Annotated in this window: 48 protein-coding genes, 1 tRNA gene, 1 other RNA gene and 1 pseudogene (2 of these 51 only partly in view); 24 read left to right on the top strand and 27 right to left on the bottom strand. The window is 64.6% G+C overall.

All coding sequences use genetic code 11. The annotated features are described in order from the left end of the window. A protein-coding gene (gene gyrA / locus H0A72_RS12475; RefSeq protein WP_180155760.1) for a DNA gyrase subunit A crosses the window boundary here: on the bottom strand, positions 1–2562 show its 5' portion. The gene continues 144 nt to the left of window position 1, outside the view; 2562 of the gene's 2706 nt are visible here — the first part of the coding sequence; it begins with the start codon at positions 2560–2562; its stop codon lies off the left edge, out of view. Positions 2563–2981: 419 nt separating this feature from the next. Here gyrA and ompA point away from each other — a divergent pair, with 419 nt between their 5' ends. The 4 genes from ompA to ssrA all read left to right on the top strand — a co-directional run bounded on the left by ompA (position 2982) and on the right by ssrA (position 5533). Beyond that, a complete protein-coding gene (ompA, locus tag H0A72_RS12470) occupies positions 2982–3566 on the top strand; it encodes an outer membrane protein OmpA (RefSeq protein ID WP_180155758.1) in 585 nt (194 codons plus the stop codon). 82 nt (positions 3567–3648) lie between these two features. Next, positions 3649–4383, top strand: coding sequence for a bifunctional 2-polyprenyl-6-hydroxyphenol methylase/3-demethylubiquinol 3-O-methyltransferase UbiG (ubiG, locus tag H0A72_RS12465; RefSeq protein WP_180155757.1), 735 nt, complete (start codon positions 3649–3651; stop codon positions 4381–4383). 3 nt (positions 4384–4386) lie between these two features. After that, complete coding sequence (gene gph / locus H0A72_RS12460; protein WP_180155755.1) at positions 4387–5055, top strand: phosphoglycolate phosphatase; 669 nt, start codon at positions 4387–4389, stop codon at positions 5053–5055. A 112-nt stretch (positions 5056–5167) separates the two neighbouring features. Continuing rightward, positions 5168–5533, top strand: a transfer-messenger RNA (tmRNA) gene (gene ssrA / locus H0A72_RS12455). Between the two features lie 67 nt (positions 5534–5600). On the opposite strand, the gene H0A72_RS12450 is transcribed toward ssrA, so the two are convergent. Next, entirely contained in the window at positions 5601–6212 is a 612-nt protein-coding gene (locus H0A72_RS12450) for a LysE family translocator (protein ID WP_180156152.1), read from the bottom strand. Positions 6213–6588: 376 nt separating this feature from the next. Here H0A72_RS12450 and H0A72_RS12445 point away from each other — a divergent pair, with 376 nt between their 5' ends. Together H0A72_RS12445 and H0A72_RS12440 are read left to right on the top strand one after the other, a co-directional pair. Continuing rightward, a complete protein-coding gene (locus tag H0A72_RS12445; protein ID WP_246437058.1) occupies positions 6589–8649 on the top strand; it encodes a TonB-dependent siderophore receptor in 2061 nt (686 codons plus the stop codon). Positions 8650–8655: 6 nt separating this feature from the next. After that, positions 8656–9921: an MFS transporter gene (locus H0A72_RS12440; RefSeq protein WP_343060247.1), complete on the top strand. Its 1266-nt coding sequence runs from the start codon at positions 8656–8658 to the stop codon at positions 9919–9921. Here the strand turns inward: H0A72_RS12440 and H0A72_RS12435 are convergent. Beyond that, positions 9888–11963, bottom strand: coding sequence for a S9 family peptidase (locus H0A72_RS12435; protein WP_180155753.1), 2076 nt, complete (start codon positions 11961–11963; stop codon positions 9888–9890). The two genes, H0A72_RS12440 and H0A72_RS12435, sit on opposite strands and share 34 nt — an antisense overlap. Before the next feature lie 177 nt (positions 11964–12140). On the opposite strand from H0A72_RS12435, the gene H0A72_RS12430 reads away from it, so the two are divergent. Further along, a complete protein-coding gene (locus H0A72_RS12430) occupies positions 12141–13148 on the top strand; it encodes a Bug family tripartite tricarboxylate transporter substrate binding protein (RefSeq protein WP_180155751.1) in 1008 nt (335 codons plus the stop codon). Positions 13149–13185: 37 nt separating this feature from the next. Here the strand turns inward: H0A72_RS12430 and H0A72_RS12425 are convergent, their stop codons facing one another. After that, positions 13186–16191: a bifunctional diguanylate cyclase/phosphodiesterase gene (locus H0A72_RS12425; protein WP_180155749.1), complete on the bottom strand. Its 3006-nt coding sequence runs from the start codon at positions 16189–16191 to the stop codon at positions 13186–13188. 151 nt (positions 16192–16342) lie between these two features. Here H0A72_RS12425 and H0A72_RS22440 point away from each other — a divergent pair, with 151 nt between their 5' ends. From H0A72_RS22440 to H0A72_RS12410, 3 genes and pseudogenes are all read left to right on the top strand, one after another. Further along, the gene (locus H0A72_RS22440) at positions 16343–18385 is read left to right on the top strand and encodes a diguanylate cyclase domain-containing protein (protein WP_180155747.1); all 2043 of its coding nucleotides are present in this window, start codon (positions 16343–16345) and stop codon (positions 18383–18385) included. A 111-nt stretch (positions 18386–18496) separates the two neighbouring features. Further along, positions 18497–19435, top strand: coding sequence for an ABC transporter substrate-binding protein (locus H0A72_RS12415; protein WP_343060248.1), 939 nt, complete (start codon positions 18497–18499; stop codon positions 19433–19435). Between the two features lie 76 nt (positions 19436–19511). Beyond that, positions 19512–20333, top strand: a pseudogene (locus tag H0A72_RS12410) (NYN domain-containing protein); the annotation flags it as partial. Positions 20334–20463: 130 nt separating this feature from the next. Here the strand turns inward: H0A72_RS12410 and H0A72_RS12405 are convergent. Further along, on the bottom strand, positions 20464–21342 hold the full coding sequence (locus H0A72_RS12405; RefSeq protein WP_180155743.1) for a LysR family transcriptional regulator: 879 nt from the start codon (positions 21340–21342) through the stop codon (positions 20464–20466). Between the two features lie 108 nt (positions 21343–21450). On the opposite strand from H0A72_RS12405, the gene metE reads away from it, so the two are divergent. Beyond that, positions 21451–23733, top strand: a complete 2283-nt coding sequence (metE, locus tag H0A72_RS12400; RefSeq protein ID WP_180155741.1) for a 5-methyltetrahydropteroyltriglutamate--homocysteine S-methyltransferase — start codon at positions 21451–21453, stop codon at positions 23731–23733. Positions 23734–23797: 64 nt separating this feature from the next. Here metE and H0A72_RS12395 read toward each other — a convergent pair whose 3' ends face one another. Together H0A72_RS12395 and nirK are read right to left on the bottom strand one after the other, a co-directional pair. Further along, positions 23798–24328 (bottom strand): hypothetical protein, encoded by a 531-nt coding sequence (locus H0A72_RS12395; RefSeq protein WP_180155739.1) that lies wholly within the window; start codon positions 24326–24328, stop codon positions 23798–23800. A 95-nt stretch (positions 24329–24423) separates the two neighbouring features. After that, complete coding sequence (gene nirK / locus H0A72_RS12390) at positions 24424–25836, bottom strand: copper-containing nitrite reductase (protein ID WP_180155738.1); 1413 nt, start codon at positions 25834–25836, stop codon at positions 24424–24426. 130 nt (positions 25837–25966) lie between these two features. On the opposite strand from nirK, the gene H0A72_RS12385 reads away from it, so the two are divergent. Together H0A72_RS12385 and H0A72_RS12380 are read left to right on the top strand one after the other, a co-directional pair. Next, positions 25967–27988 carry an OPT family oligopeptide transporter gene (locus H0A72_RS12385; RefSeq protein ID WP_180155736.1) on the top strand — a complete coding sequence of 674 codons (2022 nt, stop codon included), beginning with the start codon at positions 25967–25969 and terminating at the stop codon, positions 27986–27988. 21 nt (positions 27989–28009) lie between these two features. After that, positions 28010–29581: a glycosyltransferase family 39 protein gene (locus H0A72_RS12380; RefSeq protein WP_180155734.1), complete on the top strand. Its 1572-nt coding sequence runs from the start codon at positions 28010–28012 to the stop codon at positions 29579–29581. Positions 29582–29593: 12 nt separating this feature from the next. On the opposite strand, the gene dbpA is transcribed toward H0A72_RS12380, so the two are convergent. After that, a complete protein-coding gene (dbpA, locus tag H0A72_RS12375; RefSeq protein ID WP_180155732.1) occupies positions 29594–31015 on the bottom strand; it encodes an ATP-dependent RNA helicase DbpA in 1422 nt (473 codons plus the stop codon). Positions 31016–31067: 52 nt separating this feature from the next. Then, on the bottom strand, positions 31068–31712 hold the full coding sequence (locus tag H0A72_RS12370) for an FMN-dependent NADH-azoreductase (RefSeq protein ID WP_180155730.1): 645 nt from the start codon (positions 31710–31712) through the stop codon (positions 31068–31070). A 119-nt stretch (positions 31713–31831) separates the two neighbouring features. Between H0A72_RS12370 and H0A72_RS12365 the strand changes: the two genes are divergently transcribed. Further along, positions 31832–32764: a LysR substrate-binding domain-containing protein gene (locus tag H0A72_RS12365; RefSeq protein ID WP_180155728.1), complete on the top strand. Its 933-nt coding sequence runs from the start codon at positions 31832–31834 to the stop codon at positions 32762–32764. A 28-nt stretch (positions 32765–32792) separates the two neighbouring features. Here the strand turns inward: H0A72_RS12365 and ribA are convergent, their stop codons facing one another. From ribA to H0A72_RS12340, 5 genes are all read right to left on the bottom strand, one after another. Next, positions 32793–33464 carry a GTP cyclohydrolase II gene (gene ribA / locus H0A72_RS12360; protein ID WP_180155726.1) on the bottom strand — a complete coding sequence of 224 codons (672 nt, stop codon included), beginning with the start codon at positions 33462–33464 and terminating at the stop codon, positions 32793–32795. 89 nt (positions 33465–33553) lie between these two features. Further along, a complete protein-coding gene (locus H0A72_RS12355) occupies positions 33554–34258 on the bottom strand; it encodes an ABC transporter ATP-binding protein (RefSeq protein ID WP_180155724.1) in 705 nt (234 codons plus the stop codon). Beyond that, positions 34245–36077, bottom strand: coding sequence for a branched-chain amino acid ABC transporter ATP-binding protein/permease (locus H0A72_RS12350; protein ID WP_180155722.1), 1833 nt, complete (start codon positions 36075–36077; stop codon positions 34245–34247). The genes H0A72_RS12355 and H0A72_RS12350 overlap by 14 nt, the downstream gene beginning before the upstream one ends. After that, positions 36077–36943, bottom strand: coding sequence for a branched-chain amino acid ABC transporter permease (locus H0A72_RS12345; protein ID WP_246437060.1), 867 nt, complete (start codon positions 36941–36943; stop codon positions 36077–36079). The genes H0A72_RS12350 and H0A72_RS12345 overlap by 1 nt, the downstream gene beginning before the upstream one ends. A 57-nt stretch (positions 36944–37000) precedes the next feature. Beyond that, complete coding sequence (locus H0A72_RS12340; protein ID WP_180155719.1) at positions 37001–38359, bottom strand: substrate-binding protein; 1359 nt, start codon at positions 38357–38359, stop codon at positions 37001–37003. 213 nt (positions 38360–38572) lie between these two features. Between H0A72_RS12340 and H0A72_RS12335 the strand changes: the two genes are divergently transcribed. The 4 genes from H0A72_RS12335 (at position 38573) to H0A72_RS12320 (ending at position 40152) form a co-directional block, all read left to right on the top strand. Further along, positions 38573–38770, top strand: a complete 198-nt coding sequence (locus tag H0A72_RS12335) for a hypothetical protein (protein WP_180155717.1) — start codon at positions 38573–38575, stop codon at positions 38768–38770. 143 nt (positions 38771–38913) lie between these two features. After that, positions 38914–39408 carry a hypothetical protein gene (locus H0A72_RS12330; protein WP_180155715.1) on the top strand — a complete coding sequence of 165 codons (495 nt, stop codon included), beginning with the start codon at positions 38914–38916 and terminating at the stop codon, positions 39406–39408. 14 nt (positions 39409–39422) lie between these two features. Continuing rightward, a complete protein-coding gene (locus H0A72_RS12325; protein ID WP_180155713.1) occupies positions 39423–39785 on the top strand; it encodes a hypothetical protein in 363 nt (120 codons plus the stop codon). Positions 39786–39810: 25 nt separating this feature from the next. After that, positions 39811–40152, top strand: a complete 342-nt coding sequence (locus H0A72_RS12320; protein ID WP_180155711.1) for a hypothetical protein — start codon at positions 39811–39813, stop codon at positions 40150–40152. Positions 40153–40168: 16 nt separating this feature from the next. On the opposite strand, the gene H0A72_RS12315 is transcribed toward H0A72_RS12320, so the two are convergent. Beyond that, positions 40169–43021 (bottom strand): adenosylcobalamin-dependent ribonucleoside-diphosphate reductase, encoded by a 2853-nt coding sequence (locus H0A72_RS12315; RefSeq protein ID WP_180155709.1) that lies wholly within the window; start codon positions 43019–43021, stop codon positions 40169–40171. 210 nt (positions 43022–43231) lie between these two features. Here H0A72_RS12315 and H0A72_RS12310 point away from each other — a divergent pair, with 210 nt between their 5' ends. The 3 genes from H0A72_RS12310 to H0A72_RS12300 all read left to right on the top strand — a co-directional run bounded on the left by H0A72_RS12310 (position 43232) and on the right by H0A72_RS12300 (position 44142). Next, positions 43232–43498 carry a glycine zipper 2TM domain-containing protein gene (locus H0A72_RS12310; protein WP_246437061.1) on the top strand — a complete coding sequence of 89 codons (267 nt, stop codon included), beginning with the start codon at positions 43232–43234 and terminating at the stop codon, positions 43496–43498. A gap of 14 nt (positions 43499–43512) precedes the next feature. Continuing rightward, on the top strand, positions 43513–43872 hold the full coding sequence (locus tag H0A72_RS12305) for an EF-hand domain-containing protein (protein ID WP_180155707.1): 360 nt from the start codon (positions 43513–43515) through the stop codon (positions 43870–43872). Positions 43873–43950: 78 nt separating this feature from the next. Further along, complete coding sequence (locus H0A72_RS12300) at positions 43951–44142, top strand: hypothetical protein (RefSeq protein WP_180155705.1); 192 nt, start codon at positions 43951–43953, stop codon at positions 44140–44142. A gap of 19 nt (positions 44143–44161) precedes the next feature. Here H0A72_RS12300 and H0A72_RS12295 read toward each other — a convergent pair whose 3' ends face one another. From H0A72_RS12295 to H0A72_RS12265, 7 genes are all read right to left on the bottom strand, one after another. Next, positions 44162–45448, bottom strand: coding sequence for a DUF445 domain-containing protein (locus H0A72_RS12295; protein ID WP_218953299.1), 1287 nt, complete (start codon positions 45446–45448; stop codon positions 44162–44164). A gap of 36 nt (positions 45449–45484) precedes the next feature. Further along, positions 45485–45646 (bottom strand): DUF2474 family protein, encoded by a 162-nt coding sequence (locus tag H0A72_RS12290; protein WP_180155703.1) that lies wholly within the window; start codon positions 45644–45646, stop codon positions 45485–45487. Then, entirely contained in the window at positions 45646–46653 is a 1008-nt protein-coding gene (gene cydB, locus H0A72_RS12285) for a cytochrome d ubiquinol oxidase subunit II (RefSeq protein ID WP_180155700.1), read from the bottom strand. The genes H0A72_RS12290 and cydB overlap by 1 nt, the downstream gene beginning before the upstream one ends. A gap of 4 nt (positions 46654–46657) precedes the next feature. Then, a complete protein-coding gene (locus tag H0A72_RS12280) occupies positions 46658–48070 on the bottom strand; it encodes a cytochrome ubiquinol oxidase subunit I (RefSeq protein WP_180155697.1) in 1413 nt (470 codons plus the stop codon). A 123-nt stretch (positions 48071–48193) separates the two neighbouring features. After that, complete coding sequence (locus H0A72_RS12275; RefSeq protein WP_180155695.1) at positions 48194–48397, bottom strand: hypothetical protein; 204 nt, start codon at positions 48395–48397, stop codon at positions 48194–48196. Between the two features lie 315 nt (positions 48398–48712). Continuing rightward, a complete protein-coding gene (locus H0A72_RS12270) occupies positions 48713–49120 on the bottom strand; it encodes a GNAT family N-acetyltransferase (protein WP_180155694.1) in 408 nt (135 codons plus the stop codon). A 77-nt stretch (positions 49121–49197) separates the two neighbouring features. Further along, on the bottom strand, positions 49198–49797 hold the full coding sequence (locus H0A72_RS12265; RefSeq protein WP_180155692.1) for a DUF4351 domain-containing protein: 600 nt from the start codon (positions 49795–49797) through the stop codon (positions 49198–49200). Positions 49798–50144: 347 nt separating this feature from the next. Here H0A72_RS12265 and H0A72_RS12260 point away from each other — a divergent pair, with 347 nt between their 5' ends. Both H0A72_RS12260 and H0A72_RS12255 read left to right on the top strand, forming a co-directional pair. Continuing rightward, complete coding sequence (locus tag H0A72_RS12260; protein ID WP_180155690.1) at positions 50145–50462, top strand: YdcA family protein; 318 nt, start codon at positions 50145–50147, stop codon at positions 50460–50462. 106 nt (positions 50463–50568) lie between these two features. Beyond that, a tRNA-Lys gene (locus H0A72_RS12255) sits at positions 50569–50644 on the top strand. Between the two features lie 74 nt (positions 50645–50718). On the opposite strand, the gene purB is transcribed toward H0A72_RS12255, so the two are convergent. After that, positions 50719–52095, bottom strand: coding sequence for an adenylosuccinate lyase (gene purB, locus H0A72_RS12250; protein ID WP_180155688.1), 1377 nt, complete (start codon positions 52093–52095; stop codon positions 50719–50721). Between the two features lie 231 nt (positions 52096–52326). On the opposite strand from purB, the gene H0A72_RS12245 reads away from it, so the two are divergent. After that, a complete protein-coding gene (locus tag H0A72_RS12245) occupies positions 52327–52941 on the top strand; it encodes a glutathione S-transferase N-terminal domain-containing protein (protein WP_180155686.1) in 615 nt (204 codons plus the stop codon). A gap of 56 nt (positions 52942–52997) precedes the next feature. Here the strand turns inward: H0A72_RS12245 and H0A72_RS12240 are convergent, their stop codons facing one another. From H0A72_RS12240 to glcF, 4 genes are all read right to left on the bottom strand, one after another. Then, entirely contained in the window at positions 52998–53477 is a 480-nt protein-coding gene (locus H0A72_RS12240) for a redoxin domain-containing protein (RefSeq protein ID WP_180155685.1), read from the bottom strand. A 28-nt stretch (positions 53478–53505) separates the two neighbouring features. After that, entirely contained in the window at positions 53506–54327 is an 822-nt protein-coding gene (locus H0A72_RS12235; protein ID WP_180155683.1) for a sulfite exporter TauE/SafE family protein, read from the bottom strand. A 78-nt stretch (positions 54328–54405) separates the two neighbouring features. After that, a complete protein-coding gene (gene mnmA, locus H0A72_RS12230; protein WP_180155681.1) occupies positions 54406–55521 on the bottom strand; it encodes a tRNA 2-thiouridine(34) synthase MnmA in 1116 nt (371 codons plus the stop codon). Between the two features lie 9 nt (positions 55522–55530). Continuing rightward, positions 55531–56462, bottom strand: the 3' portion of a protein-coding gene (gene glcF, locus H0A72_RS12225) for a glycolate oxidase subunit GlcF (RefSeq protein ID WP_180155679.1). The gene runs 304 nt beyond the window's last position; only the last 932 of its 1236 coding nucleotides appear in the window; the start codon falls outside the window, past its right edge — the gene reads right to left on this strand; it ends in the stop codon at positions 55531–55533.

Raw genomic sequence — 56462 nt, 5'->3', positions numbered from 1 at the left:
TTCGACGACGCGGCGCACGCCGGACAGCATGCTGTCCTCGTCCACGCTGATCAAGGTCACGCCCTGCGTGGCGCGGCCCATCTCGCGGATTTCGGAGACACGCGTGCGGACCAGCACGCCGCCGGTCGTGATCAGCATGATTTCATCCGAGGGGCGCACCAGCACCGCCCCGACGACCTTGCCGTTGCGCGCCGAGGTCTGGATGGCGATCATGCCCTTGGTGCCGCGCCCGTGCCGCGTGTATTCGGCGATGGACGTGCGCTTGCCGAAACCGTTCTCGGTGGCGGTCAGCACGCTTTGGGATTCGTCGCCCGCCACCAGCAGCGCAATCACGCTCTGCCCTTCTTCCAGCATCATGCCGCGCACGCCGCGGGCGGTGCGGCCCATGGGGCGCACGTCGTTCTCGTCGAAGCGCACCGCCTTGCCCGCATCGGAGAACAGCATGACGTCGTGCTTGCCGTCGGTGAGATCGGCGCCGATGAGGTAATCGCCTTCATCGAGCGCAACGGCGATGATGCCGGCCTTGCGCGGGTTGGAGAAATCGGAGAGCGGGGTCTTCTTGACCGTGCCGCGGGAGGTGGCCATGAAGACGAACTGTTCTTCGCTGAATTCCTTCACGTTGAGCACGACCGTGATCTTCTCGCCTTCGACCAGCGGAAACATGTTCACGATGGGCCGCCCGCGCGAATTGCGCGAGCCCTGCGGGACTTCCCATACCTTGAGCCAGTACACGCGCCCCTTGTCGGAGAAGCACAGCAGGTAGTCGTGCGTGTTGGCGATGAACAGCTGGTCGACCCAGTCGTTTTCCTTCATGGCCGTCGCCTGCTTGCCGCGCCCGCCGCGCTTCTGCGACCGGTATTCGGACAGCGGCTGGCTCTTGATGTAGCCGGACTGCGACAGCGTCACCACCATGTCCATCGGCGTGATCAGGTCCTCGGTGTCGAGCTCGGTGGCGTTGTGCTCGATTTCGGAGCGGCGGACGTCTTTCGCGCCCGTGCCGAATTCGGCCTTGATGGCCAGCAGCTCGTCGCCGATGATCGCCGTGATGCGCTGGGGCCGCGCCAGGATGTCGAGCAGGTCGGCGATGGTCGCCATGATGTCCTTGTATTCGCCCACTACCTTGTCCTGCTCGAGGCCGGTCAGGCGCTGCAGGCGCATGTTCAGGATTTCCTGGGCCTGGACCTCGCTCAGGCGGTACAGGCCGTCGTCCTGCAGGCCGAAGCCGGGCGGCAGGGACTCGGGCCGGTAGGCGGCCTTGCCGCCCGGGATGTCGCCGCCGTCGGCCCGCATGAGCATTTCGCGCACCAGCGAGGAGTCCCACGCGCGCGCCATGAGTTCCTGGCGGGCCATGGGCGGCGTGGGCGCGGCCTTGATGATGGCGATGAATTCGTCGATGTTCGCCAGCGCCACCGCCAGGCCTTCCAGCACGTGGCCGCGTTCGCGGGCCTTGCGCAGCTGGAACACCGTGCGGCGCGTCACGACCTCGCGGCGATGCAGCAGGAAGTACTCCACCATCTGCTTCAGGTTCAGCAGCCTGGGCTGGCCGTCGACCAGCGCCACCAGGTTCATGCCGAAGGTGTCCTGCAGCTGGGTGTTCTTGTACAGATTGTTCAGGATGACTTCCGGGACCTCGCCGCGCTTCAGTTCGATGACCAGGCGCATGCCGTCCTTGTCGGACTCGTCGCGGATGTCGGAAATGCCTTCGATCCTCTTGTCGTTGACCAGCTCGGCGATCTTTTCCTGCAGGGTCTTCTTGTTGACCTGGTAGGGAATGGCGTCGACCACGATGGCCTGCCGGTTGCCCTTGTCCATGTCCTCGAAGTGGGTCTTGGCCCGCATGATGACGCGGCCGCGCCCCGTGCGGTAGCCTTCGCGCACCCCGGACATGCCATAGATGATGCCGCCGGTGGGGAAGTCGGGCGCGGGAATGAGCTCCATCAGCTCGTCGATGGTGCATTCCGGATTGCGCAGGCAGTACAGGCAGCCGTCGATGACTTCCGAAAGATTGTGCGGCGGTATGTTGGTGGCCATGCCCACCGCGATCCCCGAGCTGCCGTTGACCAGCAGGTTGGGCAGGCGGGCCGGCAACAGCAGCGGTTCTTGTTCGCTGCCGTCGTAGTTGGGGCCGAAGTCCACGGTTTCCTGGTCGATGTCGGCCAGCATCTCGTGGGCGATCTTGGACAGCCGGATTTCGGTGTAGCGCATCGCCGCGGCGCCGTCGCCGTCGATGGAGCCGAAGTTGCCCTGCCCGTCGACCAGCATGTAGCGCAGCGAGAAGTCCTGCGCCATGCGCACGATGGTGTCATAGACGGCGGAATCGCCGTGCGGGTGATACTTACCGATGACGTCGCCCACGATGCGCGCGGATTTCTTGTAGGCGCGGTTCCAGTCGTTGTTCAGTTCGTGCATGGCGAACAGCACGCGCCGATGCACGGGCTTCAGGCCGTCGCGCACATCCGGCAGGGCTCGCCCCACGATCACGCTCATGGCGTAATCAAGATAGCTGCGTCGCATTTCCTCTTCCAATGAAATCGGAAGAGTCTCCTTGGCAAAGGAATCCATAGGGTGCTTTAAACGTAAAAATCGTGAAGTCGGCCGGTGAAGGGCGAATTGTAAATTCTAGCACTTCCTCCTATGGAGCCCGCCACGGGCACAAAATCTGCTGGCGCACGGAAGCAGACACTTCAAGCAACAAGGTCTTTTCGCTCGGCCACTTAACAAAGCACTTTAAGGATTCAGAGCTGTTGCCTAAAACCAACAATAATGTAGGAGATAAGGTAGAAATCCGAATATCTGGGCCGTATGCACCATTGAGGCTTAACGAATTGCCCAGAAATGCCGTAAGATTCGCCCTAACACGCATGAAACCCAGCGCAATTCTTTGATTCAATCATGGCGTTGCTATACTGGCTCCGTTTTCTTGATATGCGGCGGGGGTTCGCTGCGGTCACTTACCAGCATTAAGCTCAATGAGGAGAAACATGAATAAACCCTCCAAAATCGCACTAGCACTCGCCATTGCAGCCGCTTCGGCCTCTGGCGCAGTATCTGCGCAAACCGTCGACAACTGGCGCAATTCGTTTGGCGAGGTGTGGATGAACGGCACCAACGAACTGTGCTGGCGCGACAGCTTCTGGACACCCGCCACCGGCATCCCCGGCTGCGACGGCGTTCCGGTTGCCAAGGCCGAAGCTCCCGTCGTTGCGCCCACCGCGACCAAAGTTGTGTTGAATGCTGACACCTTCTTCGACTTCGACAAATCCACGCTGAAGCCCGAAGGCCGCCAAGTGCTTGATCAAGTTGCCGCTCAGGTCAACACGATCAACCTCGAGACCCTGATCGCAACCGGCCACACCGACTCCATCGGTACCGAAAAATACAACCTGGGTCTGTCGCAGCGCCGCGCCAACACCGTCAAGAACTACCTCGTCAGCAAGGGCATCCCCGCTGACCGCATCTACGTCGAAGGCAAGGGCGAATCCGCTCCGATCGCATCCAACGCGACTCGCGAAGGCCGCGCCCAGAACCGCCGCGTGGAAATCGAAATCGTCGGCGTGCGCAAGTAATACCAGCGTGTAGTACACCTGGCGTTAAACGCTACAATAAGGGCTCCGCTTAGCGGGGCCCTTATCTATTTCTGGATTGCACATGAACACGACCGCAAGCCCGACGCAACACGCAGACACCAACGTGGACCAGGCCGAACTGGAAAAATTCAGCGCCCTGGCGTCCAAGTGGTGGGACCCTGAAAGCGAGTTCAAGCCCTTGCATGCCATCAACCCCCTGCGCCTGGGCTGGATACTCGACCAGGCCGGCAGCCTGCAGGGCAAGACCGTGCTCGACGTCGGCTGCGGCGGGGGCATACTTGCCGAAAGCATGGCCAAGGCCGGCGCCAAGGTAACCGGCATAGACCTCGCGCAAAAATCGCTGACCGTGGCGCGCCTGCATGGGCTGGAATCCGGCGTGCCGGTGGAATATCAGGCGATCAGCGCCGAAGCGCTGGCCGGCCGGCAGCCCGGCCACTACGACGTGGTCACCTGCATGGAGATGCTGGAACACGTGCCCGACCCGGCATCCATAGTCCGGGCCTGCGCCACCCTCGTCAAGCCGGGGGGCTGGGTGTTCTTCTCCACCCTGAACCGCAACCCCAAGTCCTTTCTTTTCGCCATCGTGGGCGCCGAATACCTGCTGCGCATGCTGCCCAAAGGCACCCACAACTACGAAATGTTCATCAAGCCCAGCGAACTCGCCGCCGCGGTTCGCGGCGCCGGGCTGGTCGTTGCACGGCTGGCCGGCATGGAATACAACCCCATCACCGATCTGTACAAGCTCTCCAGCGATACCTTCGTGAATTATCTGCTGGCGGCCCGACGCGAGAATTGACCCATGCGCAAACTGGTTTTGTTCGACTTCGACGGCACCCTGGCGGACACCGCCCCCGACCTGGCCGCGGCCGCCAACAAGCAGCGCGCCCGCAAAGGCCTGCCGCCCCTGCCCTATGAAACCTTCCGGCCCTATGCCTCGCAAGGCGCGCGCGGCCTGCTCAAGGCCGCCCTGGGCATGGACCCGGACCACCCCGAATATCCCACCTTCCGCGAACTCTTCCTGGAAGACTACGAGCAGGACATGACCACGCGCACCTCGCTCTTTCCCGGGGTCAGCGAACTGCTGCGCGAGCTCAAGCACCATGACTACACCTGGGGCATCGTCACCAACAAGATGGAATACCTGGCGATGCCGCTGGTCGTGCATCTGGGCCTGTACACCGACTGCGCCGTGACCGTGGGCGGGGACACCACCGCCCACACCAAGCCGCATCCGGCCCCCCTGCTCTACGCCGCGCAAAAAACCGGCTTCGATCCGGCCGACTGCATCTACATCGGCGACGACCAGCGCGACATCATCGCCGGCCGGGCGGCGGGCATGTCGACCATGATCGCCGCCTACGGCTATTGCGGCCGCGAAACCTCCGCCCTGCAATCCTGGCAGGCCGACGCCATCGCGGACACGGCTTCCGACATCTGGTCGCTCATCCAGCAATGGGCCGGGCGCTAAGGCCGGTTAACGCTAAAAGGCAGGCGGCGCAGGCCCTGGTTTGCGGCATTCCCGCCACGCCTTTCCATTTCGCACTATGAAAAATCGCTGCACCGCGTTATAATTGCGCCATGGGGTCGATCCGGCTTCGACGTGGGTCGCGAACCAGAGTAGGGCATGCCGAGCACCAGTAAGCTCGTAAATCCACTGGAAAACCATAAACGCCAACGACGAGCGTTTCGCTTTAGCCGCTTAATGCGGTAAGCCGCTGCACTAATTTGTCTTTGGGTTAGGTAGGGTAACACCTACAGCAGCGTCATCTACAAAGAATCGGGCCTGGTTGGGTCACTCAATCCGGTCTTAAATTAATGTGAATCGCCAAGGAAGGGCCTGTCGGTAGGCACGCTCCGAGGTTAAAACTTAAAGTTTGCCGACTAAGCATGTAGAACTGCCTGCAGAGGGCTTGCGGACGCGGGTTCAATTCCCGCCGACTCCACCAAATCGCAGAATCCCAACCGTCACCGGTTGGGATTTTTTTTGGGCGCTCGGGCAAGGCCTCAAAAAATTCAGGAACGTATCGGAAGAATCGCGCCGATCGCGATGAACATCCCTCCGCAGGCCCGATTGAACTGCCGCCCCGCCCTCTGCAGCCACGGCCGGATCCGGCTGGCGGCGCTGGCGAACAGGCACTCGGTCGCGAACTCGATCACGGCATACGTCGCCGCCACGACGGCGAATTGCAGCATCAGGCTGCGCTGCGGGTCCAGGAACTGGGGCAGCAGCGCGCTGAAGAACAGCAAGCCCTTGGGATTCGTCACCGCCGACAAGAAGCCCTGGCGGAACAGCGCCCATACATTGACGGCCGCCTCGGACCGCGCTTGCGCAGCGGCCATGGGCGGAGACCGCCACAGCTTGATGCCCAGCCAGACCAGATACGCGCCCCCCACCCACTTCAGCAGCGTCAGCCACAACACCGACGACTTCACCAAGGCGCCGATGCCGAACATGCACAGGGCGATGATCACCACGAAGCCGAGCACCCCGCCGGTGATGGTGAACAGCGTTCTTCTGCCGCCGTGCATGGCCCCATGGGTAAGGGCGAGAAGCCCGTTCGGGCCGGGGGTGAAGGACAGCCCGACGGCAGTGAGAAAAAACAGGAGCCAGGTTTCGAACTGCATGGGTGTGTTGCCCGCCTTGAAGAAATGAACGCCGACGGTGGACGCCGGCGCCTGCGTCATGACCGGCCATTGTGGACGCCCGGCAGTCCCTTGGCAAGCGTTCGGCCAAGCGTCGGCCCGGCACATTGCGAGCGGCCGCCCGGCGCTCGATGGCTTGCGGGTGGCCGCGCCGCAACACTGCCCGCCGCCAGGCGGCCGCGGATGCGATCCATCAATGAAAATCTTGCGCCCAAGAGTAGAATTGCAATACATTCGAGAACAATTCTCAATTGAGTTCAAGACTTCCCACCGCGGCCCGGGCCGCGGCCGCGGGGCGTGCGTCCTCGGGCACATGCCGGCGTTTACATTCTTTCAATCAACTTCGGAGAAGCACGACATGCAGGAAACGACCTACCCGGCCATGGCCTGGGCGGCGCTGGCGATAACGGGCGGACTGGCGCTGGCGACGCCCGGCCATGCCCAGGAAGCGGATGCGTCCTCGGTTCAAACCCTGAACACGGTGACGGTCGTCGGAACCGTCGGCGACCTGCAGAGCCTGGATTTCTACGCCCCGAACTCCAGCGCGGTGCTGAAGCGGAAAGACCTCGACGAACAAGGAGCCCGCAAGCTGGACCAGGCTCTGCATTACCAGGCCGGGATCCTCAGCGAACCTTTCGGCGCGGACAACAAGGTGGAATGGTTCAAGATACGCGGCTTCGACGCGTCCATTTCGCTGGACGGCACGCCCACCACCCCGAACGGGTATTTCGTCTGGAAACCCGAGCTCTTCGGCGTCGAATCCGTGGAAGTGCTCAAGGGGCCCAATTCCCTGATCTTCGGCGCTTCGGAAGCGGGCGGCGTGGTCAACCTGGTCACCAAGCGGCCCCACAAGGAAGAAGCCCTGCTGATGAACGCCGAGCTGGGCCACCGCAAGCGCAGGGGGCTGGGCCTGGACTACAACGGCATCGCCAATGAAGACGGCACCGTCTACTACCGCATCGTCGCGCAGGCGCGCGGCGAAGACGGCATGCAGCGGCACACCGACATGAAGAGCTATTATCTGGCGCCCAGCGTCACCTTCGATATCGGCGAACGCACGTCGCTGACGCTGCTGACCAGCATCCAGCATGAAGACGGGCGCCCCACCAACGGCTTCCTGCCGGCCTACGGCACCATCATCGACACGCCTTACGGCATGATCGACCGGCGCCTGAACGCGGGCGAACCCGGCTTCGACCGGCTCAAGCGCACCCAGGCCAGCGCCGGCTGGCTGCTGAGCCACAAGTTCTCGCAGGACTGGACCTTCACCCAGAACTACAAGTTCTCGCGCCTGAGCATAGACCAGAAGAACGTGTTCGCCTACGGCTCGGACGGCAACCGTGAGCTCCTGCGCGGCTATACCTTCACCGACGGCAGCACCCGGAACCACTACATCGACAACCGCGTGAGCGGCAAGCTGCGCCTGGGCGACAACGTCGAGCTCCTGCCCACCGTCGGCTTCGACTACCTGAAATCCGACACCTCCGGCCAGAACAACGGCTTTGGCCTGGCCCCGAACCTGGACATGTTCGCGCCCGTCTACGGCGCGCCCTTCGCGGTGAGCGCCACCCCCTACGACTTGCACTCCAAGCAACTGGGCATGTATGCGTCCGCCCAGCTGCGCGTGGGCAAAAGCTGGAATTTCAACGCCGGCATCCGCCACGACCGCGCCAAGAGCCACGGCAACATCAGCGGCGCCGACACCGGCTACGACGTCAGCCACAACAGCGTCAACGTCGGCGCCATGTACATCAGCGACTATGGGGTCTCGCCCTACATCAGCTATTCGGAATCGTTCAAGCCGGTGGCCGGCGTCGACGGCTATGGCAACAGCTACCGGCCCTATGAAGCGAAGCAGACCGAAGTCGGCGTCAAGCTGGAGCCCTCGTGGCTGGACGGCGCGCTGACCCTGGCCTACTTCGACGTCGAGGAGAAGAACGCGCTGATTTCGGACGCATCCAACATCCAGTCGCAAAGCGGCAAGCGCAACAACAAAGGCGTGGAACTGCAAGGCGATTTCAACCTGACGTCCAACACCGCTGTGAAGGTGTCCTACACCCACAATCATTCGCGCCAGGACATCACCGCCAGCCAGACCGTCCGCACGCCGCTGGTGCCCCGCCACCAGGCGAGCCTGTGGGTCAGCCACCGCTTCAACTTCCAGAACAGCAACCGGCTGACGGTGGCGGCCGGCGCGCGCTACAACGGTTCGACCGAGGACGAGCGCTACTATCCCGGCGAGCGCATCCCCAGCCATACCCTGCTGGACTTGATGGCCCTCTATGAGTTCAACCGCGATTGGGCGCTGCAGCTCAATGCGCGCAACCTCACCGACAAGGCCTACGTGGCCGGTTGCGACTTCTATTGCTACTACGGCGGGGGCAGAACGATAGACCTGCAGCTTCGGTATCAGTGGTAACAAGCCGTGAAATGGACCCTGCAGGGCCTTTTCACGGTCGCCTTCCTGGGCATCACCGCCGGCGTGCAGATGAGCGATATGGGCCTGCAGGCCATATCGCTTTCCGCCATACAGAAAACTTTCGGGGTGAGCGACGCCACCCTGGGCGCGCTGCAGGGGCTTGCCGGCGTCCTGGTCGGAAGCGCGCTCGCGGTGCCGCTCGCCCGTTTCGCGGACCGCTTTTCGCGCAAGCGGGTGCTGCTGTGCCTGATCCTGGCATCGACGGCGATGATGGTGCTGAGCGCGCTCGCGCCCAACTTTCCGCTGTTCTTCATCGGCCGTTCGGCCGCGGGCATCACCGAATTCGCGATGGTGCCGCTGGTGTATTCCATGATTCCCGACCTTGCGCCGGAGCGGCACCGCGTGCCCGCCAACCTGGCCTTCGCCGCCTTGATGGCCGCCGGCGCCAGCGGCGGGTTCTACTTCGGCGGCGCCCTGCTTTCCGCCGGCGCCGCCCTGAACCCTTTGGGCATCGAGCCTTGGCGCAACGCATTCCTGCTGCTTTCCCTGGCCGGCGCGCCCCTGCTGCTGCTCGGCGCCCTGGCCGCCGATCCGCCGCGACGCATGGCCGCGTCGGACTTCCCGCCCGATACGTCGCTGAGAAGCTTTCTGCGGCAACGCCGGCGCGCCGTCGCTTTTTTCGTCGGCGCGGCGGGCTGCCTGGTGGTCGCCGTCCAGGCTTTCAACCAGTTGATCTCGCTTGCGCTGGAGCGCAAGTTCGAGGCCGCTCCGGGGCAGATCGGCCATGCCATGGGCATCATCGTCTTGACGACCACCGTGGGCTGCCTGCCCGTCGCCGGCCTGCTGGACCGGGTACTGGCGCGGCGCGTGGGCCGGGCGGCGAGGCCGCTGATCATGGGCGTCTGCGCCCTGGCCGCGGCGCCCGCGGCGCTGCTGCCGGCCACCGTGGGGACGCTTAACCATGCCTTCCTCGCCGTGGGCGCCACCCTGTTCGCGACCAGCACGGCCAATGCCCTGGTTCCCACCATGCTGCAGGATCTCGCGCCGGCCACCCTGAGGGCGCGCAGCTTCGCGATATGGAGCTTCGTCGTCTCGGTGTTCGGCGCCTCCGGCCCCTTGCTGGCCGGCACGCTGTCGGACCGGGTGTTCGACGGACGCCTGACGGATGCGATCATCTGCACCGCCATCCCCGCCCTCATGATCTCGGCATACTGCGCCTTGCGCTCGTACTCGCAGGGTCAGTCCACCGCGCCCACGCAATGCCGGGCGTAAGCCCAGAACAGCGCCGCCTGCGCGAACTCGCCGTTGCGGTCGTCGCTTTCCTGGTGGCCGCTGTCGGGATTCAGGAGCAGCACCGCCGGATTGCCGCTGGTGGAATGGCGCCGGATCGCCGCCACCAGCTTGGCCGGCTCCCAGTACGGGACGCGGTCGTCCTTCAGGCCGGCCGTGCACAGCACGGGCGGATAGGCGGCCGGGGCCACGTTCTCGTAGGGCGAGATGGCCGCCATGTAGTCATAGGCCTCGGGATCGGATAGCGGGTCGCCCCAATCCGGGCGCAGCAGAGGCACCAGGGGATGATCGGCATCGCTCATGGTGTTGAGCATGTCGACGAAAGGCACTTGCGCGATGACGCCGGCCCACAGGCCCGGGTCGATATTCATGGCGCCGCAGACCAGCAGCCCGCCGGCCGAGACGCCATGGGCCACGATCCCGCCGGGCGCCGCATAGCCGATGTCCCGCAGATGCCGCGCGCAGGCGATGAAATCCGTCATCGAGTTGCGTTTCTTGTCGCGGCAACCGTCCTGGTACCAGCGGCGGCCTTGTTCCGAGCCGCCACGGACGTGCGCGATGGCATAGCGGAAGCCCGCATCCACCAGCACGGTCGCGGCCAGGGAAAAGCGGGGCTCGAAAGAGATGCCGTAAGCGCCGTAGCCGGTGAGCAGCAGGGGCTGCGTCGCATCCGCCCGCGCGTCGGCCCGCGACAGGACCGTGATGGGGATGGTTGCGCCGTCGGGCGCGGCGGCCTGCAGGCGCTCGACCCGGTAGGCCCCGGGGTCGAAATCGCTCAGGCGTTCCTGGCTCACCACGCGGCATTGCCCATCGGACAAGTCGACGTCGATCCAGCGCGGCGGGCTGGCCGGCGTCTGATGCCGGATGCGCACTTGCCGGGCACGATAGGGCTGCGAGGGCGCGAGCTCGATGACATAGGCCGGATCATCGAAGGCCACCGGAATTTCCCGCCCGTCGGGGTGCCTCAGCACCAGCCGGTGCAGGCCGTCCACGCGCTCCAGCCGCGCCAGCGCAGCGGCGAAAGGCCGGATGGCAAGTATGGACGCGCCAGCACGCTGCGGCACCAGCACGCGCCGGACGGCGAAGCTTTCGGGGTCGATTTCCAGCAGCTTGCCGTCCACGGCGCCGTCGGCGTCGGTCAGCATCAGCAGCGCGCCATTCCATTCGTCGACTTCGTAGCGCACGCCCCGCCGGCGCGGGCGCAAGAGCCGCGGCGGCGCGGTCTCGGCGCCGGCGGCGATCAGGCGGACCTCGCTGACGTCGGGGCCGGCGAGCGTCAGGGCGACGAAGCCGTCGGCGGCCGTGCGGGCCACCTGCATGAAGATGGCGGGGTCATGCTCTTCGTAGACCAGCACGGCTTCGCCGCCCTCGACGGGCGAACGGTACAGGCGGGTGGGCCGGCTGTGCGCATCGCGCCAGATCCAGAACAGATGGCGGGACGAGGGCGAGAATGCGAAGCCGCCATAGCCGAAGGCGTCGGCCGGCGCCACGACGCGGATCGCGCCGCTGGCCGTGTCGAGGACGCAAATGCGGTGGCGGTCGTCGCCGATCACGTCTTCGGCCCATGCGAAATAGCGGTCATCCGGGCTGGGCTGATGATCCGTGGCGCGGTAATAGGCATGCCCTTCTGCGCGCTCGGCCTCGTCGAACAGCGCTTGCGTGCCGCCGTCCGGCCCGATGCGGGAAAACACCCGATGCGCGCCGCCGGCGGGCAGCCTGGCATCGTAGCGCCATTGCCCGGACGAGGCCGGCAACGGTTCGTCGGCCTCGGCGGCCCGGCGCGCCATGCACCGATAGAGACGTTCGGCGTCGGCCGCGAGCGGGTGCAGGATGCCTTGGGCGTACCGCATCTCGGCCTCCAGGTGCTCGCGCAGGCGCGGCGGCAGGGAATCCATGCTGCGCGATCCGGACGTCGGAATGAATTTCATCCAGGCATAGGGATCGACACGCGCGCGCCCCAGTTGCAGGATCTCGTGGTCTTCGCGGGGGGCGGGGGGCGGCGGGATGTCGGGCCAGGAGGGCATGGGACCGGACGGCGAAACTGAAGGCATGGGGTGCATTGAACGGCGTTGGCGGGGAATTCCTTAATGTAGCGCAATTCGCCGCCGCGTCCGAATAAACGCCGACTTGTCTTTATGGCCGCCTTGGGCAACACTGTCGACTTTACCCAAGAGCCCGAACAAGGCTAGGAGACTCTCACGATGAATTTTCCGTCGGCAACCCGAACTTTTCTGCGCGTATTCACGGCAGGCGCCGCCTTGGCCACCCTGCTCGCCGCTCCCGCGACCACCGCTTTCGCGGCCGATGCCGCATGGCCCGAACGGCCGGTGCGCATGATCATCCCCTATGCGGCCGGCGGCGTCAGCGACGTCATCGGGCGGGCCATCTCGGAAAAGCTCGGCGAACGCCTGAAAGCCACCTTCGTCGTCGAGAACAAAGGGGGCGCCGGCGGCACCATCGGCATGGCCGACATGGCCAAGGCCAAGCCCGACGGCTACACCCTGGCATTCTCCGCCATCAGCCCGCTGTCGCTGTCGCCCATCTTCAATCCGGTCCAATACGATCCGCAAAAAGACGTGCTTCCCGTGGCCCGCGCCATGGTGTCCCCCGTCGTCCTGCTGGGAACCAGGGCCTTCAAGGGCTCCAGCATGGAAGACCTCATGAAGGCCGCCAAGGCCGAACCCGGCAGCCTGCGCTGGTCGACGTCCGGCTCGGGCTCGCTGGGCCACCTGATGATGGAACAGGTCCAGAAGCTGGGCGGCGTCCAGCTCACCCACATTCCGTACAAGGGCAGCGGCCAGCAGATGAACGACGCACTGGGCGCCCAGTTCGAAGTGGCCTCCATGAACGTCAGCCCGTCCGTCATCGCGCACATCCGGGAAGGCGCCTTGCGGCCGCTGGCCATCGCCGCGCCGTCGCGCGTCGCCTTCCTGCCCGACGTCCCCACGTTCAGCGAACTCGGCTACGGCAAGGCGAGCATGATGTCCGTCTTCGGCTTCTTCGCGCCGGCCGGCCTGCCGCAAGGCATTCTGCAGCGGCTCAACACCGAGATCAACGCCGTGGTCAACAGCCCCGAAATCCAGAAGCTGATGTCCGAAAGCAGCAACATCGCCGCGCCCGGCACCCCCGAGGAATTCGCCAAGCAGATCGCCGACGAACTGCAAGCGAATCACGCCCTGGTCGAATCCGCCGGCCTGAAGAAGCAATAGCGCCCGACCGCCGCCACGGGGCCGCCGGCGCGGCGGCTCAGTGGCTGAACGCGGTCGAGAACAGGTGCTCGAATTCCTCGAGCGGCATGGGGGCCCCGAACAGGTAGCCTTGATACCCATGGCAGCCGTGTTCCGCAAGGAATTGGCGCTGGGCCTCCGTTTCCACCCCTTCGGCCACCACCGATATCCCCAGGCTCCCCGCCAGAAGTATGGTCATCTTGGCGATCGCGGCGTCGTTCGGGTCGATCAGGATGTCGCGCACGAAGCCCTGGTCGATCTTCAATTGATCCAGGGGCAGGCGCTTCAGGTAGGCCAGCGACGAATAGCCCGTGCCGAAGTCGTCCAGCGAAAAGCCCACTCCTCTCGCCTTCAGGGCGGCCATCTTGGCGATGACGCTCTCCACCTCCGTCACCAGCGAGCTTTCGGTCAGCTCCAGATTCAGGCGGCGGGGATCCGCGCCCGTGTCGTCCAGGATGCGAAAGACGTCCGAGACGAAGCTGTCCTGGCGGATCTGGGTGGCGCTCACGTTCACCGACAAGGAAAGCTGCGACAGATGCGGATCGGCCGCCCATGCCGCCAGCTGGGTACAGGCCGCTTCCAGCACCCATCGGCCCAGGGGAACGATCAGGCCGGTTTCCTCGGCCAGGGGAATGAAACGCGCCGGCGAGATCATGCCCTTGACGGGATGCCGCCAGCGCAAGAGCACTTCGGCGCCGGTGATGTGGCCGGTGTCGTCGACTTGCGGCTGGTAGTAAAGCGAAAACTGCGAGCGCTCCACCGCCACGCGCAAGGCGCCTTCGAGCTCCATGTGCGCCCGCACCTGGGCCTGCATCTGCGGATCGAAGAACTGCACGCGGTTCCGGCCCGAGGCCTTGGCCTGGTGCATGGCCATGTCCGCCCGCTTGAGCGGTTCTTCGATGCTCTCGGGCTGGCCCCCGAACAGCGTGATCCCCACGCTGGCCGAGCCCCGGTATTCCATGCTGCCCAGGGCGTAGGGCTTGCTGAGGCTGGTGGATATCCGCATGGCCGCGGCCCGGGCCTCGGTGGCCGCCTCGATGCCCTGCTCGCTCAGCCCGTCCAGGATCACCACGAACTCGTCGCCGCCCAGCCGCGCCACGGTGTCGCGCTGGCCCACACAGGTCAGCAGGCGCTCGGCGGCTTGCGCCAGCAGCCGGTCGCCTTGCTGGTGGCCGGCGGTGTCGTTCACGGATTTGAAGTTGTCCAGGTCGACGAAGAGCAGCGCCCCCTTGCAACGGTGGCGTTCGGACGCGCGCAGCGCGTGCTCCAGCCTTTCCATCAGCAGGCGCCGGTTCGGCAGCTTGGTGAGCGGGTCGTAGTACTCCAGCGTCCTGACCTGTTCTTCCGAGAGCTTGCGCGCGGTGATGTCGGTCAACGTCGCCACGTAATGGGTGATTCTGCCTTTGTCGTCCTTCACGGCGCCGATGGACAGCTGCTGCGGGTAGACCTCGCCGTTCTTGCGCTTGTTCCAGATTTCGCCGTGCCAGGCGCCGCGCTGGGCGATGCCGGACCACATCCGGGAGTAGAAATCCGCCCCGTGCCGGCCCGAGCTGAGCAGCTTGGGAGTGTGGCCCACGACCTCTTCGGACGAATAGCCGGTTATCTCTGAAAATGCCTTGTTGACCTGGAGAATCACTTTGTCGGCGTTGGTGATGAGCATGCCGACCTGCGATTCGAAGGCGGTGGCGGTGATGCGCAGGCTGTCCTCGGCTTTCTTGCGCTCGGTGATGTCGCGGGCGGAGCTGAAGATCACCTGCTGTCCGTCCAGGTCGACGATGCTGGACGTGATCTCGACCGGATAGCTGGTGCCGTCCTTGCGCAGGAAAACGGTTTCTATGGAGGCGACGTCGTGGGTGCCCAGCAGCCGGTCGGCGATGCTGCCTGCTTCGTAGACCGACCCCGCGGGGCTCCAGCGCGACGCGTGCATGCCTATGATCTCGTCGGCGTCGTAGCCCAGCATCTTGCGGAAGGCCTCGTTGGCCTCCAGCAGCCTGCCTTCGGCGTCCATGATGTGGATGCCGTCGCCGGCGTTCTGCAGCAGGGTCTGGCTGCGCCGCGTGGCGTCTTCCCGGGAGCTGATCAGGCGCCACTGCACCCACAAGAAGACGACCGAGGCGAACAGGAACAGGCCGGCGATCACGAAAGCCTTCTTGACGTCGTCATGCCATTGCAGCAGGTAATCGCTTTCGCCCAGGCCCACCACCACGAAGGCGGGCATGGCCGCAAGCCGCCGATAGGCGTCGAGGCGGGCGACGCCGTCGGCCGTCGCCTGGCTGTGGAAAGTGCTGGCGGACACGCCCGAGCGCATCAGCCGGGCGAGCTGGACGGACCCGCCCACCGCGCCGGCCTGGCCCGCCGGCGCGGACACCGGCGGATGCCTGGCGATCAAGGCCATGTCCAGATCGCGCATCAGCGCAAGGCCTTGCGGCCCCAGGTCCAGCCCGGAAAGCAGACCCTGGAAGTAGCTGGCGGGCACCGCCGCGGCGACCACGCCCGCGAAACTGCCGTCGGGGTGGTTGTAGCGACGGGAGAAGATATGCATCCACGCATTGCTGATCCGCCCTTGCAGCAGGCGGCTGGCCTGGGTGCCGGCATTGGGGTCGCTTTCATGCCGCTTGAAGAACTCGCGGTCGTAGACGGGGGTGGCGTCTTGCGCGGCCGCCGTCCGCCCGTATCGCAGGATGCCGGAGGAATCCATGATCCGCAGTTCCGCCAGCCCCGTCACCAGGTTGCCGCTGGCATCCAGCAGCCGGCTCAGGGAGGACTCGTCCAGGGCGCCCGATGTTTTCAGTTCTCTTTCGAGATAGATCTGTATTTCCCTCAAGTAGAAATCGATCTGGCTCACCGCGCCGGTCACGTTCTGGTCGAGCAGCAGCGCAAGATTCTCCACTGTCGTGCGGACCTCGGCTTCTTTGCGTTCGCGCGCCGTGTCCAATGCGAGCATGAGCAGGCCGATCATGAACAGGTTCACGATCACGACCGCGGCGATTATCGTTGCGAAAACGGATTTGCTTGCTGTTTTCATATTTGCCAATTCTAAGGCGTAATGTCATCCCGCTTTCGGATGGATTGCGCCTCGTGAGCGCGTGCTGACCGCATCATACAGAATCGCGCGATCCTTGGCAGAAGCGCGGCCCCGGCCCGGTACAGTAGAATGTCGGGGCAAGATGGAAACCGTGGCGATCAACGACGACATGCATTCGACGCAAAAGCCTGCCGCGCGGCGGCGCGCCTCATTCTTCGACCGCGAGACAATCAGGCTTTTCGTGGTCGGGTATGCTGTCTCGGCCCTTGCCTTCACGGCCATCGTGCTGGCCTTGACTTCTTTCTGGGCCGAGCGCGAGCTCCAGGAATTGAAAGTCCAGGAGCAGGCCAAGGTGGCGAAGACGGCCAGCATCCTGGGCTACCGCTTCGACATGATCGCGTCCGACCTGCTCACCCTGGCCAACGTTCCCACCATGCGCGCGCTGGCCGCCGATTCCGGCGAGATCGCGCTCGAGCGCGCCGCCAATCTGTTCAGCACGATCTCCCGTGAAAAAGGCATCTATCACAAGATAAGCTACCTGGACGCCAACGGCGTGGAGGTCATCCGCGTGGACCAGCGCGGCGGGCTGCCCGTCGAAGTGCCGGTCGAGCATCTGCAGAACAAGGGCGGCCAGTATTTCGTGCAGGCGGCCTTGCGGCTGGAACGCGGGGAAATCTACGTGTCGCCGCTCGACCTGAACGTGGAGAACGGGCAGATCGAGCGGCCGTACAACCCCACCATCCGGTTCGGCACCCCTATTTTCGGCCCCAGCGGCGAACGCCGCGGCATCATGATGCTCAATCTGCATGGGCAGTCCATGATAGACCGGTTCCGCGAGCTGATGGCGGACGACTATTCACAGGCCATGCTGCTCAGTTCGGGCGGAGACTGGCTGGCATCGCCCGATCCGGCCCATTCCTGGGAGTTCATGCTGCGCCGCCCGGGCGCGTTCGCCCAGCGCCATCCGCAAGCCTGGCAAGCGATCAACGGCCGGGAAAGCGGCCAATGGATGAACGCCGAAGCCGGCCTGTTCACTTACAGCACCCTGCACCCGGGCCGCGCGACGGAGCCGGGCGGCAAGCGGCGCGGCGAAGCGCAAGACGGGGCCGGAAACGAGCATTTCTGGAAGGTGGTGTCGCTGGTTCCGGCCGCCGCCCTGCCGTCCGCCGCCATCGGCGCCGACGAGCTCACGCGCACGGTCTACCTTGCCGGCCTCGCGCTGCTGCTGGTGCTGGCCGCCTATGTCGCGCATGCCGTGGTGACCCAGCGGCGCCTGCGCCACGCCATCGAGCGCAGCAACCGCCGCCACCGCGAAATCACGCAGCATCTGGGGGAAGGCCTGATCGTGCTGGACCGCGATGCGCGCGTGGTGGAAGCCAACCCCGAAGCCGAAAGGCTGCTGGGCCGGTCCCGGCGGGAAATGCTGGGCCTCGGCGCCGCCGAGCTCTTTCGCCCGCCCGGCGCGGAGCCGGAGCCCGCGGCTCCGCACCCCATCCAGGCCGTGGCCGCCACCGGGCGGCGTTACCGCAGCGAAGACGAGACCTTCCGCCGCAAGGACGGAACGGCGTTCCCGGTCGGCGTGACCGCCGCCCCGCTTGCCAGCGACGGCGCGCCCATTGGGGCCGTCGTTTCGTTTCGCGACATGACCGACATCAAGGCCTACCAGGAGGAAATCCGGCGCCTAGCCTACCACGATCCGCTGACGGACCTGCCCAACCGCCGCCTGCTGCTGGAGCTCATCCGACAGGCGCTAAAGGAAGCCGAGCGCAAACAAGCCAAGGTGGGCCTGATGTTCCTGGACCTGGACCACTTCAAGCACGTCAATGACGTCTACGGGCACGACGGGGGCGACGAGCTCCTGAAAGGCGTGGCGCAGCGCCTGCGCCAGGCGGTGCGCGCCGTGGATACGGTGTCCCGGCAAGGCGGCGACGAGTTCGTGATCCTGCTTCCCGGCATCGACGATGCCGACTCCGCCGTCACCGTCGCAAGAAAAATCCTGGAAAGCCTGCAAGCGCCCTTGCCCGTGCTGGATCAGCTTCTGCCGGTGAAAGTGAGCATAGGCATCGCCTTGTTCCCCGATCACGGCGGCGATGTCGACACACTGATGACGCTTGCCGACACGGCGATGTACGAGGCCAAACAGGGAGGGCGCAATCGTTATTGCCTGGCGGGAACGGCGCCCGGCACGCTATAGCGGCCGGTGCCGCCCGCCTTTTAGCGCCGGCAGGCCCCAGCCTCGCCCAAATTGCGTGGAATCACAATATAATGAGAACGATTTTCATTCTATAACCAGTTGGAAGACCACGTGAAACTCCCTACCCGTCTGATCGCCCTGGGCAGCGCCCTTGCCTTTTCCCTGCCCGTCGCCGCTTTCGAACTCGCCCACAGCGCAGGCACGCTCAAGCTGGCCGACACCCCCAAGCAAATCGTCACCTTCGACCTGGCCGTGCTCGACAGCCTCAACACCCTGGGCGTTCCGGTCGCGGGCGTTCCCAAGTCGGTCTACCAGGGCGAGCTGGAAAAATACGCGCAGGCCCCGGTGGTCGGCACCTTGTTCGAGCCGGACTACCCCGCGCTGGAAAAGCTGCGGCCTGACCTGATCATCGCCGGCGGCCGTTCGCAGAAAGCCATGCCGGAACTCGGCAAGCTGGCTCCCACGGTCAGTTTCACCAGCGACCCCGCCAATTTCCTCGCCACCTTCAAGACCGCCAACCTGGCGCTGGCCTCGGCATTCGGCAAGAAGCCCCAGGCCGAGGCGGCCATCGCCTCGATCGAAAAAGACGTGGAAGGGTTGCGCCGCGCCAACCAGGGCAAGAAGGCGGCCTTTCTCTTTGTCATGAAGGGCAACGTCATCGCCCACGCGCCGGGCGACCGCTTCGGATACGCCTATGAGCTGACCGGCACGGAATCCGTCCTGCCCGCGAAAGACCCCAACGCGCCGGCGCAGCCGCGCCCCGAAGCCGGCTCTCCCGAGGCCAAGGCGGCCGCCGAAAAACGGGCGCAAGTCATTTCGGACATCGCCAAGGCGGACCCCGATTGGCTGATCGTGCTGGATCGCGGCGCCATCAACAACGGCGAAAAGACCGCCGCCGACACGCTCGCCAAGCATCCGGAACTGAGCCGTACGCGCGCCTACAAGGAAGGCAAGGTCTATTATGCGGATCCGAACGGCTGGTATGTCATGGGCGGTGGCCTGAGCAACCTGAAGGCCATCACAGGCAGCCTGCTGACGGCCATGAAATAGCAAGCCACGCGCCGCCCGGGCGGCGGGCGCCGCCGATTCTGTATCATAGGCGGACCCGTCATCCCGGAGCGACATCATGGCATCCACCCCGGACAACGTCAGCATGGCCCTGTTCTGCGACTTCGAGAACGTCGCACTGGGCGTGCGAGACGCACAATACGAAAAATTCGACATCAAGCCCGTGCTCGAACGGCTCTTGCTCAAAGGCAACATCGTCGTCAAGAAGGCGTATTGCGACTGGGAGCGCTACAAGGGCTTCAAGTCGTCCATGCACGAGGCCAATTTCGAGCTCATCGAAATCCCGCACCTGCGGCAGTCCGGCAAGAACTCCGCCGACATCCGCCTCGTGGTCGATGCGCTCGACCTGTGCTATACCAAATCCCACGTCAATACTTTCGTCATCATCAGCGGCGATTCGGACTTTTCGCCGCTGGTGTCCAAGCTGCGCGAAAACGCCAAGCAAGTCATCGGCGTCGGGGTGAAGCAATCCACCTCGGATCTGCTGGTGGCCAATTGCGACGAATTCATCTTCTATGACGACCTGGTGCGGGCCGCGCCGGCGAGCAAGGGCTCGCGGCCCAAGCGGCCGGAGGCGCCGGCCGAGGCCGAGGCGGCGCCCGCCGCCGACAGCCAGGCGCCCGCGCCCGAAGACGCGCCCGCCCTGAAGGACGTCGCGGTCGCAATGGCCGTCGATACCTTCGATGCCTTGCTGTCGGAGCGCGGCGAAAGCGGAAAGATATGGGCGTCGACCCTGAAGCAGGCGATCAAGCGCCGCAAGCCCGATTTCAGCGAAACCTACTACGGGTTCAAGGCCTTCGGCAACCTGCTCGAAGAAGCGCAGGCGCGCGGCCAGCTGGCTTTGGGGCGGGACGAAAAATCCGGCACCTATGTATTCCGCCCCGAACCGGTGGAGCCGGCGCCCAAGCCGGTGCGGCGCCGGCGCAATGTGCGCACGTCCAGACGAAGCACCGGGGGATGAGGGCCCCGCCCCCGGGCCCGGCCGCAGGGCCCGTCAACGCCGAAAGTCCCTAAGCCCGCGCCATGTCGATGAACGATTCCAGGTAATCGATGTTGCCGTCCGCCGCGCGCGCGCCCAGGAAGATCTGCTTGGCGATGCCGCGAGCCCCCAGCCGCACGGCCTTCAAGTCCATTTTCCCCTGGTATTCCTCCACCAGCCAGCGCGGCAGCGCGGCCACGCCGCGGCCGCTCTCGACCATCTGCAGCATGATGTCCGTGGTTTCGATCACCTTGTGCCGGCGCGGCGCGACGCCGGCCGGCATCAGGAACTGCGCGTAGATGTCGAGCCGGTCGATGGCCACCGGGTAGCTGATCAAGACCTGGTCGGCCAGCTGCTCGGGCTCGACGCAGCCGGCGCCGGCCAGCGGATGGCCGCCCGCCACCACCAGCACCTGCTCGTAATCGAAGACGGGTTCATAGCGCAGCCCTTTCCGGTACAGCGGATCGGGCGTCACCAGCAGGTCGATCTCGTAGCCGAACAAGGCGCCGATGCCGCCGAACTGGAACTTCTGCTTGACGTCCACGTCGACGTCCGGCCATTTTGCCAAATAGGGCGCAACGACCTTCAGCAGCCACTGGTAGCAGGGATGGCATTCCATGCCTATCCGTAGCGTGCCGCGCTCGCCCTGCGCATATTGCCTGATCCTGGCCTCCGCGTGCTCGAGCTGCGGCAGCACCCGCTCGGCCACGCCCAGCAGATAGGCGCCGGCCTGGGTCGGCCTCAGTTTGCGGCCTTCGCGGATCCAGATCGGCGTTCCCATCTGGTCTTCCAGCTTTTTGACGGTATGGCTCAGCGCCGATTGGGTCAGGCAAAGGACGTCCGCCGCCGCGGTGAGCGTGCCTTGGCGGCTGACTTCCCGAAGAACGGCGAGGTGTATGCGTTCGAGCATGGCTAGCAGTATGAAAAAATTTAATCGATAGATGAAACAATACCATTTTATTTCATGGATTGATCGTCCTACCATGGCGTTTCCCTCCTATCGACAAAATGGCAAGACATGGTTACGACACACAATCTGGGCTTTCCCCGCATCGGCGCGCAGCGCGAACTCAAGTTCGCGCTCGAAGCATACTGGAACGGCAAGTCCGGCCTGGACGCGCTGCGCGACACGGGCCGCCGGCTGCGCAAGACCCACTGGGCCGGCCAACAAGGGCTGGACCTGCTGCCCGTGGGCGATTTTTCTTTCTACGACCAGGTCCTGGACATGAGCTTCACCCTGGGCAACCTGCCCGAGCGCGTGCGGGATTTCCGGGGAGACCCGCTGGACAATTACTTCCGCGTGGCGCGCGGCCGCTCCGCCTCCCATGGCGATTGCGGCTGCGGCCATGGCGTGCAGGCGGGGGAGATGACCAAATGGTTCGACACCAACTACCACTACATCGTGCCGGAGTTCAGCGCATCCACCTCCTTCTCGCTGGATGCCTCCCGGCTGCTGGAGCAGCTCGATGAAGCCCGGGCGCTGGGCATCCCGGCCAAGCCGGTGATACTGGGCCCCGTCAGCTATCTGTTCGTCGGCAAGTCCAAGGACGGCTCCAGCCGGCTGGACCTCCTGCCCCGCCTGCTGCCCGTGTACGCGGAACTGCTGGACGCCCTCGCCTCCCGCGGGGTGGAATGGGTGCAGATCGACGAACCCGCCCTCGTCACCGAACTCGATCCGGGCTGGGCGCAGGCCTACGCCGCCGCCTACCAGGCGCTGAACACCGGCAAGGTCAAGATCCTGCTGGCGACCTATTTCGGGCAACTGCTGGAAAACCTGCCGCTGGCCTGCGCCCTGCCGGTGCAAGGCCTGCACATCGACGCCGTCAACGGCGCGGCCGACATCGAACCCGCCATCGCCGCCCTGCCCCGCGATACCGTGCTGTCGCTGGGCGTGGTCAATGGGCGCAATATCTGGAAGACGGACCTGAACCGGGTCCTGGACCTGCTCGAACCCATTCACGCCAGGCTGGGCGACCGCCTGTGGATCGCGCCTTCTTGTTCCTTGCTGCACGTGCCGGTGGACCTGAACAGCGAAACGGCGCTGGACGGCGACATCCGCTCCTGGCTCGCCTTCGCGCTGCAAAAGCTGGATGAGATCAAGCTGCTGGCCCGCGCGCTGGACGGCGGCCGCGCGGCGCTGCGGGCGGAACTCCAGGCGAACCAGGCCGCCATTGCCTCGCGCCGCAACTCGCCGCGCGTCAACAAGCCGCAAGTCAAGGCCGCTCTCGCAAGCATCGACGCCGCGCTGGGCCGGCGCCAAAGCCCCTATCCGCTGCGCGCGGAAAAACAGGCCGGCCTGCTGAAGCTGCCCGCCTTTCCCACGACCACCATCGGGTCCTTTCCACAGACCGCTGAAATCCGCCAGGCGCGCCTGCGCTTCCGCAAGGGCGAGCTGGATCTCGCGGCATACAAAGAGGCCATGCGCGCCGAGATCGCGCTTGCGGTGCGGGAGCAGGAGGTCCTGGGTCTGGACGTGCTGGTGCATGGCGAGCCCGAACGCAACGACATGGTGGAGTATTTCGGAGAACAGCTCGAAGGCTATGCCTTCACCCAGTACGGCTGGGTGCAATCCTACGGTTCACGCTGCGTGAAGCCGCCCATTCTGTTCGGCGACATCACCCGCCCCCAGGCCATGACGGTCGAATGGATCACCTACGCCCAGACGCTCACGCAAAAGCCGATGAAAGGCATGCTGACCGGCCCGGTGACCATCCTGAACTGGTCCTTCGTGCGCGACGACCAGCCCCGCTCCGTGTCCTGCCTGCAGCTGGCGCTGGCCATCCGCCAGGAGGTGCTGGACCTGGAAAAAGCCGGCGTGCGCATCATCCAGATCGACGAGGCCGCCCTGCGCGAAGGCCTGCCCCTGCGCAAGTCGCAATGGAGCGACTATCTGGGCTGGGCGGTGGAGTCCTTCCGCATCGCCGCGAACGGCGTGCGCGACGAAACGCAGATCCACACGCATATGTGCTATTCGGAATTCAACGACATCATGCCTTCGATCGCGGACATGGACGCCGACGTCATCACCATAGAGACTTCGCGTTCGGACATGGAGCTGCTGGACGCCTTCGACAGCTTCAATTACCCGAACGAGATCGGCCCGGGCGTCTACGACATCCATTCGCCCAACATCCCCACGCAGGAGCACATCAGCGACCTCATGAGGAAGGCCGGCCGCCGCATCCCCGCGGAACGGCTGTGGGTCAATCCCGATTGCGGGCTGAAGACCCGCGCCTGGTCCGAAGTGATACCCGCCCTGAAAAACATGGTGGCGGCGGCGCGCGCCCTGCGCGAGGCATAGCGCCGGCTGATGGCGCCCGCGGGCGGGCCGCCGGCCGGCTGGCGGCGTCTGCCGGCCGGCGCATTCAAACGCTGCGCGTGACTTCGGCCTCTACGCCCGACAAGGCGGCCATGACCTGGTCGCACTGCCTGGGCGTGCGCGGATGGATCAGCAGCGTCCACTTGCCTTCTTGCGTCGCCGTCTGCACGCGCTGGATGACCAGTTGGTGGTCGGGCCGGGCGGTCACCAGCCCGCCCAGCAGCATCCCCGCGATCGCGCCGAAAAAGATGAACACGCCCAGGCTGCCCAGGGGCGTGGCCGTGACGGCGATGATGCCGGCCAGATACAGCAAGCCCCAGCCGAAGAACCCGACCACCGCCCCCGCCGCGCCGAGCACCAGGTGGGCGCGCAGGGCGGTGCGGACGATGCCTTGTGTTTCGGGTTCGATCTTCTTGGCGTAATCCTTTTCATACGGCTTGACCAGACGGATCTGCGCGGCCTGCAGGCCGGCGCTGGAATGAATGGCCGCCGCCGCGGTGGCCGCGCCCTGCTCCGTGTCGAAGATGGCGGCGATCTTCGTCGTCGAGCGTTCGCCGAACAAAACGTTCCATACCATATGATGCTCCCTGGGGCGGTTTCAGCCTGTGGGAGCAAGCAATCCACGTGCCCGCCGGCGGCGCGGGCGCGGTTCATGCCCGGCCTTCTGCGCCGTCAGTGGCCGGACTTCGGATCGATGGGCTCGGTGGAGTGGAAAATGGAGTGGTCCTCCTTGCCGGTCACGGACAGGACGCCGGACAGGCCTTTCTCGACGCGCGACAAGGCGTGGTCGACCAGTATGTAGTTGCCCGGCACGTCGACCTTGAATTCCACCATGGTGGCTCCGCCCGGGGCCACGGTGGTGGTCTGCACGTCGGTCAAGGGCGGGCTGGTCAGCGAACCCTGGTTGTAGACGCGGTCGAAGACTTCGCCGATGACGTGAAAGCTGGACGTCAGGTTGGGGCCGCCGACGCCGAACAGGATGCGCACGGTCTCGCCGACCTCGGCCGTCAGCTTGTACTTGTCGCTCAGGGCGTTCATGGCGCCGTTGAACATCAGGTGCTCGGGGTTTTCGTCCAGCAATTTTTCAAGCGAGAACTCCTGCAGGCCGAGGGAGCCGTGCTTCTGGGCGGTATAGAGCTCGCCCTGCATCACGTAGTACTCGCGGTCGACCTTGGGCAAGCCTTCCTCTGGCTCGACCAGCGCCATGCCGTACATGCCGTTGGTGATGTGCTGGGCGACCATGGGCGTTGCGCAGTGGTACACGAACAGGCCCGGATGCAGCGCCTTGAATGTGAAGCTCTTGGTCTGCCCCGGCGGCACCTGGGTGACCGCCGCGCCGCCGCCCGGCCCCGTCACGGCGTGGAAGTCGACCGAATGGATGTGCGAGGAGTCCTTGGCGTTGGTGACGTTCACGGTCACCGTGTCCCCGACCCGTATGCGCAGCAGCGGCCCGGGCACCTTGTTGTTGAAGGTCCAGTACTTGTAGGTGCTGCCTTCCGTCAGCTGCCCCACGACTTCCGTGGTTTCCAGGTTGAAGGTGATGTGCCTGGGCTCGCGCTTGCCGACCGGCTCGCCGACGGCCCTCGGGTCCTGGGCGATGTCCAGCCCCTGGCTTTCGGCCTGCTGCACGGGTTCGCCCACGATCAGCTTGCCGAACATGCCGGCCGCCTTGTGGCCCGGCAGGGTGCACAGGTATTCGAAGACGCCGTTCTTGTTGGCCCGGAAGACGATGGCGGTGGAAGCGCCCTTGCCCGTCAGGTGGTCGGACTTGGCCGAGAACTCGGGCACGGCGATGTCGTGGATCGCCCCGTCGCCATTGATGAGGTTGATCTGCACGACGGCGTTTTCCGGCACCTGGAGGTCGGGGTTGACCTTGCCTCTGATGGTGCCGGCGTCGCCCACGAACACGAGCTTGCCGTCCGCGATGTTGGTGCGCAAAGTGAAGGTGACGTCGGGCGTATAGGTGACCGAGGTATTCGAAGGCAGCGCGCTCGCCGCCCAAGCCGCGCCGCCGGCCACATACAATACGGCGGCCGATAGAAGCAGACATAACGTTCTCAAGGTATGGTTCAGAAAAACGCTCATGATTTCCCCTTGCTTGTTACGTTGAAGTGAAAACTGCACTTACAATTCAGCTTGATTCGCAACCGCCGAATCGACGCCTGCCCGGGCATGCGCCATTCAGCCTTTTTATCACGCACTCGAAACGTCCACAATGTCCGCCAACGCCGCCTCGCTCCGAGAACTCACCCTCAGGGGGATCATTCTCGGCGCCGTCATCACCCTAGTCTTCACGGCATCCAACGTCTATCTGGGCCTCAAGGTCGGCCTGACGTTCGCCTCGTCCATTCCCGCCGCCGTCATCTCCATGACGCTGCTGCGCGCGTTCAAGGACTCCAACATTCTCGAAAACAACATCGTCCAGACCCAGGCGTCGGCGGCCGGCACGCTTTCGGCCATCATCTTCGTCTTGCCGGCGCTGCTCATGATGGGGTACTGGCAAGGCTTCCCCTTGCTGGAAACCGCCATGATCTGCGCCTGCGGCGGCATACTGGGCGTGGTGTTCACCGTGCCGCTGCGCCACGCGCTGGTCGTCAAAAGCGAGCTGCCCTACCCCGAGGGCGTCGCGGCCGCCGAAATCCTGCGCGCCGGCCATGCCGACGAAGCGGCGCCCGGCAAGCGGAAGGGGCAAGGCCTGCGCGACATCCTCGCGGGCGGCGCCATGGCGGGCGCGTTCAGCCTGCTTGCCAACGGCTTCAAGCTGGCCGCCGACGGCGCCGGCTACTGGTTCAGCGCCGGGCGGGCCGTCTTCCAGCTGCCGATGGGCTTTTCCTTCGCCCTGGTCGGCGCCGGCTACCTGGTCGGCATCACCGGGGGCGTCGCCATGCTGTTCGGGGTGTTCCTGTCCTGGGGCGTGGCCGTTCCCTGGCTGACCGCGCTGACCCCCATGCCGGAAGGCGCCACGCTCGCCGGCTTCGCCACCGGCATCTGGGTGTCCAAAGTCCGGCTCATCGGCGCGGGCATGATCGCCGTCGCCGCGCTCTGGACCCTGCTCACCCTGATCAAGCCCATGTACGAAGGCATGCGCATCTCTTTGTCGGTCCTGAAGAGCGGCCCGGGCTCGGCCGGCGTCGCGCGCACCGACACCGACCTGTCCCCCCGCACGCTGCTGCGGACCACCGTCCTGATGATCGTCCTGCTGATGGCCACCTTCTATTCCTTCGTGTCGGAATCGGATCTGCCGGCATCGATGGCCTGGACGCTGGTCGTGGCGGGCACCCTGCTGTCCTTCCTGCTGGGTTTCCTGGTGGCCGCGGCCTGCGGCTACATGGCCGGGCTCGTCGGCTCCTCCACCAGCCCTATATCGGGCATCGCCGTCATTTCCATTCTGGCCATCTCGATGATCTTCATCGGCATCGGCCAGGCTCAGGACATGCTCGACAATGAACAGCACCTGCGGTTTTTCACCGCGCTCGCCATTTTCTGCGCATCCGTCGTGGTCGCCATCGCCGCGATCTCCAACGACAACCTGCAGGACCTGAAAACCGGCTGGCTGGTGCACGCCACGCCCTGGCGGCAGCAGGCGGCGCTGATCATCGGCTGCGTGGTGGGCGCGCTGGCCATCCCGCCCGTGCTGGAACTGCTGTACAACGCCTACGGTTTCATCGGCGCGCTGCCCCGCGCCGACATGGACCCGTCGCAGGCGCTGGCGGCTCCGCAGGCCACCCTGATGATCACCATCGCCAACGGTCTGTTCGCGCACACCCTGGACTGGTCCTACATCATGATCGGCGTGGCCGGGGGCATCGCCGTCATCGTGCTCGACACGATACTCGCGCGCTCCACCAGAAGGCTGCGGCTGCCTTCGCTGGCCGTCGCCATGGGCCTGTACCTGCCTCCGTCCATCGTCACCGCGCTGTTCGTCGGCACGCTCATCTCTTGGTTCGTGAAGAAGCGGGTGCGCTCGTCCGCGCGCCGCGCGGGCGAAAACCCCGCCGAGCGGCTGGAGCACGCCGAACGCAAGGGCACGCTGTTCGCCTCCGGCCTGATCGTCGGCGAAAGCCTGGTCGGCGTCGCCCTGGCGATGATCATCGTCGTCTCGGTAGGATCCGGCGGCAGCGACGCGCCCTTGGCGCTGGTCGGCCCCGAATTCGCCACGGCGGCGAAATTCATCGGGCTGGCCGCGTTCGCGGGCATGTGCCTGGCTTTCATCAAGCGCGCGCTGGCGCGCGGCTAGGGCCCGCGGCGCCGGAATCCCATGGAAACTCATATTCTTCATCTTCAAGGCTCGCAGCGCCGCGCGGGCGAGCCCGCCGCCGGCCTGGAGCTCCAGGTGGTGCTGTACCTGGCGGGCATGGCGCTGCTCTGGACGCTGCTCTGCGGCATCAGCCACCGGGCGCCCGATCTCGACGGCCTGGAGGAACTGGTCTGGGCGTCCAGCCTGGAACTGGGCTACACCAAGCATCCGCCCGCGCCTTCCTGGCTCATGTACTTCCTGACGCGGATCTTCGGCCGCCCGGTCTGGCTGCCGTTCTTCGCCGGGCAGCTGATGTCCGCGCTCGCGCTGTGGTTCCTGTGGCGGCTCGGGCGCGAATTCACCACGCCGCGCAAAGCCTTCATGGCCATGATGCTGGTTTCGGTCAGCATCTATTTTTCATTGCGCGGCACGATCTACAACCACAATACGGCGCAGCTATGGTCCGTGGCGGCAAGCACCTGGCTGCTGTATCGCGCCTTGAAGCACCAGCGGCTCAGCAGCTGGGCCTGGCTGGGCGTCGTGTCGGGGCTGTCGATCCAGACCAAGTACAGCGCGGTCATCCAGTTCACCGCGTTCTTCCTGTTCATGCTGCGCCAAGGCAGTTTCCGCGACGCCCGCAATCTGAAAGGGCTCGCCCTCGCCCTGCTGACTTTCGCCGTCACGATATCGCCCCATCTTTACTGGCTGGCCTCGAACGCCTTCATGCCTTTGCGCTACGCCGACAATTCGCTCGAAGCGGGAGGCCATTTGCAGGCGCTCGGGCATTTACTCAGTTTCGCCCTGGACCAGTTGGCCCGCCTGAGCCCGATGCTGGTGGCATGGCTGGCCTGGCATGCCTGGAACAAACGCCGTCCGGTCGCGGGCGCAGGAACGGCAGCCATGCGCTATGGCGCGCAGTTCACGGAGTGGGACCGCTCTTTCCTGCTCTGGATAGGCCTGGCGCCCGTGCTGTCCACCATGCTGGTGTCCGCGGTGCTGGGGACGCGGCTGGTGGCTTCATGGGGCACGACGTTCTTCGTGCTCTACGGCTTCTACCTGCTGTGGTGGATGCGCGGCGACGAACGGGTGAATCTGCGCCGCATCGCCGTTCTGTGCATCGCGCTGCACGTGCTCATGGCGGTCAGCTACGCGCTGGCCCGCGGCCCGCTGGCCTGGCACACCGGCCGCGATTCACGCTCGACGTTTCCGGGAGCGGTGATTTCGCAGCAGTTGAATGACATCTGGCAGCGGCATGTGCCGGGGCATCCCTTGACTTTGGTGGCGTCGGATACCTGGCTCGGCGGCAACATCGCGATTCACCGGGGGCCCGAGGCTCAGGTGTTCATCAATGGCAAGCCCGAGGAGTCGCCCTGGCTGGACGAAGCCCCGCTGGCTTGCGGAGCGCTGGTCGTATACAGCCTGGAAACCCGCGGCGAGCCGGATCCGGTCTTGAAGGCGCTGCATGCGTCGGCCACGATTCAGGGCAGGCTGGATATTCCGTGGTCGTCGGAAAAGAGCCCGTTGATCGATCTGAATTGGGGCATCATCCCGCCGGGGGAGCGGTGTGCGGCGAAGGGTCATGCCAGGCGCTGAGCGGGCTCGGGCTCAGACCTCCCCCATGAACCGCATCTTGAAGCGCCGGCCCTTTATGCTGCCGGCGCTGAGCCTGGCATAAGCCTCGCGCGCAATGCCCCGCTCCAGCGCCACGAAACTGACGAACTCCAGGATATTGATCTTGCCGATCCGCGCGCCGTCCATGCCCGCGTCCTTGGTCAACGCGCCCAGCAGATCCCCCGGCCGCAGCTTGTCCTTCTTGCCGCCTTGAATGCACAAAGTCACCATCGGCGCACGCAAGCGGCCGTTGCCGGACGCCTTCAGCGACTTCAGGCTTCCCCATTCCAGCGGCTGGCGCTGATAGTCCTCTATCCGCCGGGCGCGATGCAGCTCCTCGGGCGCGCAGAGGCTCAACGCCAGGCCCGTGGCGTCGCCGCGGCCGCTGCGCCCGATGCGATGGACGTGCACCTCCGGATCGGGCGTGAGCTCCACATTCACGACCGCGTCCAGGCCGTCGATGTCCAGCCCCCTGGCGGCCACGTCCGTGGCCACCAGCACCGAACAGCTGCGGTTGGCGAACTGAATGAGCACGTCTTCACGCTCGCGCTGCTCCAGATCGCCGTGCAGCGCCAAGGCGCTGAACCCGCGCGCGGCCAGATGCTCGGCCAGTTCGCGGCATGCCGCCTTGGTATTGCAGAAGGCCAGGGTCGAAACGGGCTGGTAGTGCTCCAGCAACTGCGCGACCGCGGCCATGCGGCGCCCGGCGTCGATTTCATAGAACACCTGGCTGATCTTGCCGGCCGCGTGCAGCGACTCGGTTCGGACCTCCTCGGGATCCAGCAGGAACGGCCCGCTGGCGCGGCGGATGTCGTCGGCGTAGGTGGCCGAGAACAGCAGAGTCTGGCGGTTGCCCGGGCAGGCGCTGACGAGGCGGCTGACGTCTTCGTAGAAGCCCATGTCCAGCATGCGGTCGGCCTCGTCCAGGACCAGGGTGCGCACTTCGGAAAGGTCGAGCGTGCCCCGGTTGACGTGGTCCAGCAAGCGGCCCGGCGTGCCCACCACGACGTGGGCGCCGAACCGCAAGGATTCGGTTTGCGGCCTGGCGGCCGTGCCGCCGCAGAGCGTCAGCACTTTGATGTTGCCCAGCGAGCGCGCCAGTTTCCGCAGCTCCGTGGCGACTTGCTCCGCCAGCTCGCGGGTGGGGCAGATGACCAGGCCCTGCACCTGCAGCTTCGCGGGATCCAGCCTGTTCACCACCCCCAGTCCGAACGCGGCGGTCTTGCCGCTGCCGGTCTTGGCCTGGGCGATGAGATCGCGCCCTTGCAGGATGAGCGGCAGGCTCCGGGCCTGGATGTCCGTCATGGACTGATAGCCCATGAGCTCCAGGTTTTCAAGCGTGGCGGGGGACAGCGGCAGGGAAGAAAAAGAGGCGGAGGCGGTCACGGTGCGATGAGGAGGTTCCAGGATCCTCATTGTACCGCCATGCCGTCCCCGCCCCTTCGGGCGAGGACGCCCGCCGGACCGTTCACGCGGCTTGCGTTTCGGCTTCGAAGCTGCGCGTGGCGACCGCCTTGATGCAGTGTTCGGCGACTTCGAAGGCCTTGCTGCGGTTCTCGGCGCCCAGGTCGGTGCCTTCGGCGCGCACGATGCGGATGTCGGTGATGCCGAAGAACCCGAAAACCGTCTTCAGATAGCTTTCCTGGTGCTCCATCGCCTGGCCGGCTTCGCTGGTGGAATAGATACCGCCGCGGCTCAGCGCCGCAATGATGGTCTTGCCGCCCGCGAGCCCGACGGGGCCTTTCTCGGTATATTTGAACGTGCGGCCGGCCTGGGCCAGGCGGTCGATCCATGCCTTCAACTGGCTGGGAACGGCGAAGTTGTACAGCGGCGCGCCGATGACGATGACGTCGGACGCCAGAAACTGCGAGACCAGGGCTTCCGACAGCGCATTTTCACGTTGCTGCGCTTCGGTCGGCAAGGCGTCGGACGGCGGCAGGCGAAAACCCATGGCATCGCTGGAGAAGTGGCCGGGCGCCTCGTTCGCCAGGTCCAGGTAGTCGACCTGCGTATCGGGATTTTCACGCAGCCATTGCGTGACGATGTCCTTGGTAAGCTTGCGGGAAACGGAATTGGCGCCGTTTATGCTCGAGTCTACGTGCAGAAGTTTCATGGTTGCTCCGAAATGGCATCAAAAGAATGCGATGGGTGAATTATCGATTAACCCGGATCTATTGATAAGTAGGCGAAATCGTATTAGATTGTTCTATTCATGAAACCAATAGAGGCTGTATGCAGGATTTGAACGACATGCTCTACTTTGCCGAGGTCGTCAATCATGGCAGCTTCGCCGCGGCGGCGCGGGCGTTGGGCCTGCCCAAATCGCGCTTGTCCCGCCGGGTCGCCAAGCTCGAGGAAGACCTGGGGCTGCGCCTGCTGCAGCGGACCACGCGCAAGCTGTCGCTGACCACGGCCGGCGAACTGTTCTACCGCCACTGCGACGCCATGCGCGACGAGGCCCGGGCCGCGGCCGCCGCCGTGGCGCAGGTGCAAAGCGAACCGCGCGGCATCATACGGGTGGTCTGCCCGGTCACTTTGGCGCAAACTGTGATCGGGCCGATCCTGCCGGAATACCAGGCTGCGTACCCGCATGTGCAGCTGCACATGCAGGTCAGCAACCGGGTGGTGGATCTGGTCGAAGAAGGGGTCGACGTGGCCCTGCGCGTGCGCAGCACGGTGGCCGACAGCGGCAGCCTGGTGGTCAAGCACCTGGGCACGACGGCGGCTTTGCTGGTGGCCAGTCCCCAACAGCTTGAACGGCAGGGCCAGCCCGAGGAGCCCAGCGACCTGACGCTGATGGATTCGGTGGCGATGTCGGTACGGGACGGCCGGGCTCATTGGAGGCTGTTCGGCCCCAATGGGGCGCAATACACGGTGACGCACCGGCCGCGTTTCGTGGCGGACGATTTGCTGACGCTCAAGTTCGCGATCCTGGGCGGCATGGGGATAGGAGTGCTGCCCGACTACATGTGCCATGAAGAAATCGCAAGCGGCCGGCTGGTGCCGGTTTTCCGCAATTGGGCGCCGGAGCCGGGCATCGTCCATGCGGTGTTCGGTTCGCGGCGGGGGCTGGTGCCGGCGGTGCGTTCTTTTCTGGACTTCCTGGGCGAGCGCCTGGCGCCCTGGGGGTCCGAGGCTCCGGGCGCGGTCTCGGTAAGCGGCTGACCTGGCAAGCCAGGCGGGCCGCGTCCCGTCACTGCCCGCCCTTCAGCCAATGCCCCAGCTTGACGGCCTTGGTGCTCAAATACGCCTCGTTGTGGGCATTGCGATTCACCTGCAAAGGCAAGCGCTCTTCCACCCGCAGGCCCAGCCTTTCCAGCGCCCGCACCTTGCGCGGATTGTTCGTCATCAGGCGAAGCGAAAAAATACCGAAATGATCCAGCATCGGCTTGCACAAATCATAGCGCCGCATGTCCGCCGGAAACCCCAGCCGCTCGTTCGCCTCCACCGTGTCGGCCCCCGCGTCCTGCAGATTGTAGGCCCGGATCTTGTTCACCAGGCCGATGCCGCGCCCTTCCTGGCGCAAGTAGAGGATCGCGCCGCGCCCCTCTTCCGCAATGGCCCGCATCGACGCCTCCAGCTGCGCACCGCAGTCGCAGCGCTGGCTGAAGAGCGCATCGCCCGTCAGGCATTCCGAATGCACCCGCGCCAGCACAGGGGCCCCGCTGCCGACGTCGCCGAGCGTCAGGGCAAGGTGCTCCTTGCCCGTACCCGGGTCGACGAACACATGGATGGCAAACGTGGCCCACGGCGTGGGCAGCTTGCTGGATGTGACGTAATCGAGTTGATAGCCCGCCACCGGCTTGCCATCAACATCCGCCGCGTTCGTTGAACGGCGCGCGTCAGCATCAGTTTGCGACTGCATAAGGAAACCTCGAGACTTGAAAAACCCGAAGGCCCACACTCATGCACCTCCGACCGCGGCGAACCACCGCAGCCTGGCATTTTAACGCCTTATACCTTCACCCCCAGATACTTCTCGATCACCGAGGTGTCGGCATGCAGCTGGGCGGGCGTTCCCTCGTACACCATGTGGCCGTTGTTGATGAGATAACAGCGGTCCGCCAGCGACAGCGCGGCCCGCACGTTCTGCTCCACGATCACGATGGTGTGCCCGCCGTCGGCCAGCTTCCGGCACACCTCCATCAGGTCGCGGACGATGAGCGGCGCCAGCCCCTCGAACGGCTCGTCCAGCATGATGATGCTGGCATTGCGTATCATGGCGCGGGCGATCGCCAGCATCTGCTGCTCGCCGCCCGACAGCTGCTTGCCCCGATTGCGCTTGCGCTCGGCCAGCCGCGGAAAGGTTTCGTAGATCTCGTCCAGCGACCTGGGCTGGGGGGCCGTCATGGCGGCCAGCTGCAGGTTCTCGTGGACGGTGATCTGCCCGAAGATGCGGCGCTCTTCCGGCACCAGCTGGATGCCGCGCCGCGCAAGCTGGAAGGGCGGCAGATGCTGGACCTCTTCGCCCTTGTGCAGGATGCGGCCGCTCTTGGGCTGCACCACGCCCATCAAGGACTTGAGCGTCGTGCTCTTGCCCGCGCCGTTGCGGCCCAGCAGCGCCACCACCTCATGCTCTTCGACATGCAGGGAGACGTCGAACAGTATGTGGGAATCGCCGTAATAGCTGTTGATTTTGTCGACTTCAAGCAGGCTCATGGTCGTCCATCCCCCCTAGATAGGCAGCCTGGACCGCCGGATTGATCCGAATTTCATCGGGCGTGCCTTCGGCCAGCTTGCGGCCTTCGTACAGCACGGTGATCCGTTCGGCCAGTTCGAACATCGCATCCATGTCGTGCTCCACGATCACCATGCTGCGCCCCTTGCGTATGGACTTCAGCAAGGCGACCACCAGCACTCTTTCCTCCGGCCCCAGGCCGGCCAGCGGTTCGTCGAACAACAGCACATTGGCGCCCGTGGCCAGCGCCAGGCCGATCTCCAGCCGGCGCTTTTCCCCATAGGGCAGCTCGGACACCAGCGTGTCGGCCTGGTGCGTCAGCCCCACCAGCTCGATGGCCGCGTTGACCTGCTCGTCCAGCCCTTCCGTGTTGTGCAGGCCGCGCAGCATGTCGGTGCGGAACTTGCCGCGCCGCCGGGCCAGCACCGGTATCATGGTGTTCTGGCGGACCGTCAGCGCCTCGAACAGCTGGTTGATCTGGTAGCTCTTGCTCATGCCCAGCTGGCACACCGCGGTGACGCCTATGCCCGTGATTTCCCGCCCCCGGAAATACACCTGGCCCTCGGTCGTCGGCAGCTCGCCGGCCAGCATGGCGAAGAATGTGGATTTGCCCGCGCCATTGGGCCCGATCACGCCTCGGATCTCGCCTTCCGACAGGGCGAAGTCCACGCCGCTGACCGCCGTCAGCCCGCCGTAGCGCTTGGTGATGCCGCGGGCCTCCAGCACCGGCGCGCCGGCCGGGGCGCCGGGTTCGGGCGTCACGATGCTGAGCTGTGCCATGGCGTCGCGGTCGGCTTCGATGTCGACCTCTCGGGTCGAGCGGCGCCGGCGCTTGGCGAAGTCCAGGATGCCGCCCGCCACCCCATGGCGGAAGACCGTCACCAGCACCACGAACACGATGCCCAGTATCAGCTTCCAGTACGCGCCGATGTCGGCGAGCTGCTGCAGCCCCTCGTACAGGTATAGCCATATGGTGGCGCCCAGCAAGGGCCCGAGCAGCGTTCCCGCGCCGCCCATCACGGTCTGGATGACCAGTTGCGCGGACGTGTCGAGCGAGAAGGCGTCGGGCGGCATGTAGGACTGGAACATGCCCAGCAGCCCGCCGGCCAGCCCGCCGTAGGCCGCCGCGATCACGAAGACCGTCAGCTTGTAGCCCTGGATGGCATGGCCCAGCGCCATGGCCCGCTTGGGGTTGCCGCGTATGGCCTTGAGCACCGCGCCGAAGGGCGAGCGCACGATGCGCCGCGCCACCACGAAGCCCAGGAAGAAGAACAGGGCCACGAACCAGTACATCGGCCAGCCGCTGGAGATGTGGATGGTGGTGAATCCCAGCTCGATCACGGGCGGCGGCACGCCGGCGATGCCGTTCTCACCGCCGGTGTAGGACTTGAACGCGGAGTTTTCAAGGAAGTAGAACATTTCCCCGAAGGCCAGCGTGCTCATGGCGAAGTAGATGCCGGTGCGCCTGAGGGTCAGATAGCCGATGCACAGCCCGGCCAGGGCCGCGATCACCGTGCCGATCAACAGGGCGAGCAGCATGTGGGGCACGATGCCCGACGTCAGCAGATAGGCGCTGACGAAGCCCCCGACGCCATAGAACGCCGACTGCCCGAAGGACAGCAGCCCCGTATAGCCGAACAGCAGGTCGAAGCCCAGCCCGAACAGCCCCCATATCAGGATGCGGGTCAGCAGGTCGGCGCTCATGCCCAGATGGGGCAGCACGAAGGGCGCGGCCACCAGGCACAGCCCGACCAGGATTTCGCCGGCCTGCCGGCGCGCGAAAGATGGATGCGTAGTCATTATTCTCGGCCCTCCTGCCCCATCAGCCCTTGCGGCCGGAAGATGAGCACCAGCGCCATGACGACGAAAAGCATGACGTGGGAATAGGCGGGGTTGAAGATGGAAGTCAGGCTGAGGATTTCACCCGCGATGATGCCCCCGATGATGGCGCCCGGAAACGACCCCACGCCGCCGATCACCACGACGACGAAGGAGTCGACCAGGATGCGGTGGCCCATGTCCGGCGACAGGGTGACGATGGGGGAATCGATCACGCCCGCGTAGCCCGCCGCCATGGCGCCTATGCCGAAGACCAGCAGGAAGGTGCGCTTGACGTTGATGCCCAGCACGTTGACCATCTGCGCATCCTCGATCCCGGCGCGGACGATCAGGCCCAGGCTGGTGCGGTACAGGACGAAGTACAGCACGGCCAGCGTCCCGGCCGCGATGAACAGCGCCTGCAGCCGGTACAAGGGATAGATCAGCGAGCCTATCTGCGCGATGCCCTGGCCCCATTCCGGGGTGGGCACCGACAGGCTCACGCCGCCATAGATCGAACGCACCACTTCGACCAGTATGATCCCGATGCCGAAGGTGACCAGAATCTGGTCTTCGGCGGGCCTTTGGTAATACATGCGCATGATGCCGCGCTCGATGACCAGGCCCACGAACAGGGCCATGGCCGCCCCGGCGGCGATCGCCGCCAGGAAGGAGCCGGTCATGGTGTAGGCGGTGAAACCCGCATAGGACCCGACCACGAACAGGGCCCCATGCGCGAAGTTGACCACACCGAGCGTGCCGTAGATGATGGTCAGGCCCGTGCTGATGAGCGCCAGCAACAGGCCCGTGGCGAGCCCGTTGAAAAGCTGCGATAAGAACAACGACATGCTCGGCATTCAGAGTCCTCCTTTATGTCTTTTATGATTGGCCGTCCTCCGCCCGGCCTAGATGTAGGCGCCCAGCTTGCAGCCCAGCAGGCCCGGATCCGGCAGCGCGCCCTTGCCGTCCACCACCTCGACGATCTCGAAGTAATCGTCGGGGTTCTTCATGTCGGACGGCTTCTTGCCCCGCACGATGGGGAAGTTGATGACGCCCTGATGATCGGCGGCGCGGAAAGTCACTTCGCCGACCGGGCCCTGGCGGACCTCGCCGGCCTCGTAGGCCTTGACCACGTCGGGCGGGTAGAACGAACCGGCGCGCTCGCAGGCATCCGCCCAAAGCGCCGTCTGCAGGTAGGCGATATACGCGGAGTCGCGCGGCTTGGCCTTGAACTTCTTCTCGAACGCCGCCACGAAATCCTTGGCGATCGGGTATTTGTCCTCGAGCGTCCACCAGAAGCCCGTGGCGCCATAGACGCCCTGCATGATTTCGGCGCCGATCTCCTTCTCCAGGAAAGCCGACATATAGGGCACCACGATGTTCATCTTGTCGAGCAGGCCGAACTGCTTGGCCTGCTTGATCGAATTGGCGGCATCCGCGCCATAGGCGATCACGACGAGGGTGTCCGCACCGCTGTTGGCGATGTTGATCAGGAAAGAGCTGTAGTCCTTGGCGCCCAGCGGATGGACCTGCGAACCCACGGTCGTCCAGCCTTCTTTCTCGGTGAATTCCTTCATGGAGTCATAGGTCGTGTGGCCGTAGGTGTAGTCCGGCACCAGATACACCGCCTTGCGATTCTTGCCCATCGCCTTGGAAAGCACGGGGGCGATTGCCTTGCAGGCCGGGTAGGCGAAATAGCAGAGCCGGAAGCCATAGCGCTGGCAGTCCACGCCCGTGGTCTCGTTCGAGCCGCTGATCGCCGGCAGGTAGATCGTGCGTTCGCGGTCGCAGACTTTCTGCAAGGCGATGGCGACGGCGCTGCTGGTGCTGCCGGAGATCATCATGGCCTTGTTGTCGTGGATGAACCGGCTTGCCGCCTGGACGGCCGTATTCGGTTTCGTCTCCGCGTCGGCGACCGCCATCTTCACCGTCTTGCCCAGCACGCCCTTCTTCGTCAAGGGGGAAATCTTCCTGATTTCTTCGGCGCCGGCGTTGATCTGCTCCACGGCGAGTTCATAGCCTTTTTGCTGGTCGGCGCCCTGGGCCGAATAGGGTCCGGTGATGTCCAGGGTCAAGCCGATGAACACGGAATCGCCCTGGACCCCGGCGGGATAATTGCCGACGGGTTTCTTCTCCTCGGCCGCCGCCGCGCCACCCGCGTGCAGCAGCGCGCCGCCCACGGCTCCCGCCGCGCCGATTTTCAACAACGAGCGGCGACGCTCGCCGCCTGCGCCCAAAGCGCCCGCTTTCTTGCCGTCTTCCATCCTTCGTCTCCTTGTGCATTGAGGTGCTGCGACTGGATTGCCGCAGTCCGCTTGGTTGGTCTTTGCCAACTTATCGTGAAACGACATCGTTCCACGATATTTTCTTGATAACCCCGCCACACCGTAGAAATACAATTTGAAACTTACGCAAGCCTTACGCAGCGACTCCCCGTCCGCGTGCGTCGCGCTTGCAACCGCGCTTACAATGCGCAAATGAAAACCTGGATCGTCTTGCTGAGCATGCTGGCCATCGCGGCGAGCTGGTGGTGGGGAAAACGGCGCCTGGCGTCGTCACAAAAGAATTCGAGCAGCCTGTTCCGGCTGATCGGCCGCAGCCTGATGGCCGGCGCCCTCACCTACTTTTTCCTGATCTCTACGGCATTGATTTATTTGACATTTACCGGCAAATAGCGCGAGAATTCCAGTTGATTCGCAGCGCCGGCTTGCGTACATGCGCCAAATGAAATGTAATGCCCTTTACAATCGGGGCACAGGCTCCATGTCTGGTAACGCCCGCCCGCAAGCATAGCCCGCAGAAAGATTTGGAAACCATCATGGTCTTTCGACACGCTCGCCGTCTGGCCGCAGTGGCGCTCGTTGCGCTCTGCTCGGCGGCTTCGGCCAATTCAGCGCCCAGCTGGCCCGTCAGCCCGTCCCGGCTGACGCTGGACACGCCCTACGGCAACCTCAACATCGCCACCAGCGAATACGTGTACGAATCGCGCCTGCGCATCGGCGACGACGACGTCCAGCCGCCCATACGGGGCATCTTGAACATCACCTACGCCTTCAGCATGCCCAAGGCCCAGATCGCGCTGGTGTCGGTCAATAGCGGCAACAATGGCTGCCCCGTCAGCTATCGCTGGATCGTGCTGGAAAAATCCGGCTACACCGTTTCGCCGGAATTCGGCTCCTGCTCGGAGCACATCAAGGTGTCGGCCAAGGGCCGGCTGTTCACCTTGCAGACTCCCAGTCAAAATCGGGATAAAATCGACATTTACACTTTCGATGGAAAAACCATCAAGCGGCGCACCGCGCCCTATCGTTGACAGGCCCGAGCCCATTGACCACAAGCAATCAAGAATCCTGGGGCTTCCTGCACCCCGAATGCCATGGCCGGAACGCCTTGCTGTTTTTCAGCTGGGACCTGGCCAGAACGATCGAACAGCAATTCCAGCTGCATGCCGAATCGGCGCTCTCCGTCCAGCTGCTGGAGGCCCAGAAAGCCGTCGATCGCTTGCTGAAGCAGTATGTTCAAATCCAGGCGCATCCTTCGGCTTTTGAAGGGCAGAGCATCACGCTGCGCCTGGAGGAAAGCGAAGAGTCTCCCGGCGAGGCCGTCCTGGCGCTGGAAACCTCCCCCCACCTGGAAAGCCTGATCCTGCAGGTACAGGCCGACGAACGCGCGCGCAGCAGCGTCAATTGAACGGCGCCGGCCGCCACGAGGCGATATGACGACTCTTCCCTGGGGCCATGAGCGCCCCGACTGCGCGGGCGACCATGCGCTCGCCCTTTTCCTGGACGACATGGAGCGCGTGGTGGAGCACTATGCGAACCTGGACGGCGTGCAGCTTGAAACCCGCCTCTTCCAGGCGCAGGCGGCGGCCAACAAGCTGCTGCAGGCCTATGCGAAGAATGCTCGAAGGACGACGGCTTTCAATGGGCAGTTCATCGAGATCCGGTCTTTCGTGAATGATGCGGGCCGGACGCAATTCGTGCCGATCTTCTCCAGCGGCCTCAAGCAGGCGCTGATCAGGCTGCTGGATCGAAGCACGCAAGTCACCCGGCATTGATCAAGAGCTCAGGCCATCAACCGCAAGCGCCGATGGCCCCGCACACCGTACAAAATTCGCAGCCGTCCTTCTTGATCACCGCGTGATTGCCGCATTCCGTGCAGCGCTTGCCGACCATGGTCGGGCTGGCCGCGACATGCTGGCGCACCGGCTCGTCGGCCACCACACCCATCGCATTGATCGGCATTCCCTCTTCCGTAAGAATGCCCAGCATCGCATAGCGATGGATCACCAGCCTGGCGATGTACGCCACCGTGGAAGGATAATTGGCCTGCTTTTCACTGCCCGGAACACGCGCGAGGAAATCGCCGCGAGGTTCGGCGTAATTGAGCAGCTTGCGCAGCTTCATGCCGATCCAGGCGGGGTCGATGACCCGCATGTCCAGGCTGAGCAGCTTGCACAGGCCGTCCAGCGCCACCGGGTGCGCGCCCGTGAGCCACATGCTGTAGGGGCGGCGGCTGCCGTCGGGCATCTGCAATTCCTTCAGCATCAGCACGAAATCGTCGTCCGTGGACGGGTTGCGGACATCGGCCACCCAGGCCAGGGTGCCGTCGGTTCCCGTCTTGGGCTCGCGCGGCGCGAACAGCGCGTTGAGCACCGGGGTGGGGTCGTCCTCGTTCACGGCCAGGGCGTCGAGATCGTTATAGCGCCATTCGACCAGCCTGGCCAGGGCCGCGGTCGCGCTGGGCACCTGGACCAGATCGCCCTTGGGCGGCATGGGCATCTGGAAGCCGTCGCCATAGGCGTGCGCCAGAACCGACAGCTTCTTGCGCAGCCAGCCCCGGTCGTTGGCGCGCATGTCGCTGGACAAGGTCTTGGCGATGGCGTCCAGGCCGCGCGGCGGTTGCCCGCCCAGCACCCATACTTCGAAGGGCACGTTGTCCTTGTCGGCCACGACCACCGCGAACTCGCCCTGCGGCGAATGTATGGTCTCGCTCACCCAGCCCGACGCCCCGGCCGGAAGCGCGGGACGGGAAGGCCAGCGCAGCGACGCCAGAGGCGGGAACTTGGCCACCTCGGTGAGGACCAGGCGCTTGTCCTGTTCGGACAGGACGATGGGCTGGGGCGCGCTTGCCGGGGCTTCCGGCGCCACGGACAGCACCGCACCCAATATGGAGTTGGGCCGGTAGGTGGTGATGCCCTTCAGGCCCTTGTGCCAGGCCTGCAAGTACAGATCCTTGAAGTCCTCGTATGGATAGTCCTCCGGCACGTTGACGGTCTTGGAGATGGCCGCGTCGACGTAAGGCGCCACCGCGGCGACCATCAGCATGTGGTCGATGGCGGAGATTTCGAGGGCCGAGACGAAGGCCTCGGGCAGATGATCGACGTCGCCGCCCATGGCGCGATAGACGCGATAGGCGTGGTCTTCGACGATGTAGTCTTTCTTGCTGCCGTCGGGCATGCGCTTGGTGCGCGTGTAGAACCAGGAAAACGCCGGCTCGATGCCGTTGGACGCATTGTCGGCGAACGCCAGTGAAATCGTGCCGGTGGGCGCGATGGACGTGAGGTGCGAATTGCGGATGCCGTGCTTGCGTATGGCCCGCTTCAGGGCGTCGGGCAGGCGCGAGGCGAAGCCGCCCTTCAGGTATTCGTCGGCGTTCAGCCGGGGGAAGGCGCCGCGTTCCTTGGCCAGTTCCACCGAGGCCTCGTAGGCGGCGTCGCGCATCTCGCGCGCCATGTCGGCGGCCAGCGCGCGCCCGGCGTCGGAGTCATAGCGCAGCCCCAGCATGATGAGCGTGTCGCCCAGGCCGGTGAAGCCCAGGCCCAGGCGCCGCTTGGCGTCGGCTTCGCGCTGCTGTTCTTCCAGCGGCCATTTCGTGGCGATCAGCACGTTGTCCAGCATGCGCACGGCCAGCTTCGTGGCCTTGCGCATGGTCTCGAAGTCGAACGACGCCGAATCGCTGAACGGATCGGCGACATAGGCGGTGAGATTCAGGCTGCCCAGGCAGCAGCAGCCGTAATCGGGCAATGGCTGCTCGCCGCAAGGGTTGGTCGCTTCGATGAATTCGCAATACGCCAGGTTGTTTTCCGCGTTGATGCGGTCCAGGTAGAGCACGCCCGGCTCGGCCGCCGCGTACGTGCTTTGCATGATCAGGTCCCAGACTTCGCGCGCCCGGACCTTGCGATACACCCACATGCCGTCGTCGCGCAGGTAGGCGCCCTGGGATTTCAGGTCGTCGTTCGGTTCCGTTGCGTGCACGAGTTCGAACATGCCGTCGGCTTCGACGGCGCGCATGAAGCCGTCCGTGACCCCCACCGAAACGTTGAAGTTGTTCAGCTGGCCGCGTTCCTGTTTGGCCGTGATGAACTCCGTGACGTCGGGGTGGGTGATGTTGACGACCGCCATCTGGGCCCCCCGGCGGGCGCCCGCGGATTCCACGGTTTCGCAGGAGCGGTCGAAGACGCGCATGTACGAAAGCGGGCCGGACGCGCTGCTGCCGGTGCCCTTGACCCGCGCCCCCTTGGGGCGGATGGACGAGAAGTTGTAGCCCACGCCGCCGCCCCGCCGCATGGTTTCCGCGGCCTGCGCCAGCGCGGTATATATCCCGGGCTTGTTGTCGACTTCTTCGGTGATGGAGTCGCCCACCGGCTGCACGAAGCAGTTGATGAGCGTGCTCTGCAGGTCGGTGCCAGCCGCGCTGTTGACGCGCCCGGCCGGAATGAAGCCGTGCTTCATGGCCCAGAGGAAGTCTTCGGAAAACTTATCCCGCAGCTCGGGCGCTTCGACCTGGGCCAAGGCCCGGGCAACGCGCGCACGGACCTCGTCGATGCCCGACTCACCGCCTTTGGCGTATTTTTCGATGAGTACCTCGGTGGAAATGACTTGAGGTTCGGCCAGAGCGATGGCCGTGCTTTCCATGTGTTGCATAATGTATCCTGTGGCGTGCCCGCGCGCGGCGGTGGGGCGGGCACTGATGAATGGCCTGCAAAAAGATATCATAACCAATGAGGGCGACCTTTGATGTCTCTTAAATCCATCGCCTGCCGGGACTATAATCCGCATGCCGGCGAGCGCCTCTTTCCGGGCGCCCGTCCCGCGTGTTTCAAGAACGAACAACGATTTTCAAAGGGTTGAGCAATGATCAAAACAAACAGCTTGGGTAGGGGCATGGCGGCGGCCATCGTCCTGGTCGGCGTGGGCGCGCTCAGCGCCTGCCAGACGCCGTCCGCCTCGCATGGGCAGTCGCGCAATTCAGAGTTCAACTGCATCGCGGGCACCGTCGGCGGCGCCGTCGTGGGCGGCCTGCTGGGCAGCACCATAGGCGGCGGGCGGGGCCGCACGGCCGCCACCGCGGTCGGCATCGGCGCGGGCGGCTACCTCGGCAACGCCATGGGCTGCAAATAATGGAGCGCTCGGTCATGAACAAACTTCTCACGCTCTCTTTCGCACTGGCATTGGCCGCCCCCGTCGCGGCCCTGGCGCAAGGCTCGCCCCAGGGGCTGACGCAGGCGCAGTTCGATCAGCTCGACACCGACAAGGACGGCAAGATCAGCGAAGCCGAATACCGGCGATTCATGGAAGGCGCCTTCGACAAGCTCGACACGGACCGCAACGGCACCCTGAACAGCGCCGAAGCGGGCACCGTGCTTACGTCCGAACAATTCACCGTGGTCGACCGCGACCGCAACGGGCAGTTGAACCGTCAGGAATTCCTGGACCAGGTCATGAGCGACTTCCACCGCCAGGACCAGAATCAGGACGGCCATCTGCAGCCTTGATCCGGCCGCCCGGCGCGTGCGCGGCACGCCGGGCATGTCTCTTGCTGGCTCCGGCCGTCCAAGCCACAGGAGACCAGCATGTCACAAGCCAGGATAGAACCCGGCGAAACCGATATTTCGCTAGCCGGCCGGGAAGCTCCCCGCAAGCAGGCCGACGGCGCGTTTGGCCGCGATGCGCGCGGCAAGCGGCAGCCCGCCGCGGCGGCGAAGAAAAAGCACGGCCAGCCCAAGGCCGGCCCGCTGGACCGGGGCATAGACCTGGGCGGATGAAGCCGCGCGCCGCCCGCGCTCAGGCCACGCCCAGCCAGCCGGGAAGCTGCGAGAACAGGAACAGCAGCAAGCCCACCAGGCCGCCCACGAGCGTGCCGTTGATGCGGATGTATTGCAGGTCCTTGCCGATATTCAGCTCTATTTGCCGGGACATCTCCTTGGCGTCCCAGGCGTTCACGGTGTCGCGGATGTGCCGGGTCAGGAACTCGGAAAATTCCGGCGCCATGGCGCGGGCGATGTTTTCCATGTGCTTGTTCAATGACGCCCGCAAGGCCGCGTCGTCCCGGATCGCCTCGCCTATCCAGACGCCCGCCGCGCTCAGATTGAGCCGCAGGCTGGATTCCTGCCGATCCAGGTCGTTCTGCAGCCAGGCGCGCAAATTGGCCCATATGCCCTCCACATAGCCCGTGAAAACGGCGTCGCTCTTGATGTAGCGCTTGAAGGCGCGGGCTTTGCGGGCGGTTTCGGGGTCTTGTTTGAGTGCGAGAATGAATGAAGCCGTCAAGGCGTCGAATTTCTTGCGCAACTCATGGCCCTGGTCCTGCACGACGGCATTGAGGATGTCGTTGACGATCTTGGCCACCTGCTCCGCGGCGTTCTCGCCCAGCCATTCGGAGGGAGCGACCTTTTCCGCGATGGGATGCCGGCGCTTCAGCCATTGCACCAGCTGCGTGGCGATCATTTCCCGCGTGGCCGGCTGGTCCAGGTAGTCGATGCAGCGCAGAATGAGGCTGTCGAGCAATTGCTGGTGGCGCCCGTTGCGGGTCAGGGAATCCAGCAGCGCCGCGCCGGCGCCGGCCAGATCGAGCTTGTCCACCATGGCGCCGAACGCGTCTTTCAGAAAGACCTGGATCCTGGCGTCGTCCGTGATCCTCAGCCCGCCTTGCAACAGCCGTGCCAGATAGGTGCCCAGGCGATCGGCGTTCTCTTGCCGGACGAGCCAGCCGCTGATCAAGCCGGCCGGATCGTGCCCGCGGATCAGCGCGACGAGGGAGTCCGGATCCAGGAATTTTTCCTTGACGAACAAGGCCAGGTTGCCGGCTATGGCGCCCTGGTTGCGCGGAATGATCGCCGTATGGCGCGACACCAGCGGGATGGGCACCCGCCTGAACAAGGCCACCACGGCGAACCAGTCGGCCAGCGCGCCCACCATGGCGGCTTCGGACACGGCTTTCAGGCCCAGCACCCAGACATTGGGCGGGCTGAACAGGGTGGCCACGAACGTCGCGGCCGCCAGAAGGAACAGGGACAAGGCAAAGGCCTTGGCGTTGCGGAGTTCGCGTTCTTTGGTCAGATCGGCAGGCATGCGAGGCAGAGTCAAAGCGTAAGAGTCATCGGGCCGTCAGGCGGCGCCCGCGGTCATTCCCAGTGACTTCATCACCAGGCGCAAAACATAGGCGACGACCGCCAGGCCGCCGACGCCGGCCGCCCATAGGCCCAGCAGCCACGCCAGCCGCGCCGGCCAACCGTCTCTGCGCCATGCGTTTTTCCAAAGACCGCGCATCAATGATAGCCTTCGCCGGACTTCACCTTGCCCCGGAACACATAGTAGGACCATGCCGTGTACATGAGGATCATCGGTATGATCAGCAAGGCCCCCACCAGCGTGAAGCCCTGGCTTTGCGCCGGGCCCGAAGCGTCCCATATGCTTACGTCCGGCGGAATCACGTTGGGCCAGAGGCTGATGCCCAGGCCGCTGTAGCCGAGGAAGACCAGGACGAGGGTAAGCAGGAAAGGCCCGGCGTGGGGCTCGGTGCGCAAGGCGCGCAGCAGCGCGTAAGCCGTCAGGGCGACCAGCACGGGCACCGGCGCGAACCACAGGAGATTCGGCATGCTGAACCAGCGCTCGGCGATCCGCGGGTGCGCCAGCGGCGTCCACACGCTGAGCGCGATGATCACCGCCAGCAGTCCCAAGGTCAGCGGCCTTGCCAACTGCACCATGCGGCGCTGCAAGCGCCCTTCGGTCTTGAACACCAGCCAGGTGCATCCCAAGAGGGCATAGGCCACGATCAGGCCGAATCCGGTGAATATGGGAAAGGGCCGCAGCCAGTCCAGCGGGCCGCCCGCATAGGCGCCGTTTGCGATGGGCACGCCGTCGATGTAGGCGCCCAAGGTCACCCCCTGGAAGAAGGTGGCGGCGATCGAACCGGCGATGAAGGCCTTGTCCCAGAAATGCCGGGCGGACGCGCCGGCCTTGAAGCGGAATTCGAAAGCCACGCCCCGGAATATCAGCCCCAGCAGCATGAAGACCAGAGGCAGCATGAAGGCGCTCAGTATCACCGCGTAGGCCAGCGGGAAGGCGGCCAGCAGGCCCGCGCCGCCCAGCACCAGCCAGGTCTCGTTGCCGTCCCACACCGGCGCGACCGTGTTCATCATGACGTCGCGGTCGTCCTTGCCCGGAACGAAGAGATACAGCACGCCTATCCCCAGGTCGAAGCCGTCCATCACCACGTACATCATGACGCCAAAGAGAATGATGATCGCCCATAGCAGGGCCAGGTCGATACCCATGACGTCACCCATGCTCCGAAGGCGCGGCCGCTGCGGGGCCGGCGGCGGACAGCGGACGGCTGGGCGTGCGCTGCTCGCCCGGCCCGCCTTCCGGCTCCGCCATCGGCGCCGGCCCCCTGCCTATGAGTTGCAGCATATAGACCGTGCCCGCGCCGAAGAGGACGAAGTACACGACCACGAACAGCGCCAGAGTCAGTGCGAGCTCGCCGGCGCCGTGCGGGCTCACCCCGTCGGCGGTGCGCATCACGCCATACACGATCCACGGCTGGCGCCCCACTTCGGTGGTCATCCACCCGGCGATCATGGCAACCAGGCCGGACGGCCCCATGTACAGCGCGCAACGCCACAGCGCGCGGGATTCGAACAGGCGGCCGCGCCATCGCGCCCATGCCCCCCAGGCGGCGAGCGCGATCATCAGCAGGCCCAGGCCGACCATGAGCCGGAAAGTCCAGAACACCACCGTGGCGTTGGGCCGGTCTTGCGGCGCGAATTCCTTCAGTCCCGGAAACTGCCCGTCCCAGCTATGCGTGAGCAACAGGCTGCCTCCATGCGGAATCTCCACCGCGAAGTGGTTCTTCTCTTGCCGCATGTCCGGCCAGCCGACCAGGGTGAAAGGGACCGCCCTGCCCGGCTCGTTTTCCCAATGGCCTTCGATGGCCGCCAGCTTCGCCGGCTGGTGCCGCAGCGTGTTGAGTCCGTGCAGATCGCCTATGGCCAGCTGCAGGGGCGCCGCGAACAGCAGCATCCACATCGCCATGGACATCATCTTGCGCACCGCCGGATCATCCCGGCCCCGCAGCAGATGCCAGCCAGCGGCCGCCGCGACCATGAGCGCCGTCGCCAGAAACGCCGCCATGCTCATGTGCGCCAGCCGATACGGAAAAGAGGGATTGAGAATGACGGCGATCCAGTCGACCGGTACGGCGCGGCCGCCGACGATTTCGAAGCCCGCCGGCGTCTGCATCCAGCTATTGGACGCCAGTATCCACGTGGCCGAGATCAGCGTGCCCAGCGCCACCATGAAGGTGGCGAACAGGTGCAGTCCCGGGCCCACCCGCTTCAGGCCGAAAAGCATGACGCCCAGAAAACCGGCCTCCAGAAAAAACGCCGTCAGCACTTCATAGGCGAGCAGCGGCCCCGTGATGCCGCCGGCAAACTGCGAAAAATAGCTCCAATTGGTGCCGAACTGATAAGCCATGACCAGGCCCGACACCACGCCCATGGCGAAGTTGACGGCGAAGATCCTGAGCCAATAGGCGTACAGATCACGAAAGACGGGCTTGCCTGTTTTCAGCCAGCAGGCTTCGAGCACGAAGAGATAGCTCGCCAGGCCAATGGTGATGGCGGGGAAGATGATGTGAAAGGAAATCGTGAACCCGAACTGGATCCGGGCAAGCAGCAATGCGTCCGCATCCATAAGCTCCCCTTACCCCGCCCGCGCCGCCTTCTGACTTATCCCCACAAACTGTGAATAAGCCGAGGGATAACCCGTGGTTACTTCAAGAAACTGCAATGAATACGCGGACCTGCGGTTTAGTGGTCAAAGAATCGCCCGCCTCTTTTCCACCGTTCGCCTGAGTTCATCCACCGCCGCCTCCGGGCTGTGGGCAAGATCCGCCAGGTTGATGGACACGCGGCGCCGGTTCCGCAAATAGAATACGCATGCATCGCGCCCTTCGTCTATCGCCAGGATTTGGCCATCCAAACGCCGATTCAACGTAACCGCCAGCTTTTCGGTATCCATGGGTGTCTCCTGTCAGCCGAATATGGATCTTCACCATAACAAGCCGGAGGATTTCAAACAGTAAAACTGTATATCTGAATCTGCGCTTTTCACGCCCGTCCGCGTGCGAAATGAAGCGCGGGCGGGACAGGCGCTCCGTCATATGGCTGACGTCCGGCAGCCGGGCATGGCGTCTGGGTTCTTGCGCACATCCTGTAACTCATCCCACACGAACTCGGCAGCAGCCACGACAACGCAATCCTGATCAAATGTCAGTTCTTCCCGACCATGTCGGTGTCCGGCCCGGGCCTTCGTTGGCAACCGCGGCACCCTCGGTCAGTGTTCCGTCCCCGCGTAGATCCACATGGGCTCCGTTTTTCCTGCTCTCATAAATCCCAGCGATTTGTAGAAATCAACGGCTTCACCATCTGCAGCAAGCATTATTTGATGAAAGCCTGAATATCGCCCTAACATGGCCTCCATCATCTTCCGTCCAACCGCTTTCCTCTGGAATTGTGGCAGTACGAGCATGTGGGGAAAGTAGACCACTAGATGGCCATCCGAGATGGCATTTCCCAAGCCGATCAATTCGTTGGAAATGCGTGCCGTGACCAGAGCGTGAGAGCCGCGTAGCGCCGCCATAAGCTGCTGCGGTTTCTCTGCCGATGACCATTCATTTGCACGATACAGCCTAAGCACTTCATCCATCGTGACACTGTCAGAAAGCGAAATTTCAACCTGCATACCAGCCTCCGTTCTGACGGTACTGCAAAACCTGTCAACGAATCACGAAAGTTCGCGTATACCCTGGCGGCTTGGGATCACGGAACAAACACCTGCTCGATGGAATCGGCGTCGACGAAATTCAGAGACCAAGTCTCCAGCTCTGAATCACTGCCTGTGCGGATGCGCTGAACCAGGGTATCGGGCAAGGGACCGAATTTGCGGGTGAGCAGGCGTTCCAGCAGCGCCGCTTGGCCAGATAGCTCGCCTTGTCGCAAGCCCTGAGCAATGCCTTCCTGACGGCCTTCCCAGAAGCCTTCTTGGCGCCCCTCCTGACGGCCTTCTTGAAACCCTTCTTCGCGCCCTTCCTTGCGCCCCTCCAGGATCCCCTCGCGCTTCCACTGCCGGGCCCACATGCCCGGCTTCTCACTGATCAACATGACAAGCTCCTGCAAACTCGTGACCTGGGGCACCGCCTCTTGCGACTGGGCCCGCGACAGCACCAGGTGCTGGATATAGGCGGCAAGGCTGCGGTTCAACTCCTCAAACCCCGCCCCTTGCACCGCGTCCATCAAAGTGTGCAGTATTTCCGGGATTTGCTCAATGGCCGTGCTGTGCTCCAGCCGAAAAAGCAGCCCCGCCAGGTTCGCATCGGGCAGGCCGCCTGCGCGCAGCAGCGCGCCTTCGTCGATCAGCACGTAGCGCAGCTGCAGCTGGTAGCTCGATAAGTCCGGCACCGACGGCTCGATCAGCCCGGCCAGGTCCCGCCGCCAATTGCCGCGGCCGTCGGTCGAGACGACACCCGCTGCCGGCCAAACGCTCTGGCCAAGGCCATCGCCTCCCTTGGATACCGCACGCTGTCAGGTGCTAACCCTGATGGCCCCAAGCCGCCATTTCGTTCACGATGCAACGACCAATGAAGAAGGACAAGAATATCACGCCACCTGGCAGCGGTGCCATCATAGATGCGCATCGCCGCGTGGGCGGTACCTTTCGCAACGCGCCCGCTTGGCCCTCCCGCCACCGCGCCATATAGGAGCACAAAATGATCTGGCGAGCGCTAATCATCGCCACCGCCCTGATACTAGCCGGCCCCGCCCTCGCCGCGAATCAGCCCTGCTCCGGCAAGAAAGGCGGCATATCGCATTGCGCCGGTGACAAGTTCGTTTGCAACGACGGCTCCATCAGCGCAAGCAAAAGAGTATGCTCCGTGCCCGGAGGCCCGGCCTCCGGGCCGAAGGCGGCGCCCAAGGCAAAATCGGGTTCAGCCTGCGATTGCCGCAGCGGGGCGTTTTGCGCCGGGCCGCGTGGCGGAAAATACTGCCATACGGACAGCGGAAAGAAAAGCTACGTGCGAAAGTGATGTTGGCCGCGCAGATGGCGAGCCGGGCCTGGCTTGAGTCTGGATGCAGCGCCACTTGCAATAAAGCAAACTTTCGCGGTAGAATTTCGTTCTTCGCAGGACACGGGGGCTGTTAGCTCAGTTGGTAGAGCAGCGGACTCTTAATCCGTAGGTCGGGCGTTCGAGCCGCCCACAGCCCACCAGTGCTTCCCTAGCGAATCATGCACTTGACGCCACCTTGCACGGTGGCGTTTTTGCTTTTGCGCGCCGGCCGCCCCTAGATGTTCCTGGCCAGCTCAGCCGCCAAGCCCACATAGCTGCGCGGCGTCATCGCCAGCAGCCGCTGCTTCGGCTCCGCCGGCAGATCCAGCCCCGCGATGAACTCCGCCAGGCCTTCGCGATTGATACCCTTGCCCCGAGTCAACGCCTTCAACTGCTCGTAAGGCTGGGGCAGGCCGTAGCGGCGCATCACCGTCTGCACCGGCTCCGCCAGGACCTCCCAGCAACTGTCGATGTCGGCATCGATCGCGGCGGCATTCAGCTCCAGCTTGCCCAGCCCGCGCAGGCAAGCGTCATAGGCCACGGCGCAATAGCCGAAGGCCACGCCCAGATTGCGCAGCACCGTCGAATCCGTGAGATCGCGCTGCCAGCGCGAAACCGGCAGTTTTTCCGAAAGATGGCGCAGCACCGCATTGGCAAGCCCCAAATTGCCTTCCGAATTCTCGAAATCGATGGGATTGACCTTGTGCGGCATGGTGGACGAACCGACCTCGCCCTCCTTCAGGCGCTGCTTGAAATAGCCCAAAGAAATGTAGCCCCAGATATCGCGATTGAGGTCCAGAATGATGGTGTTCGCCCGCGCCACCGCGTCGAACAGCGCCGCCATCCAGTCATGCGGCTCGATCTGTATGGAATACGGATTCTGCTCCAGCCCCAGGCTGCCCAGCACGCCCTTGCTGAATGCCGGCCAGTCGATTTCCGGATAAGCGGCCAGGTGCGCGTTGTAGTTGCCGGTGGCGCCGTTCATTTTCGCCAGCGGCTGCACCGCCTGGATCGCCGCGATGGCGCGATCCAGGCGCGCGGCGACGTTGGCGAATTCCTTGCCCAGCGTGGTGGGGCTGGCCGGCTGGCCGTGGGTGCGCGACAGCATGGGCTGGTCGGCGAACTGGCGCGCCAGGCCCTTCAGCGTGTCGCACAATTCCGTCAGCCGCGGCACGATGAAATCGGAGCGGGCGCGGCCCAGCATCAGCGCATGCGAGGTATTGTTGATGTCTTCGGACGTGCAGGCGAAGTGGATGAACTCGGCGGCGGCCGCCAGCTGTTCATTGCCGGCCACGCGCTCCTTCAGCCAGTATTCGACGGCCTTGACATCGTGGTTGGTGGTTTTTTCGATTTCCTTGATGCGCGCCGCGTCGTCCTCGGAAAACTCCGCCACCAGCGACTTCAGCAAGGCCTTGGACTCTTCCGAGAACGCAGGCAATTCAGGCAGGCCGGCCTCGGCCAGCCCGAGCAGCCAGGCAACCTCGACTTCGACGCGGTGCGCCATGAATGCGGCTTCCGACAAGGATTGGCGAAGGACCCGCCCCTTGGCGGCGTAGCGGCCGTCCAACGGGGAAAGGGCGTTCAGTGGGCTAAGCTGGGGGGCGATCTGCATCTTCGGTCAAGGCTAATGTTGGTCAATTGGGCATTCTAGCATTCGGCGGCTGTCCGGCAGCTTTCCCATACCCCAATTCGGGTGAAAAGTCACACGATTAAAAATTCATAAGCATATAAACGACAGATTGCCCCGACGGTCCGGCCCCGGCGGGCTGCGGCAAGGCTTTCACGGCTAATATGGGCAACGTTCCTGCTATACTTTTTTTGCCTGTAACTTCTGACCCTTGCCATGAAACTTATTGGTTCGCTCACCAGTCCATACGTACGCAAAGTGCGCGTCGTCATGGCTGAAAAGAAACTCGATTACGAATTCATACTCGAGGACGTGTGGGCCGAAGATACTAAAATCCAAATCCATAATCCGCTCGGGAAAGTGCCCTGTCTGCTCATGGACGACAACGGCAGCCTGTTCGATTCCCGGGTCATCGTCGAATATCTCGACACCCTCTCCCCCGTCGGCCGCCTGATACCGCAAACCGGCCGCGACCGCGCGGCGACCAAATGCTGGGAAGCCATCGCCGACGGCGTGCTCGACGCCGCCACGAGCATTTACATCGAGAACAACCGCCGCGCGCCTGAATCGCGCAGCCAGCAGTGGGTGGATCGCCAGCACAAGAAGATCGCGGGCGCGCTTGAATCCATGGACAACAGCCTGGGCGACCAGGCTTTCTGCATGGGCATCAACTTCGGCCTGGCCGACGTCGCCGTCGGCTGCGCCCTGGGCTATCTCGACCTTCGCTTTCCGGAACTGAACTGGCGCTCCCAGTACGGCAACCTGCAAAGGCTGGACGAAAAGCTCCAGACGCGCCCGTCCTTCGTGGCCACCGCGCCGCCCAAACCCTGATACGCCGATGCCCGGCTTCCCGGGCGCAACGCAGACCCGCCGGCGTGGCGGGTTTTTTACGGCTGCTCGTACAGCAGTTCGGCGATTTCGGCGCCCAGGGCCAAGTCGGCGACCTGGCCGAAATGATGCTGCCGCAGGCGGCCTTGCGCGTCGATCAATATCAGCGTCGGCGTGCCCTGCATGCCGTAGGCCAGCATGGTGCGCGGCAGCCCGTCGCGGCTCCCGGGCATGTCGACGCCGACGGGAAAAGCGATGCGGTATTCATGCAGGAATGCCCGCAGGGACACCGGCGTCATGGCGTCGTGGTGCTCGAAGACCGTATGCAGGCCGATGACCGCGACCTTAGACGGCGGGAAGGTGTGGCGCACCCTGGCGGCCTGCGGCAAGCCGTGCATGACGCAGCCCGGGCACAGCATCTGGAAGGCCTCCAGGACGATCACCTTGCCGCGCAGCGACTCCAGCGTGGGCGCCTGATCGGTGTTGAACCATTGCTCGACCTCCCATGGGGGCGCCGGCGGGTGATAGGTCTGATTCATGTCCTTGGCCTCCAAGGCCGGCGGGACGCTAGCCCACCGTGTACCCGAGATACGCTTCGTAAAGCATGTAGCCGGCCAGCGCGAACAACAGGCAGGCGAACACGCGCTTGAGCGTGGCGACCGGCAGGCTGTGCGCGCAGCGCGCGCCGAACGGAGCCGTGAGCACGCTCATGGCGGACAGCACCAGCAAGGCCGGCCAATATATGTAGCCCAGCATGCCCTCCTGCCCGCGCACCTCCTGGAAGCCGGAATAGATATAGCCCACGCTATTGGCCACGGCAATGAAGAATCCCAGAGCGGCGGAGGTGGCCACGGCGTTATGCACCTTGACGTTGCTGCGCGTCATGAAGGGCACCGACAGGAAGCCGCCCCCCGCGCCCAGCAGGCCGGACGCGAAGCCGATGCCCACTCCGACTCCGGCGGTGGCCGCCTTGCCGGGCATGGTGCGGGACAGGGCCGGCGGCTTGCCCGACAGCATCTTGAATCCCGAATACATCACGAACAGCCCGAAGATCAGCGACAGCCCCGCACCGCTGAGATAGGAGAAGACGGCGCCGCCGGACAGCAGGCCGCCCACGATCATGCCGGGCGCCATGACGGCGACGATGTCCCACAAGATGGCACGCTTGGCATGGTGCGCCCGCATGCTGGACACCGAGGTGAAGACGATGGTGGCCATGGACGTTGCGATGGCGGCGTGCACCACGAGGTCCTTGGGCACGCCGTACAGCGGGAACAGCATGGTCAGGAACGGAACCAGCATCATGCCGCCACCGATGCCCAGCAAGCCGGCCGCAAAACCGACCACGGCGCCAAGGCCGACCAAAGAGATGATGAAAACTGGATCCATGTTGTCCTGCTTTGATTTGATTGAGTAAGAAAAAACCGTGGAATGACTGAAGGCTGGCGCCTGTGACGTCGACGGGCGCTAGGTGATGATACCGCCGCCGAGGCAGACGTCGCCGTCATACAGCACGGCGGACTGGCCGGGCGTCACCGCCCATTGCGGCTCTGCAAACGACAAGCTGAAGGCGGCGCCCGACACCGCCTTCAGGCGGCAGGGCGAATCCGACTGCCGGTAGCGCGTCTTGGCCATGTAGTCGCCGGCCCGGGGCGCCTCGCCGGCGACCCAGCTGGCGTCCTGGGCGCTCAATTCCGTGGACTGCAGCCAGGGATGGTCGTGCCCCTGCACGACATACAAGGTGTTGTGCGCCAGATCCTTCCTGGCGGTGTACCATGCATCGGCGGTGCCGTCGCTGCGCTGGCGCCCTTTCACGCCCCCTATGCCCAGCCCCTTGCGCTGCCCCAGCGTATAGAAGGACAGCCCCTGGTGCTCGCCCACCACCTGGCCTTCGGGCGTCTTGATGGGCCCCGGCCGCGTGGGCAGATAGCGGTTCAGGAATTCGCGGAAGGGGCGCTCGCCAATGAAGCAGATGCCCGTCGAATCCTTTTTGGCGGCATTGGGCAGCTGCAGCGACCGGGCGATGCGCCTGACCTCGGTCTTGGGAAGCTCGCCCAGCGGAAACAGGGTGCGGGCAAGCTGGTCCTGGTTCAGGCGATGCAGAAAATAGCTTTGATCCTTGGTGTGGTCCAGCGCCTTCAGCAGCTGGTGCCGTGGCGCGCCGCCTGCCTGCACGGTCCGGCGGCGGGCGTAGTGCCCGGTGGCGATCAGGTCCGCGCCCAGGGACATGGCGTGGTCCAGAAAGGCCTTGAATTTGATTTCGGCGTTGCACAGGACGTCGGGGTTGGGCGTGCGGCCGGCCGAGTATTCGCGCAGGAAATCCGCGAACACCCGGTCCTTGTATTCGGCCGCGAAATTCACCGCTTCGATGTCGACGCCGATCAGGTCGGCGACGCTGGCGGCGTCGAGCCAGTCCTGGCGGGAAGAGCAGTATTCGGTATCGTCGTCGTCTTCCCAGTTCTTCATGAACAGGCCCAGGACTTCGTAGCCCTGCTGCTTCAGCAGCCATGCGGCCACCGACGAATCGACGCCCCCCGACATGCCGATGACGACACGCCCCCTACTTCCAGATATGTTAGCCATACCGGTATTTTAGCGAGTCTTGGCCAGGGCCTCGTCGACGACTTCGATCCAGTGGCGCACCGGAATGGATGTGCCGTTTTGCAGATGCGTGATGCAGCCGATGTTGGACGAGACGATGCAATCGGACTTCGTCGGCTCGATGGCTTGCAGCTTGCGATCGCGCAGGGTGATGGAGAGCTCCGGCTGGGTGACCGAGTAAGTGCCGGCCGAGCCGCAGCATAGATGCGATTCATTGAATGGCTGCAGCGCGAAGCCCAGGTCGGCCAGCAGGCGCTCGCTGACGCCGCGCAGGCCCTGCCAGTGCTGCAGGGTGCAGGGCGGATGGAATGCCGGCCTTTCGGGCAGGCCCTGCAGGCGATGCTTCAGTGCGTCGGCATGCGGCGCCAGGATCTCGGCGATGTCGCGCACCTTGGCGACGACCCGCAGGGCCTTGATCACGTAGTCGGGATCGTGCCGCAAATGGTGGGCGTATTCCTTGACCATCGCGCCGCAGCCCGAGGCGTTCATGACGATGGCCTCGACCTGGCCGCCGTCGATGAGCGGCAGCCATGCGTCGATGTTGGCCCGCATCTGCTGCAAGGCGTCGTCCTGGGCGTCCAGGTGGAAATTGATGGCGCCGCAGCAGCCCGAGCCCGGCACCACCCGCGTGCCTATTCCCACGGCGTCCAGCACCCGTATGGTGGCGGCGTCGATGGAGGGCATCATGGACGGCTGCACGCAACCCGCCAGCATCAGCACCTGGCGCTCATGGCGTTCCGTGTCGGCGGGCAGCGCGGCGGCGGGCCGCGGCGCGGGCAGCTTGTTCTTGAGCGTTTCCGGCAGCAAAGGACGCAGCAGGCGCCCCAGGCTGTATGCCGGCCCGAACAGCGGCGAATTCAGCATGCGCCGCAAGCCGGCGCGCTGTATCTTCTGGGCCATCGGCCGTTCGACTCGTTCGTCCA

This window comes from Parapusillimonas granuli, from assembly GCF_013416525.1.
Lineage (GTDB): Bacteria > Pseudomonadota > Gammaproteobacteria > Burkholderiales > Burkholderiaceae_B > Parapusillimonas > Parapusillimonas granuli.
The sequence above is the reverse complement of the archived record's forward strand: the minus strand, read 5'-3'. Positions and strand labels throughout refer to the sequence as shown.

Excerpts from the sequence above, each read along its gene's own strand:
- ompA (WP_180155758.1), top strand. The coding sequence starts at position 2,982 with ATGAATAAACCCTCCAAAATCGCACTAGCACTCGCCATTGCAGCCGCT.
- ubiG (WP_180155757.1), top strand. The coding sequence starts at position 3,649 with ATGAACACGACCGCAAGCCCGACGCAACACGCAGACACCAACGTGGAC.
- gph (WP_180155755.1), top strand. The coding sequence starts at position 4,387 with ATGCGCAAACTGGTTTTGTTCGACTTCGACGGCACCCTGGCGGACACC.
- H0A72_RS12450 (WP_180156152.1), bottom strand. The coding sequence starts at position 6,212 with ATGCAGTTCGAAACCTGGCTCCTGTTTTTTCTCACTGCCGTCGGGCTG.
- H0A72_RS12445 (WP_246437058.1), top strand. The coding sequence starts at position 6,589 with ATGCAGGAAACGACCTACCCGGCCATGGCCTGGGCGGCGCTGGCGATA.
- H0A72_RS12435 (WP_180155753.1), bottom strand. The coding sequence starts at position 11,963 with ATGCCCTCCTGGCCCGACATCCCGCCGCCCCCCGCCCCCCGCGAAGAC.
- H0A72_RS12430 (WP_180155751.1), top strand. The coding sequence starts at position 12,141 with ATGAATTTTCCGTCGGCAACCCGAACTTTTCTGCGCGTATTCACGGCA.
- H0A72_RS12425 (WP_180155749.1), bottom strand. The coding sequence starts at position 16,191 with ATGAAAACAGCAAGCAAATCCGTTTTCGCAACGATAATCGCCGCGGTC.
- H0A72_RS12405 (WP_180155743.1), bottom strand. The coding sequence starts at position 21,342 with ATGCTCGAACGCATACACCTCGCCGTTCTTCGGGAAGTCAGCCGCCAA.
- metE (WP_180155741.1), top strand. The coding sequence starts at position 21,451 with ATGGTTACGACACACAATCTGGGCTTTCCCCGCATCGGCGCGCAGCGC.
- H0A72_RS12395 (WP_180155739.1), bottom strand. The coding sequence starts at position 24,328 with ATGGTATGGAACGTTTTGTTCGGCGAACGCTCGACGACGAAGATCGCC.
- nirK (WP_180155738.1), bottom strand. The coding sequence starts at position 25,836 with ATGAGCGTTTTTCTGAACCATACCTTGAGAACGTTATGTCTGCTTCTA.
- H0A72_RS12385 (WP_180155736.1), top strand. The coding sequence starts at position 25,967 with ATGTCCGCCAACGCCGCCTCGCTCCGAGAACTCACCCTCAGGGGGATC.
- H0A72_RS12380 (WP_180155734.1), top strand. The coding sequence starts at position 28,010 with ATGGAAACTCATATTCTTCATCTTCAAGGCTCGCAGCGCCGCGCGGGC.
- dbpA (WP_180155732.1), bottom strand. The coding sequence starts at position 31,015 with ATGAGGATCCTGGAACCTCCTCATCGCACCGTGACCGCCTCCGCCTCT.
- H0A72_RS12370 (WP_180155730.1), bottom strand. The coding sequence starts at position 31,712 with ATGAAACTTCTGCACGTAGACTCGAGCATAAACGGCGCCAATTCCGTT.
- H0A72_RS12365 (WP_180155728.1), top strand. The coding sequence starts at position 31,832 with ATGCAGGATTTGAACGACATGCTCTACTTTGCCGAGGTCGTCAATCAT.
- ribA (WP_180155726.1), bottom strand. The coding sequence starts at position 33,464 with ATGCAGTCGCAAACTGATGCTGACGCGCGCCGTTCAACGAACGCGGCG.
- H0A72_RS12355 (WP_180155724.1), bottom strand. The coding sequence starts at position 34,258 with ATGAGCCTGCTTGAAGTCGACAAAATCAACAGCTATTACGGCGATTCC.
- H0A72_RS12350 (WP_180155722.1), bottom strand. The coding sequence starts at position 36,077 with ATGACTACGCATCCATCTTTCGCGCGCCGGCAGGCCGGCGAAATCCTG.
- H0A72_RS12345 (WP_246437060.1), bottom strand. The coding sequence starts at position 36,943 with ATGTCGTTGTTCTTATCGCAGCTTTTCAACGGGCTCGCCACGGGCCTG.
- H0A72_RS12340 (WP_180155719.1), bottom strand. The coding sequence starts at position 38,359 with ATGGAAGACGGCAAGAAAGCGGGCGCTTTGGGCGCAGGCGGCGAGCGT.
- H0A72_RS12335 (WP_180155717.1), top strand. The coding sequence starts at position 38,573 with ATGAAAACCTGGATCGTCTTGCTGAGCATGCTGGCCATCGCGGCGAGC.
- H0A72_RS12330 (WP_180155715.1), top strand. The coding sequence starts at position 38,914 with ATGGTCTTTCGACACGCTCGCCGTCTGGCCGCAGTGGCGCTCGTTGCG.
- H0A72_RS12320 (WP_180155711.1), top strand. The coding sequence starts at position 39,811 with ATGACGACTCTTCCCTGGGGCCATGAGCGCCCCGACTGCGCGGGCGAC.
- H0A72_RS12315 (WP_180155709.1), bottom strand. The coding sequence starts at position 43,021 with ATGCAACACATGGAAAGCACGGCCATCGCTCTGGCCGAACCTCAAGTC.
- H0A72_RS12310 (WP_246437061.1), top strand. The coding sequence starts at position 43,232 with ATGATCAAAACAAACAGCTTGGGTAGGGGCATGGCGGCGGCCATCGTC.
- H0A72_RS12305 (WP_180155707.1), top strand. The coding sequence starts at position 43,513 with ATGAACAAACTTCTCACGCTCTCTTTCGCACTGGCATTGGCCGCCCCC.
- H0A72_RS12300 (WP_180155705.1), top strand. The coding sequence starts at position 43,951 with ATGTCACAAGCCAGGATAGAACCCGGCGAAACCGATATTTCGCTAGCC.
- H0A72_RS12295 (WP_218953299.1), bottom strand. The coding sequence starts at position 45,448 with ATGCCTGCCGATCTGACCAAAGAACGCGAACTCCGCAACGCCAAGGCC.
- H0A72_RS12290 (WP_180155703.1), bottom strand. The coding sequence starts at position 45,646 with ATGCGCGGTCTTTGGAAAAACGCATGGCGCAGAGACGGTTGGCCGGCG.
- cydB (WP_180155700.1), bottom strand. The coding sequence starts at position 46,653 with ATGGGTATCGACCTGGCCCTGCTATGGGCGATCATCATTCTCTTTGGC.
- H0A72_RS12280 (WP_180155697.1), bottom strand. The coding sequence starts at position 48,070 with ATGGATGCGGACGCATTGCTGCTTGCCCGGATCCAGTTCGGGTTCACG.
- H0A72_RS12275 (WP_180155695.1), bottom strand. The coding sequence starts at position 48,397 with ATGGATACCGAAAAGCTGGCGGTTACGTTGAATCGGCGTTTGGATGGC.
- H0A72_RS12270 (WP_180155694.1), bottom strand. The coding sequence starts at position 49,120 with ATGCAGGTTGAAATTTCGCTTTCTGACAGTGTCACGATGGATGAAGTG.
- H0A72_RS12260 (WP_180155690.1), top strand. The coding sequence starts at position 50,145 with ATGATCTGGCGAGCGCTAATCATCGCCACCGCCCTGATACTAGCCGGC.
- purB (WP_180155688.1), bottom strand. The coding sequence starts at position 52,095 with ATGCAGATCGCCCCCCAGCTTAGCCCACTGAACGCCCTTTCCCCGTTG.
- H0A72_RS12245 (WP_180155686.1), top strand. The coding sequence starts at position 52,327 with ATGAAACTTATTGGTTCGCTCACCAGTCCATACGTACGCAAAGTGCGC.
- H0A72_RS12240 (WP_180155685.1), bottom strand. The coding sequence starts at position 53,477 with ATGAATCAGACCTATCACCCGCCGGCGCCCCCATGGGAGGTCGAGCAA.
- H0A72_RS12235 (WP_180155683.1), bottom strand. The coding sequence starts at position 54,327 with ATGGATCCAGTTTTCATCATCTCTTTGGTCGGCCTTGGCGCCGTGGTC.
- mnmA (WP_180155681.1), bottom strand. The coding sequence starts at position 55,521 with ATGGCTAACATATCTGGAAGTAGGGGGCGTGTCGTCATCGGCATGTCG.